Raw genomic sequence first — 49,220 nt, 5'->3', positions numbered from 1 at the left:
TTTTAGCGTATATAAGCCAAACGAAAACCTAAATGAACCGGTAAAAAACACGATTTAATAATACCAAAAAACATTTTAAGAATCTTCATAACACACAATAAATAGACTACTGATTCATCAGTAGCCTAGGCATCACATCAATTATAAAGTTTAATATCATCATATAGTTAACAGCTAATCTGTAAAATATTAACGTCGATTAATTGGCGTCCCAACACTTACAAAACCGGTTCACTTCTTAAATATTAGTTTATTCTCTTAACTTTATACCTCTCTGATTATGCTATAGCTGCTAAAATACTCTCAGCACTTTGCTCAGTATAATCATTAACTTCTTGAAAATGACCTATTGCAGCTTTTGTTGCAAAGTTAAGTAATTCTTTATTGTCATATTTCTTCATAAAACCATAAATTAACCCTGCCATGTAACAATCACCAGTACCCACCCTATTCTTAACTTCTTCAATGTAAGTAACCTTAGTAAAGTACTGTTTATCAGGCGTACAAAGGCTACTGTAATATTTAGCGCCAATGTCATGTTGATCAAAACGAAACGTAAAAGCAATGTGCTTACAATTAGGCAGGTTATCAAAAATAAAATCTGAACTTTGCTTTGCGTGAAGCAGGTAATTCTCGGTTAAGTCTTTGGCTATTAGCTCATTATCTAATGGGCAATTGAGCAATTTATTAGCACTCCAAATATTCCCCATTAATACATCACAATATTGAGCAATCGCCGATATTCGCTCAATAGGATTTATAACTGCGCGCGCCAATGCCTCTCGGTAATTTAAATCCATTGATACCCTGATACCAAGACTTTTAGCGCAACGCACCGCATTAAGGCAAGACTTAAATGCGGGCTCGCTTAATAACGGGGTAATCGCACTAATATGTAACCAAGTCCCTTCCGATAAAAGATTGTCCCAATCTTCTTTTTTATATTCTTGATCATTAATGGCACTATGCTTACGATCATAATTAACTTGACCGCTCTTCATATCTGCACCGGGTAGCTGGTAAAAGAGGCCCATACGCCCTTCTTGCTGATAGTTAATGCTTGTCTCGACCCCTTTACTCTCAACAAAGTTACCAATAGCGTATGATAACTGACTCTCGGGTAAGGCTGTTACCATAGCACTGGGCTGTTGCCATGCAGCTAAAGCTATGGCAACATTCAATTCTGAGCCCCCTAAAAATAACTGACTTTCAGCTTTCATTGGCCAATGTTCATGAACAGCGATTCGCATAAGCAACTCGCCAAAACAAATGGTTTTCCCACTAGTCTGTGTCATTAAGCCACCTCAACCAAACTTTTAACAATACCAAGCTCTAAACCTCGTAATTCAGCCAAGCCTTTTAAACGGCCAATCGCAGAGTAGCCAGGATTTGTTTGTTTTGTTAAATCATCTAACATTTGATGGCCATGATCAGGTCTCATGGCAATATTTCGCTTCATTTTATACGACACATTCACTAGCGCTTTGACAACAGCATACATGTCAACACTGCCCTCTAAGTGCGTTGACTCATAGAAATCACCGTTCTCATGACGCTGAGTATTACGTAAATGAGTAAAGTAAATGCGCTCACCAAATTGTTCTATCATACTAACAAGATCATTATCAGCACGAATACTAAAAGAGCCAGCACAAAAACATAAACCATTTGACTGATTAGGCACTGCGTTAAATAGTTCATCTAAATCTTGGGCTGTACTGACCACCCTTGGCAGGCCAAATAAGGTATAAGGTGGATCATCAGGGTGAATGACGAGTTTTAATGCTAGTTCGTCCGCAATAGGACATACTTCTTTTAAAAAATGAATTAGGTTTTGCTTCAGTCTATGTTCATCAATATTTTTATAGACTTGAATGGCAGACAAAAAGTCAGCCGAGGTAAATGACTCTTCACTACCCGGTAAACCCGCAATAATATTGCGCGTTAAGACTTGTTTTTCACTGTCGGTCATGCCCATAAATTTAGCGTGTGCTTTATCACATAACTCTTTTGAATAATCTTGTGCTGCATTAGGGCGTTTAAGTAAATAAATATCGTAAGCAACAATAGCTTCAAGTTCAAACTTTAAGGCTTTACTGCCATCAGGCAATTCAAAGGCTAAATCAGTACGCGTCCAGTCAAGCAACGGCATAAAATTATAGGTAATTACGTTTAAACCACAAGCAGCTAGGTTTTTTAAACTTTGCTGATAATTCTTAATCAATAACTCATAACCTGAAGCTTGTGTTTTGATATCTTCATGAACAGGTAAGCTTTCAACCACTAGCCACTGCATATCATACGCTGCTATTTCTTGTTTTCGTTGGTTAATATCAGCTACCGTCCAAACCTCTCCGTTTGGGATATGGTGTAATGCACTTACAACACCCGAGCAACCAGCTTGTCGAATATCGCGAAGTGAGACAGGATCGTTAGGTCCATACCAACGCATTGTTTGCGCCATAAAATAAGGGAAATTACTCATAAAAAGTTCCTACAAAATTATTACAAAAGACTATCTAAAATTAAAACGCCAACCAAACCAGTTAAACCGACAATGGTTTCCATTAACGACCATGATTTAAAGGTATCGGCTAAACTGAGGTTAAAATATTCTTTATACATCCAAAAGCCTGAGTCGTTAACATGTGAGCACATTAAGCTACCCGCACCGATGGCAAGTACCATTAAATTAGGGTTTGCCCCTGTAGCTATAACAACTGGCGCCATAATACCTGCAGCGGTTAAACCAGCAACGGTGGCCGAGCCTAAACAAATTCGAATTATGGTGGCAATCAACCAACCTAATAGCAGTGGATTCATGGCACTATCTTTTAAAATATCACCAAGGTCTGCGCTTACGCCACTTGTAACAAATACCTGTTTTAATGCGCCTGCCCCAGCCACAATGAGCAGTATTACGGCAATGTCTTTAATCGCGTCTGAATACATAGTCATGATTTTAGTCATGGAATAACCACGAGATATACCTAGTACATAAGTTGCTATTGATAAGGCGATAAGCATCACGATCATTGGATCCCCCACAAACGCAAATACCGTTTTTAACCTGGCATCATCTCCTGCGATGTAAGGTAATACAGTGGTGCCTGCAATCATTAATACCGGTAATAAGGCGATAACAAAACTGGTGAATTTACCCGGTAGCTCATCATCGCTTAACTGCGTTGGTTTAAACGTTTTAATAGGTGTACTTTTCATATGTTTTAGACGTTTAGCAAAGATTGGCCCAGCTAAACTCATTGAAAATGCGGCCAATACTAAGCCATATAATAAGGTCAAACCCATATCCGCATTAAATTGAGCAACCAATGCTGTTGGTGATGGATGAGGTGGTAAATAGCCGTGCGTTACAGATAATGCAGCAAGCAGCGGTATGCCTAAATAAACAACTGGCAGTTTAGTTTGATAGGCAACAGAGAAAACTAGAGGGATAAGTAGCACAAAACCGACGTTATAAAATAACGGAATACCGACAACAAACCCCGTTAACATCAATGCCCATGTAATATATTTTTCACCAAAAAGATCAATCAGTGAAGACGATATGCGCTTGGCCGCACCGGTTTCAGAAACCAATTTACCAAACATAGCACCAAAACAAATAATCACGGTTAATGAGCCAAGCATATTGCCCAAACCCATTTCTAGCGTTTCAGGGATTTGTTCAAGGGGTATTTCGAGTAAAATCGCGGCAACGATAGAGGAAATGATAAAGGCAATAAACGGTTGAACTTTTGCCCATGTAATTAATAACACCAACACCAATATGGTGATGAGAACAGCAGCAATGGCCATAAAATGAATCCTAGTGTAGCTTAAGGTTTATTAGAATAAGTTGGTAAGCTAGGGTTTAATATGAATTTTTCACATAAATTAATGGCAAGTTCCATGGCAACATAACCAATGAAACTCACCTATTAGATATAAGCGAAAGCGTGTTGTTGATTGCTTTTATTGATAAAGAATTTCCACGCGACCTAATTGAGCTACGCCACCTTTAAAGAATATTTTAATAAACTTAAATTGTTTCTCAGTATCATGGTGCGCATATAGTTTAGGTTTCCAATAGCTATAGTTAGTCTCACTATTTACAAAGCTTTTTGGTGTTATAGGTAAACTGGACCATACTTTTCCGTCTATTGAACCTTGAATTTCAAGGTAATTAAAACGTGTTTTTTCAAAGGCATAAATATCTACGCCCGCAAAATCACCCGGTACTGAATAGGTTATTTCAGAGCCGTAATCTCCCGCTAAACGATAACGTAACTCTTTAAAACTACGATCATTTCCCATAACCGGTTTAATGGCTTTACTGTCTTCAACAATACCTAAGTTTTTCATGGTATCTATTTTTGCCAACTGTTTAACCGTTATTGGGCCAATAACATTAGAAGCTTTTGAGACCCCTGCCGGGTTAATCGCTTTAACGCGGTAATAATATTGCTTACCTATTTTAGCGGTATCATCATTATATAAAGGAAAATAAGGAACTTCTTCTTCACTCACATTAAAGCGAATTTGCTGCCAAGGGCCCTTCGTCGAGGTCGCGCGTTCAACGTTATAACCTGTTGCCCCCATCGAACCACGCCAATTTAAACTATACACATTTTCCGTAGGTAGCATTTTAGGCGGTAGTGGTAATGATACTGGTGGTACTTCTTTTTTCTGGATTTCAAATGCCTTTTGGCGATACATACGCATTAAGTTGGCTTCATCATAAGCAATACCTGCATCTGATCCCGGCCAATGGAAGGCTTTAAATAAACCAGCACCAAGCGGCTCTGAATGCCAATAATAACCGCCGTCCCTATTATGATGACGTAAGCTCCAAATAAGCGCGCCCATTACATCATCAGATTCTTTAATCACTTTATCGAGTGTGCTTTCAATAGAAGAGGTACTAGCAAAACCAAACTCCCCCACTAAATACACTTTACGTTTGTTAATTAAATCAATATTGCGTTGAATATTACCTGGTAAAAGCGTGGTATCTCTTTCATAGTGATGTGAAGAAACCATATCGATTGACCACTCATTTAATGAAGCCTCTCTCACTAATGGCTCATCTAAATCATCACTAAACCAGCCATCCATCACTAAGTGATTAGGATCTAATTTTTTCATATAACGGGTAATTTCAAAGGTCCAATCTTCTGGGCTGGTTAACTCGTTACCCGTTTCCCAGCAAAGGATCGCTTTATCATCTTTATAAGGCACACCGGTAATGGTATTAACACGATTTAAGGTAAAATTAATGGTTTGTTTAAAATCTTCAATAAGTTGACGATCGGTCCAAAACTCTTCTGCCGTTTTACCTCTAAAAGCGGCGTAATTTGGCCTTCCACCCATCCATTGACGATTATTTAGTAAAGGAAAAATAACGCGGATGCCGTATTCATTTGCTAATGCAAGCATCATATCGGTGACTTTAAATGCGTCTTCATTAAACTTACCAGGTGCTTCAACATAGGTTGGAGAGTCTTTTGGAAAACCGGTATTACGTACTGGAATGGTATATATACGGACAACTTGTCCACCCATTTCTTTCACCGTGGCAAATATGTCACGTATTTCATATTCTGATGGTAATCGATAGGGGTTAGTTTCACGAAACTTCAAATTATCTTCTTGATAATTTAATGTCGGTACATTAAAAGAAATAAAACGGTAATCCGCTTTGCCGTCTTTTAATCTATTGCCTTCTGCTGTAATAAAATGTTTAAACTCTGCTCCATAAGACAATGATGTCATTAGCAAACAGACCACACTGAAAATATACTTTTTCATTTGTTTTCCTTTAATAAATGTCTGATAAATTCTTTAATTACTTTTACCAATCAATCTTTATGATGTAAGTCGCCAGCTATCCAGCTTATCGGTTTGTTCAAAACTCACCTCAAGCAAAGCTGTTTTTACATTTTCTAAGTGATTCCACATTGAACAAAAAGCTGCGTCAGCATCTTTACGTGCCAATGCTTCATATATTGTCAAATGATCATCAAGCCACCTTTTTTGTGATTTTTTGATAATCACCCGTTCATGCAACAAACGCCATAATTGATTGTTTTGCCGCCTATCCCATAAATTTTTGACCACAGAAACAAGCTCTGCATTTTGTGTTGCTGCCGCAATTGCCAAATGAAAGTCTTGATCGGAGGCTTCTTTATCTATGTCAGATTTTGCTTTTGCTTGTCGGGTTAAAATGCTTTTTAATAGTACAAGATCTTCTGTAGTTATATTTGTTGCCGCAAGTTTAGTAATATTGCTTTCGACAAACTGTCTAGCTTGTATCATTTCAAAAGGCCCTGATTGAGACATTAACATTTGGTTATCAATTTGCTCTGTCGCCGTAGTTGGTTTGGCTATGATATAAACACCTGAGCCTTGACGAACCTCTACCAATCCTTGCAGCTCTAACATCACAATAGCATCACGAATAACAGATCTTCCTACGGAATAAACGTCAGCTAAATCCCGTTCTGCTGGTAAACGTGATCCAAGGCAATACAAGCCTTCAGAAATATTTTTCTGAATCTTACTGCCAACAATTTGATATTTACGCTGCGTTTGAATGACTCTCCCCCTATTAACTTTGTCTCTATAAAAACGACAACTCTACATTACCTTCACACAGTTGGTCAACCAAAATTGAACCGGTTAATATTGGTTGACCAACTAGTTAAATAGGATATATAGTTAGATAAATCATTACTCAATAAATTATTACCGGGTATAGAATGCGCACTAAAAATCTAATAACTGCACTGTTACTTTGCTTTCTTTGTGAAAGCACCTCAGTAGAAGCTAAACGACAAGAAGATAATAACCTGAACAATAAACTCGATAAGTTCATTACCGGTTCATACACCAATAACGACTTACAAGGTGTAAGTCTTATTACATTAGACACACATAATCTAGCTTTATCGAGCAATAAGGTAGTTGCTAAAACAGCTAACCCCTCTTACCTTGCTTTAAGCAATCACGATCAGACTTTATATGCTGTAAATGAAAAGGCTCAGGGTGAGATTAATCAATTTTCTTGGCACTCTGAAACAAACCAATTCAAATCAATACATAGCTATAAAAACATAGGTGCTGACCCTTGCTATATCGCAGTCAACCCCAACGGCAGACAATTAAGCGTCACAAACTACAGCTCAGGTGATACTAAATTTTTTGCTATTGATACTGCAACTAACAAACTAAACCTGATCACAGAATTTCAATCACAAGGTAATAGCATCCATGAAAGACAGAAAGCACCACACATGCATTGGATGAACTGGGATAAAACTGGCAAATTTTCTTATAGTGTTGATTTGGGTACAGATCAGGTTTTTGTTCATCAATTTAAGAAAAAAGAGTTAACAACTGAAGTTGCGATAAAATTACAAGCTGGTGCTGGCCCAAGACATATGACATTTCATCCTAGCTTGAACACCGCTTATATTGTTAGTGAGCTAGACAATACAATACTTGTAGTTCAGCAAAATTTAAATCATGGTAAATTAAGTAGTCGACAACTTATCAGTATATTACCAAAGGGCTCCCATGGAGATAATTTTGCTGCAGCTATAAAAATGTCATCAACAGGTAAACACCTATATGTCAGCATTCGCGGAAGTAATCTCATTAGTGTTTTTGATGTATTATCTAATGGCAATCTACGTATTAAGCAACACATTGAATCGGGTGGAGAATGGCCACGTGATTTTACACTATCTCAACAAGAAAATTATTTACTCATAGCCAACCAACGTTCTAATAATGTAGTGCTTTTTAAGCGAAATATGGATACTGGTTTACTACTCAAAACAAACGTAGAAATAACAACGCATCAACCTACATATATTACACCATTTAATCCTAATTCCTCCTCAGTAAATACCTCTTTGATAAGGTAACTCATTGCTATGCCCATCTTTGCACAAAACAATTAGAAAGTCGTTATGCGAACAATAACCCAATATTCAAGTTACTTGATAATATTCATGAGTATTACACTTTCAGGCTGCAGTTCACCTGAAAAATCTTCACTAACTAATAAATTAACAAATGAACACCAAAAACCAAATATTATTGTTATTTACACTGACGATATGAATTTCACTGACGCTGGTACTTTTGGTGGCAAAGTATTAACACCTACTATTGATGAATTAGCACCGCAAGTTCAACCCTCTCGATCAAGTGTATTTGCTCGCGTAAAGGAAGCCGGTTTACCCGAAGAAACCGCGGTTATGTTATGGATTGATGACGCCATTAAGTCGGTTATCACTAAGTTAGCCAGTCATAATATTCTAGACAATACCTTGATTATTTTTGCTAGCGACCATAGTGGTGCGCATGGTGGACGAGGAAAAATGACCAATTATGAAGGTAGGGTTAATACGCCGGCACTCGTTTGGTGGCCTGATAGAATAAAGCCTCAACAAGTCAATAGCTTAGTAAGTGCTGTGGACATAGTACCCACTACTTTAGATGCCGCTGGTGTTAGCGATAAGAACAAGTCACTTGATGGTACAAGCATGTGACCGATAAATGGAAGTATATGCCGTGAGATTCCCATCAGATATTCAAGAAGATGCCATTGCCAACCCGGGTAAATATAATCAAGAAGGGTTAACCGTAACCAATGACGCTTTGGTTGGTTTAATGCGCTCTCGTTATAACGCCCACGAATTGCATCCCCACTATTTTGATCAGCTATATAATCTAGAGCAAGATCCAAACGAGCAACATAACTTAGCGAAAGATCCAAAATATGCGTCAATACTTGCTGATTTACAGAAAAGTTTAAGCAAATATATTACGCCGATGCCACATAATTTTGGCGAGTTTAAAAAAGCGAATTAATGTTTCATTACTGTTTATTTAAAGTGTTTGGCCTTATAGCGCTGCAAAAAACATTCACAATCTATAACAAATAACGAGATTATTTATGAAAACTATTATAAGAAATTATATGACAATTTTGATAGGAAATGTGGCTTTATTGGCTTCATTTTCAAACTTAGCAAGCACATTTCCTACTGAAGTTATTGTTAACCAAATTGAAGGGGCTAAAAAGCGTAATATTGTGTTTATTTTAACGGATGACCATCGATATGATGCAATGGGTTTTATGGATCATCCATTTATGAAAACCCCTAATTTAGACTCAATTGCTAACGAAGGTGTTCATTTACAAAATGCCATGGTAACTACTTCACTTTGTTCGCCAAGTCGCGCATCAATTTTAACAGGTTTATATACACATAAGCATCGCGTTATTGACAATAATCGTTTGGAGCAAGATGGTACAGTTTACTTTGCAGAATATTTGCAAAAGCAAGGTTACGACACGGCATATTTTGGTAAGTGGCACATGGGAAGCCACAGTGATCATCAAAGACAAGGCTTTAAACATTGGGTTAGTTTTGCTGGTCAAGGTCATTATTGGGCACCAAGAGATAAAAAATGGACACTTAATGTAAATGGTAAACGTGTACCACAAAAAGGCTATATCACAGATGAATTAACAGATTATGCGATTGACTGGATGAAAGAGAAACAACGTAAAGAACAGCCATTTATGATGTACTTATCTCATAAAGCGGTACACGCTAACTTTACACCAGCAGAACGCCACAAAGGTATGTACGATGGTCAAGTTGAATTGCCGTCCAACCATAAAGTAGAAGATTACGGTGAACATACACCTCGCTGGTTACGTGATCAGCGTAATAGTTGGCATGGTGTAGATTTTCCTTACCATAGTGAAGTTGATATCAAAAAGTACTATCAAAACTACACTGAAGCATTCTCTGCAGTTGATGACAGTATTGGTCGTGTCAAACAACAACTCAAAGATATGGGTTTATACGAGGATACGTTAATTATTTATATGGGTGATAATGGCTTTATGTTTGGTGAACATGGGTTAATTGATAAACGTGTCGCCTATGAAACATCCATTCGTGTACCTATGGTTATGCAATTACCTTCATTAATTGAAGGTGGTCAAGCTATAGATAATGTAGTAGCTAACATTGATATTGCTCCAACGATATTAGAAGCTGCGGGTATCAAAAAGCCAGATCACATGGACGGTCAAAGCTTTTTACCATTAGCACAAAAGAAAGAGATCAAATGGCGTGATTACTTTTTGTATGTTTATTACTGGGAGAAAAACTATCCACAGTCACCCACGGTATTCGCCTTGCGTGGTGATAAGTTTAAATACATCACTTATTATGGTTTATGGGACACTGACGAGTTATACGACTTAGAGAACGATCCCAAAGAGCAAAACAACTTGATAGCAGATGCTAAGTACACGAAAACAATAGACAAAATGAAAAACCATTTATTTAATATGTTAGCCGCTGAGGGCGGGATGGATATTCCAATGAATAAACCCAAAGGGAATGAATCATATATTCGCCTTCGTACTCGTAGTGGCGATAAGTCTGCAGACTTCCCAAGCCACTATGTTGTCGACAAGCCGAAAAATACTAACGCCCAATAACTATTGTGTCAATTTGTGCCACAAGAAAGTTCAATAGACCTTGTTATATAAATATACATCATTCAAATAAATATGTTGCTATGTGTCCAAAAAACGAAAGTTCGATCGTTAAGTTAAGTAGAAACTTTTAATAAAAAATAAAGGAATTAATATTATGTCGAAAAATAGCTATCTATGCGTTATGAGAAACCAACCAAATCAATCTAAAGCAACAGGTTCACCTTCACCAGGTCAAATGGAAGAAATGTATGCTAAGTTTAATGCTTGGAAGGATAAGTACAAAGATAATATCCTCGATATGGGCGGAAAGTTAGGTGATGGTAAAGTTGTTACCAAAGAAGGTGTTATGGATGGTCCTTTTGTTGAAGTTAAAGAGGTGGTTGGTGGGTATATGATTATTACTGCAAACAGTCTGGAAGAAGCTCTTAATGTAGCGAAAAGTAGTCCAGGTATATTTCTAGGTTCTAGCATAGAGGTAAGAGAGATCAATAACTCTTGACTCCTAGAAGGCTAATAGAGAAATTTTTTCGTCTTGAGTACAGTAAACTGGTCACAACTCTTTCTCGTCGAATTGGTGTGCAACATTTAGACGTTATTGAAGATTCCGTTCAATCAGCCTTAATGATTGGACTGGAATCATGGCGTTTAAATGGTGTCCCAAAAAACACTTCCGCTTGGTTATATAGAGTTGCATCAAATAACCTAATAAGTGAATTGCGTAAAAAATCTAACAGTGATCGTATTTTATTTCAAAATAGCCAAAAATTTGAAGACGATTTAGTAACGACCCCTGACTTTTTTTTATCTACGGAGCTTCAGGATGACTTTTTATTAATGCTATTTGCATGCTGTAGTGATGATATTCCTGTTGAATCTCAGCTGGTTTTTGCTCTTAAAGTACTTTGTGGTTTTAATATTCGTGAAATTTCAATTAGATTATTCACAAGTGAAGCTAATGTATACAAACGCTTCTCTCGTTGTAAAAATAAGTTAAAAAGTAATAACCTCAAATCATTGTCTGTGTTAACAAAAGAATGTCCATCTCGGTTGGTTTCAGTCAATAAAGTCTTATATTTAATGTTCACTGAAGGGTACCTTTCCGTTACTCATGAATCAGGGATAAGGAAGGAGCTTTGTGAAGAAGCACTTAGGCTAACCACTATTTTAGTTAGTAGGAAAATAGGGAAAACCCCTGAAACTTATGCATTACTTTCTTTAATAAATCTTCAGATGGCAAGAATGGAAGGAAGGCAAGATAGCACAGGAGGGTTAATTCTATTAGAACATCAAGACCGCTCTTTATGGGATAAGCAGAAAATACAAGATGGACTTCTGTGGCTAGAAAAGTCCGCTTGTGGAGATTATTTCTCTAGGTATCATGCTGAAGCAGGAATTGCTGCAGAACATTGTCTTTCTATGTCCTATAAAGAAACTCGATGGGATCGAATCGCTGATAACTATTTACTTTTAGAGCAAACGTCATCCTCCGCTATTCACAGGCTCAATAGAGCCGTCGCTATTGCTGAAATGAATGGTCCAGAAGCTGGTTTAACTGTTATTCATGGGTCGACTTTCCCAAGTTGGTTAATGGAAACTTATTCATGGAGTGCTGTATTAGCTGATTTGTATTTACGAGCTGGGGATGAAAACTTGGCCAAAAAGCATCAAAAAATTGCATTAGACTTAGCTCCCACTAAAGCATTGAAGAATCTTTTAACAAAACGTATGGAATGGATAGACCAGCGCTAAATTGGTATACATTAACTTCCCAGTCTATCTAAATAACTAACAAATAATCATTAATATGGCTTAAGAGAATCACTAGACTTAAATTTAAAAAATTGAAAAAGGCGATAGCAGTGATGTTATCGCCCTTTTTTCATTTATAGTCAAAGTCATCGGCATCTTATTTTATGCTATACGATATTTATTTATCGATTATCGATAAATAAATATCGCAATTTGTTTTTGATGTGTTATCTTATTGATGGTTTTTAGTGATAGGTGATTTATGGATATACAAGTACACGCAAGAACTCAGCAAATTAAAAAATTGAGTCAAAAATTATTTACTTTTTTAACCTTGTTTAGATATTTGCTCTATGGCTGTTGGCTATTGATTTTTGGGATTGCTTTTTTTATTGATAGTGGTTCTTTAATGCTCGGGGATAATGCGTTCTATATTCAGGAAGTAAGCCTGTGGCTTAAAGGAACAATATTATTTTTGTATGCTCTCGCTTTGTATCTGGCAATACGCATAACAAGTAACTTTCGGCATCTAATGAGTCATTTTATCGCAGGGGAAATATTCAGCCATCAAGCGATAATAAGTGTAAAGGCGGTCCTTAATAGCGGAGTCATGTTTTTTATATTGTTTATTATTCAAAATATTTCAGGGTGGATACTATCTTTGTTAACAGGGGCTACGTCACATTTATCAATAGGAATAGAGTTTCTTATCGCGGTGATCTTTTTCGGTTTAATGTACATATTACTTTGGGCGCTTGAAATTGGTTGTGATCTTAATGAAGAGTCAGAGATGACGATATAGGAGCAACTATGGCTATTATTGTGAATTTAGATGTCATGCTCGCAAAGCGTAAAATGAAGTTAAATACTCTTGCTGAAAAAGTAGGTATTACCGCGCAAAATTTATCTGTTTTAAAGTCAGGAAGAGCTAAGGCTGTTCGCTTTGATACGTTAGATAAAATATGCCGAGCTTTGGAGTGTCAACCAGGCGATATATTGGAGTTTCAATTAGAGTAAGCCAACCAATTAAATATACAATTCAATCGGAATTTATTGTTATTTTATAATAACTAATTAACGGAATATTCACATGAAAAAATTTGTTCTCAGGCTACTTATTAGTATGCCTATAGGGTTGCTGTTGCTTTTTTCGGGCTCAGCGCATTCTGCCCATTTAATAATTGAAGCGGATTCTTCTTCATTATTACATTTAGGTGCAGCTATTTTATTGTATAGCCACATTGGTGGTGGCGCGCTTGGTTTAATTGCCGGTTCTATTGCTAGTTTATCGGCTAAGGGCAGCTCATTACATCGCTTTGCAGGTAACATTTTTTTTATATCGATGTTTATTTGTTATTTCATTGGTGCATTAGTTTCCCCTTTTCTAGCAATGGAAAAAGCCACTAATTTTGTCGCGGCAATACTCGCGTTGTATTTATTGATTACCGGGAAGTTAGCTGCCAATAGCCGAGAAATGGTTGCAGGTAAGGCGGAAAAAATTGGTTGTGTCATTGCCTTTTTAATTACAATGATGGGTATTGTTTTTATTATTTTGGCGAACCAAAGTAGCAGCGGCACAGTTGATGGTGCTCCACCACAGGCATTTATTATATTTGTGGTTGCTGGCGCGGTGGCTTTTTGTGGCGAAATTAACCTTATATTACGTAAAAAATTATCTAATCAATCACGTATTATTCGTCATGTTTGGCGGATGAGTTTCTCTTTCTTTATTGCCTCGGGAGCCTTGTTTTTTGGTCAGCAAAGTTTCTTTCCCGACGGGTTTAATAATAGCTTATTTCCTGTTCTTTTAGGCTTCTTTCCTATTATTGTTTTGTTTGTTGGGGTGATAAAAATTCGCAAACCGTTCATTAATACGATAAAAAAAATCAGATTTAAACGACTAGGGAAGGAGTAAGTATGTCCATTAATCTTTTAGTGAAGCTATGTATAAGTTTTTTATTCGTGTATTCGTCAATGTTGACAGCGAACGAACCCCTTAAGGTTGAAAGTAAAAGTGGGGTGCATTTATTTGAAACTAAACAATACGATCGTGCTCAGCAATACTTTATTAATCAAATAAATAAGGTTAACGATAGAGAAAATAATACAACTGAATATAAACAGGCTTTGATCTATTTGAGTCAGATATCATTAGTTAAAAAAGACAGCGAACAGGCTGTAGAGTATATAGAAAAAGCACTAACTATATCGATACTTTCAGTTGATGATTTACTTTTGGCAGGTGACATTTACTGTGAGCATGCAATGCAGGTTTCAATTTTTAGTGCGTTGAGTTTTGGTAAAAAATGTATGAAGCAATATGAAAAATCCGTTGAAAATTTTCCGAGTGATATAAAAGCACTTCGTATGGTGATTGAATTTCATCTAGATGCGCCGTCATTGGCTGGAGGCTCAATGGAAAAAGCTCAGCATTACCTGCTTCAACTAGAAAAAATCTCACAAGAAGATGCTCACATGCTTTGGTTGAAATATACAGAAATAGTTGATGGCGAAGATACTGCACTGCGCTTAGCAGAAAAGTATTCGAACACTCAATATCTTAATAGTGAAAATATGTATCAACTCGCCCGATTCTTAAAAGATAAAGAACGTTATCAAGTAAGTAAAACATTATTTATGGAAGTAATTTCGGAAGAACAAAAATTTGAAGTCAGTCACATGGCAGATACTTGGCATAAAAATGACAGCTGGTTACAGTTGGGAGAAATTTACCTAGCGGAAGGGGAAGATTTTAATAAGAGTATTGAATATATTAAAGAATACATGAAGCGTAATGACGATCCTTATGATGTTCATTATTACTGGTCTCGATGGAGTCTAGCAAAGGCTTATTATGCAGCGGGAAATGTTGAACAATATAAAAATATTGTTGATACCATAAAGAAAAATAATAAACAGCAAGACCAAAGCTTTACTGAACAGTTTAACCGTGGCTTAAAAGCACGAACTATTAAAGAGTAATTATGAAAGATCATTCCTCTTTAAGTACTTTCCGGCTTAACTTATTAAGGGCTATGTACCTATTTATATTTGTAGGTTTAACTTTAACTGTTTGGCCAGATATTTGGTATTTTAAGCATGCAGTTATTTCCGATGATAGTGTAGTGCTAGCCATGTTAGCAAGCTACTCTTTAATGGCACTTTTAGGGTTGCGTTATCCAATAAAAATGTTGCCATTCCTAATGATAGAGTTATTGTGGAAGTCTATTTGGCTCATTGTATTTGCCCTGCCAAGTTGGATTCAAGATAGCCAAAGCCAGTTTGTTATGGAGGTCACGTTTGCTTGTTTATTCGGTGTGATTCTCATAACTGTCGTTATGCCTTGGAAGTATCTACACCAACAATATATGAAAATTAATTAGCCGGAGTGCTCTTTCACATTGGCAGCCAAATAATTGAAGATAGTAGAGTTAAGATACACTCAAACTGTAATTTCAATTTATCGAATCTTGTCTCTAGAGTACGGAAATATTCAGTCTTACAAATGCATTTTCAACTAAGGGCCTATATTTATATAAACACCATTCAATATCGTCATTTCCGTTATTGAATTCTGCTTCTATGTATAACTGGGCTTGAGTTTAGGTTGCTAATTATAATTCGAATGCCCTCACTGTCATAGCTATTGTCTGTGATAATAAATTCCTAACTTTAATATCTTTTTGTTGTACATAATTATGAAATTCATGCGGGTACTTTTATAAGTAGTCACAACAAACAGCACCGATAAATACCATTTAAGTAGCTACCTACAGATATCAGGAGTTTATAGCTATTCGTTTTGATAAAAATAACATAAATATAAAAACACTAACAACAACGAATAGCTAAAAAGGGCACAACAAAAGATAAGTATACATATAGAGACAATTTGGCTTATAAATGAAAAGATTATTTAAAACATGAGTTCCGTAGCTTAAAAATAAAACCTAGCTAATAATTATTAACTTTACATTCCAAAGTAATTTATTTTATCTAAGATAAATCTACAATAACGACCAGTAGCCTTATGATTATTAAACATACATTTCTAATTTACCAATCAAAAAATATGAATGTACAATACTGGTTCATTTTTTTGATGTCAGTATTGACTAATCTCATTAGCTTGTCGTAATATAAAACGATACGATATGTCTCAATAACACGAAGATTTACTATACATATACTTGGATAAATAAATATGAAGTGAAACTTGTCCTCTCTTCCTCAACGTACTTATCATATAAGAAACAAACAATTGAGTTACATTTAATTTATACAGGGAACTAAAATGAATGAATTTAAACTAAAGATTATTGGAACATTAAGTTTTATAATTTTCGCTATTATCTCAACACTAATAACTTTTAGTTACAATGCTTTCAAAGCTGAGAGTATTGATTTGAATAGGGCACTTTTACACGAAAAAAATATAACAATTAAAACAGGCTTGCTAGAAAAACTTACTGGTTATAGACAAATGTTATCCTCCATTAATATTTCTCCTACTGAAATATCCTCTAAAGGCTTATCTCTTAATGCTATAACGCAACTAAACTCTTTATCTCGGGCACAAAGTACCATTAGTGATGGCGTGTTTCTTTTTACCAAGACAGGAGCTATTTATAATGTGGCGGGTAAAAAGCTAGGTTTTAATGTGAAAAAATTAAATCGCGCTTATTATAATGCCATTTTTAATAACAACAGTGATTTTTTTGTCTCACCACCTTTTAATTCGGCCGTAACAGGCAAAGAAGTATTAGGTATGGCTTTAAAGGTGAATGATTCTATTGCAGTACTTTCTACTATTTATATGGAAAGTGTACTAGAAACCAGTCTTAACCGAGAGGATATGTTCTTATATACAACCGATGGTACAATATTAATTGCCCCCTACCCTGACTTTATCGGAAAGAACATTTTCACAAAACGCCCTATATATAAGAAGTTTAATGCTAAAAACCTTGAATTGTCGTATACCGCTGAAGTGAATAATAAAGATGTTGACTTCACTTCTTTTTGGGGCACATTAAACATTACTGGTTGGTCTTATGTTACATTCATTCGAGACAGTGAGATTGAAAAAGGGGTTAATAATGAATTAGCTACAGATGTGTTATTAGGAGCGATTAGTTTAATAATTGCTGTGTTAATATTACTTGCTGTTGTGAATAAATTGGTTCTAAAACCTGTAGGTGGACCACCAAATGAAATTGCTAGCTTGATGGAGAAAATAGCTAACGGTCAATTAACGGATAACTTACATAATAAAGACATAAAAACAGGTATTTACTTCTCTTTAATCAACTTATCTCAACAGCTAAAAGGGTTAATAAAAAATTCCCACAGTATTTCAGAAAATGTATCGTCAGCTTCTCAGGAATTAAATACCGTGATGAACCAAACACAATATAATGCACAGCATGAACTCGCTCAGGTGGAACAAATATCCACAGCTATTCAACAGCTATCAATCACTTCTCAAGAAGTAAGCGGTAAAGCCATAGAGGCCGAGGAACAAACTAGAACAGCACAGGATAACATAAATAATGGCAAAGAAGCTTTAGCAAAAACGATTGCGCTAACTGATACTATTAACGCTTCAGTATCAGATACTGCAAGCATAGTAGAAGACTTGAAACAGTTTGCTTTTGAAATCGGCTCGGTAACTGAGGTTATTAACACCATTTCAGATCAAACTAATTTACTCGCATTAAACGCAGCTATTGAAGCCGCACGTGCCGGTGAACACGGACGTGGCTTCGCCGTTGTTGCTGATGAAGTTAGAACACTAGCGTCAAAAACACAGGAATCAACTGTTAGCATTAAAGAAATAATAGAAAAACTACAATACCAATCCGAAATAGCTCATAAAAACATGAGCCAAAATGTAGGATTAATTCAAGAATCGGTGTTACTTGCTGATAATGTTAAGAATTCGTTTGAGGACGTTTCATCAGCAGTACAATCTATTTCTGATATTAATATGCTAGTTGCAACAGCTTCTGAACAACAGTTTAGCGTAACAGAAGACATATCCAAAAATACTACGCTGGCGTTTGACTTGGTACAACAAAACGTCGCGGCTGTTAACCAAACTTTGCAAGCCTCATCTGAATTAGCGCAATTGGCAGAGTCTCAAAAAAACGAACTTGCCTTCTTTAAAGTCTGACAAGTGGCACAGCTATAGAATAACTAACATTTAATAATACCTATTCCTTAAGTAAATCCCCTAATTCAATCGCGGCTTGACGTAAAATAGGCTCAAAGCTTAACAATTCGGTTAAGCTTTTTCGGATCACGGGGGCATGTGTAAAAAGGCAGGCAAATAATTTTCCATCCTGATCAACAATCGGTACAGAGCAAGCAACCATCCCGTCGATAAACTCCTCGTTATCAATACCTAATTCATTTATCCTAATATCGTTTAACTCTTCTTCTAATAGAGATGGTTCAGTAAAAGTATTTCTAGCAAGTTTTTCTAATGATAACTTATTTAGAATACGCTGACGACGTACAGTTGGCAGTGAGCTTAAATAAAGTTTTCCACTTGCAGTACACCATGCTGGTGTATGACTTCCTATAGGTAAATGAATCCGCAGCGGCCAATTGGTTTGAATTCGATCATAATAAATCATGTCTGTACCGTCAGGAATTGCAATTCCACAAGTTTCACCGATCGTTTCTGCTAGCTTTTTTAAAATAGCCTGCCTCAGGGCTTTAAATCGACTACTATGAAGTACACCTAAGGCAATACTATGCATTCTATCACCTGGCACCAACAGCCCCCTCATATTGAATTTCACATAGTTATCAGCTTCAAGTTGTTGCAATAAGCGATGAACAGTAGGCTTAGGAATATTAAGTGAGAAGACTAGATCTGCTGGTGACATAGGTCTTTCAGTACGTGAAATAGCTTCAATAATTTCAAGTACCCGAGTAATTGACGAGCCTTTTTCTCTTCTTTGATTTGGCATGTTTTTTCCTGCATTAGAGGTCGATGATATTATAATCAAGCAGCAAGAGTATTAGCAAGCGTCTCGATGAAGAGCCAAACACCTTAATTATTCTTTGATTATAAATCAGACAATAAAAAAGACTAGTCCACTACAACAAATAGACTAGTCTAAAGTGCCTTTGAAGGGAGTTTAAAAAAGCACTTAAAACACGAAGTATTAGCTTAAGGTTGGCATTGAAAACTCAACACCTTCACGCACCCCTGCAGACGGCCAACGTTGAGTAACTGTTTTACGTTTACTATAAAAACGTACAGCATCTGGCCCATACGCATGTAAATCGCCAAACAAAGAACGCTTCCAACCGCCAAAACTGTGATAGGCAACAGGAACAGGTAATGGCACATTAATACCCACCATACCCACTTGAATATTATCCGAAAAATATCGAGCGGCTTCACCATCACGTGTAAAAATACATGTACCATTACCGTATTCATGCGCATCAATTAAATCCATTGCTTGTTGCATGGTATTTACGCGAACAACTTGTAATACAGGCCCAAAAATCTCTTCTTTATAACTAACCATATCGGGAGTTACATTATCAATCAGTGTACCACCCACAAAAAAACCATCTTCGAAACCTTTTACAATTGGGTTTCGACCATCAACAACAATTTTAGCGCCCTGCTCTTGCGCGTGGTTAATATAACCAATAACTTTGTCTCTATGTTGCTTGGTTATCACCGGACCAAAATCATTACTGCTGTCACTAAAGTCCCCCACTTTTAAAGCAGACATTGCTTTCGTCATTTTTTCAATTAAAACATCTCCAGCTTCATCGCCAACGGCAACAGCAACAGATAATGCCATACAACGCTCACCAGAAGAGCCAAATGCTGCACCAAGTAACTGGTTCACTGCATTATCCATATCTGCATCAGGCATAATGATAGCGTGATTTTTTGCGCCACCTAAAGCCTGACACCTTTTTCCATTTGCATTCGCTGTTGCATAAATATATTCCGCAATAGGTGTTGAACCAACAAAACTAACCGCCTTAATACGTTCATCTGTCAATAAAACATCAACCGCTTCTTTATCGCCATTAACTACATTCATGACACCATCAGGCAAGCCGGCTTCTTTTAATAGTTGAGCAATAAATAATGTTGAGCTTGGGTCTCGTTCTGATGGCTTTAAAATAAAACAGTTACCACAGGCGATAGCCATTGGGAACATCCAAAGGGGTACCATCGCAGGAAAGTTAAATGGTGTGATACCAGCAACAACACCTAACGGTTGAAATTCGCTCCATGAATCTATATTAGGCCCAACATTTTTACTGTGTTCGCCCTTTAATAACTCTGGAACACCGCACGCGTATTCAACATTTTCAATACCGCGCTGTATTTCACCTGCCGCATCATGTGATATTTTACCGTGTTCCTGACCGATCAATTGGCTAATTTTATCAACATTCGCCTCTAACAATTCTTTAAATCGAAACATCACCCGCGCTCGTTTAATCGCTGGAGTATTACGCCATGTAGGAAAGGCCGCCTGAGCACTTGTAATAGCTTGCTCAACAGTGTTGACCGAAGCAAGTGCTACCTTACAAATAGCTTTCCCCGTTGCTGGGTTAAACACATCTTGCTTGCGTGTGGTGTCATCTATAATTTCACCATTAATTAAATGTCCAATAGTCTTCATAGTTTTTCCTAAAGTTTGAGAAAATAAATGGCTTAGGTTAATCCCACAGCCTCTGATAAATAGAAACCATATCGCCAATTGACGGCTCTATGGGATTGTTACTAGGTGAGCCTGACGCTAACGCTTGCTCTGCCATTGTTTGACAAACATCAAAGAAATCTTCTCTTTTAATGCCAAAACCTTCAAGAGTTGGTACTTCAAGCTCATCATTTAACGCCTTAAGTTCAGTTAACAATTTTTCATTGGCTGCTTCATCATTGTCTCCTTCGATTGCGACTCCTATAGCACGGGCACAATCAGCATAACGTTTAGGTGCTGCAGGGATGGAATATGCTGTAACACTAGGTAACAACATCGCGTTAGATAAACCGTGCGGCACATGAAAAAAAGCACCGAGAGGGCGGCTCATACCATGCACTAATGCAACAGAAGCGTTTGAGAAAGCAACCCCAGCTAGAGTTGAACCAAGCATCATAGCCTCTCTAGCTTTTTTATCATCGACATTTTGATAAACTTTTCTTAAATTCGGCCCTATTAACTTCATTGCAGCTATAGCTTGACTATCACTATACGGATTAGCCTTTTTACTGACATAGGCTTCAATCGCATGAGTGAGTGCATCAATACCAGTATCTGCTGTTATTCTCGGTGGAAGGCTTAGGGTTAACTGAAAATCAATTAAGGCTGCGATAGGCATAAACCCCATACCAACACAAAGCATTTTTTCATCGGTGGCTTCATCAGTTATAATTGTAAACCGTGTTACTTCCGAGCCTGTACCTGCCGTAGTCGGCACTGCAATGACAGGTAAACCTTGCTCGCTAACTATCCGCGGAAAACGATAATCTTGCATAACGCCGCCATGTTTAGCTAATATTGCAATAGCTTTCGCACTATCAATAGGGCTTCCTCCGCCTAAAGCAATAATACAATCATAATTTCCATTGCGAGCTTTTTCTACGCCTGCTTGAATTGACTTAACTGTCGGCTCAGGCACAGTATCATCAAATATAGGTGCTGAAATCCCTTTAGCACCTAAACAGATTTGTATTCTTCTAGCATAACCCAGTTGCACCATCATTTTGTCAGTAATAACTAAAGGACGACTGCAACCAAGGCTTTTTAAAATACTTGGTATTTCAAGACTGGCATCTTCACCAATTTGCATAACCTTGGGTAAAATAATTTGTGTAGACATGTTAACTTCTCTTAAAAATAAACAGGTGAAATAAAAATCAATCTAATTCAAAAATGAAACACTAAAAATATACGCTTAACGATGGCGAAATACCGGTGCTCGCTTAGCGATAAATGCGTGCATTCCCTCTTTTTGCCCTTCAGTTGCAAAAGCTGCTTGAAATAAACGTCGTTCATGTCTTATACCTTCAGTAAGGCTAGTTTCAAAAGCAACAGTCACAGCTTCTTTAGCCATACGTACAACAGGGCTGTTATAACCGGCGATTGTATGTGCTGCTTCTAAAGCTGTTTGTAGTAACTCACTACCAGGAACCACTCGTGATACTAAGCCAGCAGCTTTCGCTTCTTGCACATCAATGGTTCTTCCCGTTAGGATCAAATCCATAGCAAGCGATTTACCAACAGCATTTGCCAAACGTTGCGAGCCACCAATCCCGGGTAAAATTCCCAATTTAATTTCTGGCTGGCCAAATTGAGCATCTTCCGAAGCGATAATAAAATCACACATCAATGCTAACTCACAGCCTCCACCTAGCGCATATCCACTCACTGCGGCAATAATAGGTTTACTGATTAAACGTAACTCATCCCAAGACGCAAAAATATCATCACAATAAAATTCGGCATAGCTCAAATTAGCCATCTCTTCTATATCTGCTCCCGCAGCAAAGGCTCTAGCACTACCGGTAATTATGATTGAACCAATATTGTCATCTGCATCAAAGGCCTTTAACGTATCAACTACCTCTTTTGCAAGCTGTCTACTGAGCGCATTTAAACTTTTAGGGCGATGAAGCGTGATCATCCCAACACGTTCACGACGTTCCACCAAAATAGTTTCCAATACTTCTGGCACTTTATGTGTCTGTTCAGATGTATCTTCATTTTCATTTAATTTTTTCGTAGCATTTTCTTTTTTTACTGTTGCGTTATTATTTTTCATTATTAATCTCTCTTTTAAGTACTTAGGGGCAAATAAGCCGTTCAAGATAATTTATTCTTCACTTTCATCCGGTATCTTTTGAGGTGAAACCGTAGGGGCGTACGCTCCATGCTTAGCCATTAATTCATCCAAAATTTTCTCTCTATGTTCATTCAGTGCAGGCGACTGAATGGGTACTTCAGGATCTACCTCTGTTAATGAACTCATCTTAATTGGGTTACCTGCTGTTCTGACTGGCCTATCATTTTCACCTTTGACTTTTACTATCATATTCCTTGCTAACAATTGAGGGTGGGTGAATAATTTATCGATAGTATTGATAGGGGAGCAAGGCACTCCTGCTTCATTCAAGGCATCTATCCAGTGTTGCATTGGTTTAGTCAGTGTTAGTTTTTCAACATCTTCAACCAGTTTTTTTCGATTTTTAACACGTAAATCATTGGTTAAAAACTGTGGTTCAAGTGCTAACTGTGGTGAACCTAAGGCATCAGCCATGAGTAAAAACAAAGTGTCATTACCTGCACACATCACGAACTTACCATCACTGGCGGCAAAGGTTTCAAAAGGAGCAAGTGACGGGTGATTATCACCTGTTCGAGTAGGCACAATCCCTTCAACATCATACCGAGCCAACGCGGTTTCCATTAATGCCGCTTGGCAATCAAGCATACCAATATCAACACGTGTTCCTTGAGCATCCTTAGTACGACTATATAGTGCCGACAATATACCAATGACACCAAATAACGCCGCGCCTAAATCACCAAAGCTAGTACCAACACGAGCAGGCTCTTCGTCTGGCCATCCTGTTAGACTCATAACTCCTCCCATCGCTTGCACCACCATATCGTAGCCCGGAAAATCACTATAAGGACCGCTATGACCAAAACCCGAAATAGAGGAATAAATGATGTGCGGATGTGTTTTAGCAAGGCGTTCAGGGCCATAACCAAGGCGCTCCATGACACCTGGACGAAAATTTTCAACAACAACATCACAGCTATCTAATAAGCGCTCTAATAACTCTCTGTCTCGTGGCGACTTAATATCAAGAGAAATACTCTCTTTGCCACGGTTAAAACACATAAAGTAAGCGGAATCAACGCCAACAAAGGGTCCAAACGCTCGGGTATCATCACCTGTACCAAATCGTTCAACTTTAATCACTCGTGCGCCAAGATCTGCCATCACCATGGTGCAATAAGGCCCAGCTAAAACACGAGAAAAATCTAACACGGTAATCCCATCTAAAGGACCAGGCTTTACATCTTCTTCTTTTAATTCATTCATAAGTGTGAATCCATCAATCAATAACTATAATGAGACTAACAGTCTCGAATTAACATAGTTGCACATCACAAATAACGAGTCAATATGTATCAATATTAGACCTTAGTATTAATAAAAAGAACTATGCAAAGCAAAACACTTAAAGTATACAAAGCACAAAACAGCAGTAATAGTTTGTATTTAAAAGATTTAACAGGAGGGCTATTATCACTAATTGTTGACAGCTAGCTAATGAAAGGAGAATAAGTTTAACTTCAATATAAACGGCTCTAAGGGAGTTTCGTGTTAAATTTAATTTATTTAGCTTGTCAGGTGGGTGTAATTTATTATGTCTTTAATTTTAGGTGGATGATGAGTAAAAGTATTTAAGATACCGGCTTGTGCTTATTACAACCTCGTACTCTCTATGATAGTAAGCAAAATGTAAATAACCGTTAAGATTTGATTTTAGCAACCAATGACTATACTTTTAATACGTTGGCGTAGGTTCTCGAATCGAAGCGGTAATTGCCTGAAACGTTTTTGTACTGCTATCAGTGGCTCTGTGACTTTTTTAGGGGACGCCATTACTTGTAGTTGTTCAATGTTTGCAAAGCTATCTAATGCACTTTTCGGCAGTACAGTGAAGCCCAAGCCTTTACTGACAGGTAATAATATTTGAACCAATTGATTTACATAGCCTGAAACCGGGATTTTATTAATATTCTTTGAAGCTAATTCAGCGATACCGCACTGTGAAAAATAGGATGATAAATAATGAAACGCATCCGGATGATTTATCAAACCAATTGACGATAACGTTTGGTAGACATTACCTTTATCAACAGAATTTTTCGGTAGAATTAACAATAGCTCATCATCACCTAATCGCTCTAAATCAAAAAATTCGGGATCGGGTTGGTGAGTTATGATGGCAAAGTCAAGCTCACCTGCACTGATACCCGTTAATATATTTTGATTGGGTGCAACTTCAAGTTGAATAACTATCTTGGGGTGTGTCAATTGAAAATTCAACAATTCAGGATACAGGCGCAATGCCAATGCGCCAGGGCAAGCTACCCTGCAAACACCTGAGTAAGGATCATCAAACCCTAGTTTATCTAGTAATTCTTTCTCGTCAGCTTGTACCTTTAAGGCATACCCATAAACGACTCTCCCCTGCTCTGTTAGCTCAAGTTTTTTATTTTGACGTACTAATAAAGCATGACCACAACTCGCTTCAAGCTTTTTAACATGCTGACTAACACCGGGTTGGGTCATGAACAACTTATTTGCTGTTTGGGTAAAGTGTCCCGTTTCAACCAGTGTTTTAAACGTTTGCAGCCAAGTAGGATTTAGCATAGCCAACCTATAAAATAAAATTATAATTTCCATAATAATTAATAATTTTATGTTTTCAAGTTTTATCGATAAAGTTAACACATCAGTAACAAAATAATTTTATTAATCGATAGGAAAAGACTATGACAACACCATACCCTAGAACATTTTCTCATATTGGTATTTCGGTACCTGATCTAGAAGCAGCCGTTAAATTTTACACTGAAGTACTTGGTTGGTACCTCATAATGGAGCCAACCAAAATAACGGAAGACAATAGCCCAATAAGCGAAATGTGCACCGATGTTTTTGGTCCTGGCTGGGAGCATTTTCGTATAGCTCATCTCTCCACAGGCGATCGCGTCGGTGTTGAATTATTTCAGTTTAAAAACCAAGAAAACCCTGAAGATAATTTTGAATACTGGAAAACCGGTGTTTTTCACTTTTGTGTTCAAGATCCTAATGTCGAAGAGTTGGCTGAAAAAATTGTTGCCGCAGGTGGAAAAAAACGCATGAAAGCGCCTCGCTATTACTACCCTGGTGAGAAGCCATATCGCATGATTTATATGGAAGACCCGTTTGGCAATATTCTTGAAATTTATAGTCATAGTTATGAACTGCACTACGCAAGCGGTGCCTACAACCAATAATACAAGGATTTATTTATGAGCAAAATGATGACGATTTTACTCTTAACCTGCTCGGTAACAGGCTGTAATTTACTAGAATCCAAAGCAGCTAATCTCAACACAACAGCGGCCACAACTCAGCTTGAAACAGTACTTGAACTTCCTTTTCGTCCTGGAAATGTTGCCGCAACTCAAGATGGACAAGTATTTGCTACCGTTCACCCGCTTGGCGGGGAGCATGGTATCCAATTATTAGAAGTCACCGGACAAAACAGCTATCAAGCTTGGCCATCACCGAAATTTCAGTCAGAAATTGGCCAGTTTAGTGAGAATACTATTGATACCCCTTTAGGTATCACCAAAGACAAAATGGGTGGCTTATGGATTGTTGATATGGGTCAAAACATCGGAAAAACTCGTATTTGGGGTTTTGACATTAACACCGGTGAGCTTATATCAAAAATTGATTTACCCACAAATATTGTCCCTAAAAATAGTTTCGTGCAAGATTTGGTTGTTGATCGCAAGAAAGGTTGGATTTATCTGGCTGACTTAGATAATCCCAGCATACTGACAGTAAATATAGCAACACATGCCATCAGTCGTTTTAGTAATCACCCATCATTAGCTCCTGAAAAAAAGGCAAAAATGATTATTAATGGTAAGGAGGTATATGTCGATGGAAAACCGTCTAAGGCAGGGATTAACCCTATCACTTTATCAGATGATGGTACAACCTTATTCTATGGTGCTATGAACGGTAAAAGTTGGTATAGCGTACCGACTGAGCTTTTACAAAACGGCGCTGAACATGATGTTATTACCAGTAATATTACTTTGGTTGGCGAGAAACCTGTTTCAGACGGCGCAACTACCGATAGACTAGGTAATCATTATTTTACTAATTTAAACCATAAGGGGATAGACAAATTAAATGCACAAGGGAAACTTATTCCGTTAATTAGAGATGCCCGTTTAGACTGGCCGGATAATGTTTCTTTAGGAGATAACAGCTGGTTATACATAGTAGCAAATCAGCTTTATAAATCCCCCTCATTTACAGGTGGTAAAGATGTAGGCCAAGCCCCTTATTATATTTATCGCATGAAAATTAATAGCCAATAAAAATTATCAGTTCGTACATTTAGCGAAATATGTCATTTAACAACACATCAAAATTAATACTTTGATTAAATATTTAAAAGAGAGCACTAATGAATAAAATATTACACACTATGATACGCGTAGCCAACTTAGAAAAGTCTATTGATTTTTATACAAAAGTTTTGGATATGAAGTTACTTAGTACCGATAAAAATACCCAGTACCGTTATACGCTTGCTTTTTTGGGCTATGGTGAAACTACGGATGTAACCATTGAACTAACCTATAATTGGGATAAAAGTGAGTATGACTTAGGTACTGCATTTGGTCATATTGCAATCGGTGTTGATGACATATTCAAAGCGGTAGAGTATGTAAAAGAACAAGGCGGTGAAGTTACCAGGCAACCAGGTCCGGTGCTTGGTGGGGAAGCAGTTATTGCCTTTATTAAAGACCCTGATGGTTACATGATTGAGCTGATTCAAATGGATGATTAATAGAGAAAACACTTACAACTTAGCTTAAAACTAATTCAATACACCATTAACCAATTGAAAATAAAAGAGGCTATCAAAAACTTCTATTTTGATAGTTTCTTTAATTTAAAGAAAATTTTGTGTCAATACCGAGCCTTAGCAAGAAATTTTGACGGCCAACGAGTAAAAACAAGGGCTATAGATAAATTTATTAAGCCGATAATAAGTGACTTTCCCTCACTGAACCTGCCTAAATATCATCATAAAAAAGCCGCTATTAAGCGGCTTTTGCATTCACGTTATAAAGAAAGAATCATTCAAATAATGCTCGGTAATCAACCGAGTATTGCTTGATAAGCTCACAAACAGGTTTATGTAACTGTAAGTGAATAGTATCACCCTCAACATTTAAACCTGGCGCGCCCAAGCCGGTAATACGGTATTCACTGTCATCAACAACACAGTAAAATTGAAAACCGTCATTGTTAGCAGACCAGCCACCTGAGAACACACCATAAGGGCCAGAACCCCATTGGCCACCAGTAGTGCCATTGCCCCATTCAAGGCCCGTTAACTGCCAACCTAACATACCACCTATCGCATCTTTATTATTCCAAGCGGCTTCATACCAATCAGTAAAGACTTGGGTACGTTTTGCTATACCTTCAGCAATTGTGGCACTAACATAAGCTGCACCATCAGGGTTACTATCAGGACGCTTAACATTAGCAGGCCAGCTAAACTCACCAATATAGGTAGGTTTACCTAATTCACGACCTAATGCGGCTAATTGCTCAAAACTATTCAGCGTTTGTGCATCGGTCATATTCCACCATGTTGGGTAAAGATGTGCACTCACCGCATCAATATTAGCATGAGAGTTAAGCTCTTTAAGTTTCTCGTAGCTATCTCCCGAGCCATTAAAGTCAAAAGAGGACTCCATACCAATAGACACTAAATGGTTTGGTGATAAAGATTTTAAATGGGTTGAAATATCATCAATCCAATCTTCAAAACCATTGGCAATACGAGGTTCATTGGCTAATTCCCACATCATAATGGTTGGATCATCTTTGTACTTAACACCGGTAATTTGGTTAGTATGGTTAAGTAAGTTAGTAATGAAGGCTTTGAAGTTAACACGCCCTTCTGCACTTTCGTAACCACCGTAATCACCAATAGTGCCAAAGTACGGCCATTCATCCGCTAAACTAAGAATTAAACGCATATCTTTTTCAGCGGCTAACGCCACGTAGTTATCAAATAATTCAAAACTACGATCGATAATCGCTTGCTCGCCTTCTGTACGCTCATTCGGCTCTTTACTTAAAATAAAGCTATTACCAGACTTCATGTTGATACAAACACCGTCATGGGTTTTGGTATCATTACAAAACATCCAAGTACGAATAGCATTCATACCGGTCGCTTGTGCACGCTTGAAAACATCTTCTGCCATGGCTTCAGGTTTATACATTAAATAATACTGGTTAGTGCCATTAAAATACCATGGCTTACCATCAAGCATAAATTGTGAACCCTTAGTTTCAATATATGAGGCAAGCGCAAGTTCACCAACTCGTACACCGATACTTTCAGTTGAGCTTGTACCCTCTAGCCCTACTGTTATACGGTAAAAACCGTCATCAGTTACAGGAATTAATAAAGGACTAGCACCAGTATAAGTTGTTATTGTGCCGCTATTTACACTGTAAGTAAGGTTGCCGTTACCTTGTTTATCAAAATATACCGCGATGTCTTGGCCACTCGGTAATTGTTCACCTGATGTAGGCGCAGTAATAGTTAAACTTCCTAGGTGCTCAACAGTTGCTGACAATAGTCTTACATACCCCCAGTGGGTATTAGTGTTTGCTACACGAATACCTGTGGTGTGGTTACCAGCACTTAATTGCGCATCAAAAGTTACCGTTGTCGGACCTGAAGCAGTAAAATCTTTTGATGTACCGTTTAAAAAGGCTTGATTGACACGGCTATCGCCATTGACGTTATCCACATTGAGTGAAATACGGTATTGACCAGCGGTTTCAACAGTAAAATCCCAACCTGCAGACGAGCCAGCTTGGCTATTCTCTATTTGAATATAGTCAGCTTCAATAGTAACGGGTTGCGCTGTAACTGAAGACGTTGCCGCATCCGTAATGTCTAATTCAACGGTAGATAGTGGTGGAATTACAGTACCTGCTCCGCCACCAGTATCACCGCCACCAGTATCACCGCCGCCAGTATCACCGCCACCAGTATCACCGCCGCCAGTATCGCCATCGCCAGTATCGCCATCGCCAACTTCTTGCCAGTAAGATGCAGCAATATCAATCACGGTTGCTTTAATACCGTCAGTACCGTCAACAATGTCAACACCATGTTCAGTTAGGTCATAAGCACCGTATTGGTTAGACATATCTAACATTTCTTGGCCTGTGCCATTGCCTTTCCATGACCAGGCAATCCAACCTAAACCATTTTCTTCAGCTTTTTTCATGATGTTGATATGGTCAGTCGTTTTACCACCAGCGTAATGATTGCTACGGCCAAACTCACCAATAATCATTGGTAAATCAAGACTGTTCATATAAGTAATATGTGCATCAATTTCAGTAGCAGTTGACCATTCAAAATAACCATGTACAGAGAAGATAGTATTGCTTAACTCATCGGCATCAAAAACGTCTTGAGCACCAGCGAAAAACGCGGTTGAGTGCCCCCAGTCACCAGCATCAATGACTAATGGTGCAGTTATACCGTAGTCACGTAGTTCAGCTACTGCGGTAGCATAGGTATTTTTCCAAACGGTATGATCTTGTCCCCATTCGTTGGCGATGTTGATCATTAAGTATTTTTGATATTTAGGATCGGTTACTACTTCACCCCAAGCTTCAGTCCATTTGCTTACTGCATCTTGAGAGCTGATGTCGCCATCAAAAATGGCATTAGCGTCACCGCCACCGGTAATTTGGTAAATACCTCTAGCAAAGTCACCATGACCTTCCCAATACATTGGCATAGCAATCATTTCATATTTAATGATTTCATCTAATGCCGCGCGTAATTGATCAGCTGTTGTATCTTGACGTAGTTGTAAACGAACTACGTTAGCACCGGTTTGAGCAATATATTGAATTGATGGGAACTTAGCTTCAGGATCATCACCATACTGTAGGTTAACACCACGCATGACGAATTCACTACCGTCGGCTAAGTAAATTGCATCGCCGTCAACATAAATGTTGTCACTAGCAACAATGCTTGGGTAGTCGTTGGCGTCATTTGGATCAGTACCAGCAGTGGTCTCCGCATTATCACCAAAACCATCACCGTCAGAGTCTAACCAATCCGCTGGGTCATTCGGGAAAGCATCTTCACTATCAATAACTCCGTCACCATCGCTATCAATATCAAAATCTTCACCCGTTGAGACGTTTTTCGCTTTTACTTTATCTGTGTAGTCTTTCAAGATATCACACGTAGCGTCCCAACGTAGATCGTTACAGTAAACAGTGAAGCGATCCCAGTCGTTGTATAGTCCGTCACAGGTAACACTTTGCTGGTTTGATGAAGCACCATCCGGATTGAAACAGTATGCTTGATCATTACCAAAGTCAGTCTTACTAGGGTCTGTATATAGCGGCGCTTTGCCACGAGCAGCTTCCCAGTAATCCATGCCTGACATAACCCAAACCATAGCACCATCAAGATCTAAATCATCCGCAATGGTTAGCCATTCGTCATAGATTCTATCACGGTCGCTCATGCTAACACCGTCACGACCATCCCAATGTTGATAATCAAACATAGTGCTATTATCAAACTCGATCATGCGGCCGTATTCACCTAAGTAAACAGGTTTACCACCAGCACGTGCTTTTTCAATACGTGAGGTTAAGTAATTTTTAGCATCCTCTTCATTTAATCCCCACCAATCAGGGTACATGTGTAAAGAATAAGCATCGATTGCTGGATAATCGTGATCCATACTAAAGTCGGTACCTTCTTTGTACTCTAACGGAATAGCAGTTTCAGCTTCTTCTTGCGTAGCACCATCAGCAATCATCTCCTGACGCTGTGCTTCTTCCCAAGGGTTTACTTTATCAAAACCTTCCATACCGGTTGAAACTAACTGTTTAGGCGCGATAGATTTTATCAGTTGTGATGTGGTATCAATCCAATGGTGGAAATCTTCACGTTGTTCATCATTACAACTTACACAACGAGGCTCATTTGCCAATTCCCACATCATAATTGCTGGATCATCTTTGTACTGAACACCTGTTAAATGGTTCGTACGGTTTAGCAACATAGTTATGTATTCTTGAAAACGTTGTTGTGACCATTCATCACCGTAGAACTGTGCAGCGGCATTAACTAAATATTCATAGTCTTGTTTGTCGTCTTCAGCGATTGGCGCATTCACAATATAGTTCTGATAATCTTGCTGGTATAACGCATCATTACTGTTTGTTGGTGCTTTACCAATTTCATCAAAGCGCTGCTTGATTTCAGCACGATAACATTGCATATAATCATCGTCATCATTAGCAACACCATCACCATCAACATCAATGTTTGGTGACCATGCCGCATATTGACACATGCCACCAAAGCCTCCCCAATAATTGGTTAATGGTAAAATAATTTTAATACCACGCTCTGCGGCTTGTGCAATAACAAAATCAAGTTGCTTTAAACCCACTTCGTTATAACGATCAGCTTCAGAGACCTTATCTGGATTCTTTGGTTGGAAACAATGGCTTTGCGCTGAAGTACCGGTGCCAAATTCCGGATCCCAATAGCCAGTGTAATCAGGTCGACTGTAATATTCACCATCACAAAATCCCCACGTTCTAAACGAGGTCATACCTAGGTTTTCCATATCGTTAAATACGTCTACCTGCATGCTAGGATGTTTGTAAAAAGAGAAATAATGGTTTGAACCATTGTTATAGAAATAATTACCGTTTAAGCCAAAGTGGCCATCATCGGTAACATAAACAAAGTTGTTGTGGCGAGGTTTATCACCACCAGTAACATTAACGGTTGCCGTTAACTGACTATCATTGCTTAACGTTAAAACCAGTAAATAGTTTCCTTTTGCTAAGCCAATCAGATCTGACGCTGTAATAGTCATTTCACCATTATCAAGCACTGGAGAAATCATTTTACTATTCAATGTACTATGGCTAACCGTTTCACCTTCCAATGATAGCGTAAAAGTTATGTCACTTGGTTGCTCAGTATTAAACGTTTTAATACTGGGTGTAAGTGTTGGCTCAGGATCGTCAAGTGTTGTGACCGCCAAATTAGCTGAAATGCTTTCAGCATTATCAAAAGCAATGCTAACAGAATAGTTAGCATCAACTAATGACTGTAAATAACTGTTATTTAAACTTAATGATGTTTCACCTGCACTGTAATCATTGACCGATAGCGTTTGTCCGTTAACAATTACGCTGATTAAATTCGCACCATCTAAGCTAAGGTCATAACTTACATCGGTAGGTTCATTGGTGATATATGTTTGACTGCTGGGGCTGATGCTTGGCTCTGGCGTTACTTCAAGTTCAGTAATGTTTACACCACGCGCCCAAATATAGCCCCACTGACCTCGACCATCGATACCTATTTTATTATTGCCTTTGGCTAAGTCTATTACAAAACGATAAGAAGCATCAGTAGGAGTTTGGCCCGTTGTAACTGTTTCAACCGTATCATTCACAAAAAAATTATTAACTTTATTACCATGAGGTGATTGATAGATAATATCAACTTGATATTGTCCATTTGCAGGCGCTTCATACGACCATTCAACTAAGCCATGAGCTAAATTAGCATAATCAGATACTAAGGTTGCACCACTAGATAAACTTGCTTGGCTTGCTGTTAAGTCAAAATTACCTATTTCACCTTCTTCCTCTTCTTCCTCTTCTTCTTCGCCTTCTCCCGACACACTAACGCTCAAGTTAGCTGTACTTGCATCACTAAAATGCACAATAAAATTATGCTCTCCGGATTGCAGAGAATCTAAGTAACTCGATCTTATCGTGAGTATACCGTTGCTATTGAAATAATCTTGAGTACCCTCTAAATACCAAAAGCCTGTTCCTGCATCTGGTTGTAATTCAATCTGTAAATCTTTATTTGAATTAATTTCATAATTGATGTTATTTGGGGATATATCACCAGCATAACTGCCAATACTGGCAAGCAGCATAGCTATGCTAGAGAGCTTCCCCGCTCTGCTTATACTCTTTTTATTATTATTCATTCTTACCTCGTTAGTTTTATTATATAAGGTTAGGCATACAAACCATTTCACATCAATCCAAAAGAAACAGACATGAACCGGTTCATAGGCACCGATAGCACTCTAATTTATTAAATGAAAACTTACAACCTATTTGAGTAAAAAACATACTAAACTTGATATACCACTAAACCTTCATTAAATAACCAACAAATATGTTGAAAGGAAAACATGAGAGAAGTATAAATATTTCACAAATATATTAGTTGTACCATTACAGATTAACACACCATAAAAACGAACCGGTTAAAGTTGATAAAAGAATATCGTTCAATCATATTTGTTAGTAAACTAAGCAGTAAATATGTATTTAATTTCAGGACTGTAAAATAATGGGAAAACACACAAAGAAAGAAATTGTTATTGTTGGCGGTGGCACTGCGGGCTGGATGACAGCAAACATACTTGCTTATTCTCTTCCTAAGTTGAAATTTTCGATAACAGTTATTGAATCACCCGATGTTGGTATTATTGGGGTAGGTGAAGGTTCAACACCTGCACTACGAAACTTTTTTGACTTGTTAGATATTAAAGAATGCGATTGGATGTCAGCTTGTAATGCTACTTATAAAGCGGGAATTACTTTTAAAAACTGGTCCACAGTTAAAGGCTATGAAAGTTATTTCCACCCTTTTCCTTCAACGTTAGATCATCACAGTCAACAAAGTTTCTTTTATAATGCCCAACTTAGAGCAATGGGATTTGACTTAGCTGCGAACCCTAATGACTTCTATATTACTGCCAAAATTGCCGAGCAAAACAAAGTGCCAATTGCTAATAAGAACTTTCCTTTTGAAATTGACTATGCATATCATTTCGATTCAAATCTATTAGGAAAATACCTTAGAAAAATTGCTGTAAGTAAAGGTGTTAAACATATTATTGATCATGTTGAAGATGTGAATTTAACTGGTCAAAATCATATTCAATCACTTATTTTAAAAAATAGACAAAACGTTGAAGGGGACTTGTTTGTTGATTGTACTGGTTTCAAAGGCTTACTAATCAATAAATTGCCTAATATTCAGTATATCTCTTATGAGGATGAACTTTACAATGATTCAGCAATTGCTATTTCCACATCAACAATTGAAGAAACAGTAAGTGCACAAACAACTTCTACTGCATTAAAGTATGGCTGGGCGTGGAAAATACCTCTTACAAACCGAATTGGAAATGGTTACGTTTATAGCTCTAAATATACCAATAAAGAAGACGCTGAACGGGAGTTTAAAGAGCATTTAAATATTACTGATAACAGAGTAAAAGTCAGGCATTTATCTTTTAAACTGGGCCGAAATAATAAACATTGGCAAAATAATTGTCTTGCTGTTGGTTTGTCGCAAGGGTTCATTGAACCGTTAGAAGCTACTGCTTTATTATTAATTCAGCAAACTGTTGGGAAATTTGTCAATGCCTATCAGCAAGGTGGTTTTACCAACAATCATCAAGCGACATTTAATCAACAAATTAATAATGATTTTGATGGTATTAAAGACTATATTGTTATGCACTATGCCTTAAACTCACGTCAAGATACGCAGTACTGGAATGATAACCGTGCCCATTTACCTAATGTAGCACCACGATTACAAGAGTTATTAAAAGGTTGGCAAAGTGGCGTTGACATCAGCCATTTAGTGACAAAATTAAACCTTCAACAGCATTACCCTATTCCATCATGGTATGCCATTTTGGCCGGATATGGCTACTTCCCGACGAGTTTAACTCCTCCTAGTCCAAAACATAAAGTTAATGGACACAGCCAGTCAAAAGAGTTTCTACATCATTGCTCATCTCACTTTCCTAAGTACCAGCGAGGTTAGTCACAATTAATTTATCTAGTTTAATTAGAGGATTAAACTAGATAAATATACTTTACAACATAAACATAAACATAAACATAAACATAAACATAAACATAAACATAAACATAAACAAAAAAACCACTTATTGATATATCAACAAGTGGCTTTTACATAACGTTAAATTAATCGTTTAATTTTATAAACGTCCTCGAATACCCACAGTATAACGAGCTTCATTAATAAATTGCTTCTGACGATTATCTTCCCATTGTAAGTAACGAGACTGAGATTCTTCTGTCAGGTTAGTTCCTTGTGCATAGATTGATAAGTTTTCAGTAATATCATAACTAATCGATGCATCAACATAACTTGTAGGTTCATTATAGTGAGCGAAAGTTCTGCTAACTTCTGCACCATCGTCCCAAATATTCTGCACTCCAACTAGAGACTCACTACGGTAGTTATGAGCTAAACGAACAGCTAAACCATTCTTTTCCCAATAAAGTACAGTATTAGCCTGATCTTTAGAGTTATCTGGTACACCTAAATCATCACCATACCAGTCAGTGTTTGCACTTTCACTGTTTGAATATGTATAATTAAACATAACACCAAAGCCGTTAATTACTTCAGGTAAAAAGTCAAAGGCTTGTTGATAGCTAAACTCAAAACCTTCTATTTTACCACCTTCACCATTTAAAATAGTGCTTGTTGGTACACTAGGGTTAGTCACTTGACCATCAGAATCAGGAATATCACTTCGAATTACAGTGCCATTTTCAATAAATGACTCAATATCCATTTGAAATATACCTAAGCTTAGCAAACCAGTATCACTAAAGTACCATTCATAAGAGGCATCAAAATTGGTTGATCTCCATGGTTTTAAATCAGGGTTACCATCAGCAGAAGCTGTTTGTGCTTGGAATGTTCCATCAGGCTGTATCAAACGGGTTACACTTAAACCTCTACCCAAGTCATCAGTATCATGTGAGCTCAATGTTTCATTATATGAGAAACGTAAAATCTGGTCTTCAGCTAGTTCAAAAGCGATATTTACGCTTGGTAGAAAGTCACTGTAATCATTTTTCGCAACTGTTTCGCCGCCATCAATATTTTCAGCACCTGGGCCTAATAGGTAAGTTTTCCCATCAACTTCTGCTGTTGTACCAGACACAGTTTCATGCTGCGTAATGGTTAAATCCGTTTCCACATAACGAAAGCCTACATTCGCTGTATAAGGTAAACCTAATTCACCACTTAAATTAACCTGTGCATAAAGAGAAATATTTTCCTCGTTCACTTTATAAGTGTTATTAGGATTCATAAACTCAATGTTCGGGCCATACAATTTAGCGTTAAACGCTGCGGCATCATCTAATGACTTTGGATCAATAAAGTATAACGAGCCTAAACCTGATGCGCCACCGAAATCACTCAGCTGTATAATATCATCAGCTAAACGGGGATCATTAAAAGAAATAGGGGGGATATACGTTTCTCCCGTACCTGGAGCAGCCGATGCAGTATCTTTCCAACGGGCGATAAAGTCTTCGCCGTCTGCATTTGTGAAGGCAGCAACGCCATTCCAGTTATAACGTTCGACTTCTCGCTCAGAGTATCTAACACCAAAATCAACTGATTCAACATCTCCTAATTCAAGCTGATACTTACCATCCGCTCTGAAAACATCTAGGGTCGCTTCTGCTTCATCACCATTATTGTTAATAGAGGTTGCCGCGTATCGATCTCGATTAGATCCTAAAACTTCTCCGTCAATTGTTGGTAAAGACCAATCTTGGCCACCGCCTGCATAATCAATACCTACAGGTATTTGTGTATAAACAGGCTCACCCATATCATTAAGTACAGGTTGGTTATTAGCATCTAGCGCTGGGCTGCCAGCATAGCCCCACGGGTTAACTGGGCTAATGACAACACCACCAGGCCCTTTATATGTTGCACCAACTTGCGAGCCATCATTGATATAATTATCAGCAAAACCACCATACTCATCACTCGTTGCAGTACCATGAATATATCGAACGCTACCTGAAAAATCGCCACCATTATCAAAGTCTAATTGAAGGTTGGTGTTAAGGGCTTCTCGGTCAGAATATGTATTTTCTGAGTGAGACATGACTCTTCGTGCTTGTAAGTCTGCCGCTTGAACTGTATGAAAATCGCCTGAGCCATCTTGAATATCAGGTCGAGCTATCGTTTGAGTTGGGTTAAACCAGCCCCATTTTCCTTGCCAAGCATTACTTGCTATAAATGCAGCTGTACGTTCATACTGCTCCATTTGTGTATAAAAAACATCTGCTGTTAACGTTAATCCTTCTGATAATTCAGCTTGAAAAGAGGCATTAACACCTAAACGTTCTCGTTCAGTAAATTTATTACCAGCTTGATGACCTTGAAAAGATTGAAATGCATCATTAAAATCGCCATCGCCATTAATATCATCTGGAGATTGAGCAAATCGGCCACCACCTGGGCCATCTTCCGAGGCACCACGATACCAATCATTACCAGCAGAGCCCAGTGTATAGTCGGCTAAATTGGCCGTTTGATAAGCAACATTAATTGTCGCCCCAATCGAACCTTCGTTAATACCCGCGAACATTGAAACTTTACCGTCGGTATCATCGCCCATAGAGCCTTGACTAAGTTCAGCAAGACCAGCAAACGTTGTTCCCTCATCTAAATCAAAAGCACGTATTGTTTTCAAGTCTACAGTTCCTGAAATACCACCGCTTAGTACACTGGCAGTATTAGACTTGATAACATCCATACCAGAAACCATAGTAGCTGGAATATCTGCGAAATCAGGTTGAACTGTAGTTATAGAGCCCGCAGCTAAAAACTGTTCGCCATTTAATGTAGTATTTACTTGCGGCATTCCTCGAACATTCAATCGAGAGCCCTCACCTGCTGAGCGTGTTATTTGAACACCAGCTACACGTTGAAGTGAATCAGCAATAGTTGCATCTGGCAACTTACCAATATCTTCCGCTGATATTGAATCAACAACACTATCAGCAAAACGTTTAGTGTTTAATGCTCTTAGTTGAGAGCCTTTTATACCACGTACTTGAATGATTTCAATATCATTATCTTGCTCTATTGCATTTCCTTCTGCAGCCAAAGTGGCTGTTGTATAGCAAGAGGATGCTACGCTTAACGCAAGTAGTGATTTCTTAAAAATATTAGCCTTATTGTTCTTTTGATTTTGCATTCCCATAATATGTTTCCTTAGTTTTATTATCTATATTTAATACTTTCCATTTTCTTTTACAAAAACCAGTAGTACACCGGTTCATTTTTAGCAAGTGATTAACGAGCTTTTTAAATCTATACCAGCGTAACTTATATTTCAAGAGATAATTTTTATTGCTATTACAAGTGGTGCATTATATAGGGAATTACTACCTCCTCTAAAGAAAACCAATTAAGCAGATTAAAATCAACAACATATAAGGATATTTAATTTGTTTTCGATTAATAAATTAAATTTATTCAATATTGAGATAAAATTAAACACGAAAACATAAGCTGGCCAAACAAATATGAACCGGAACCAATAACCATATAAGATAAAGAAAACACCTACAAGATGATTAACGTTGGTGTTTAAATGGCTTCTTTTTGTATTCACTGGGTGTAATACCCATAACCCGGTGGAATTCTTTAGTCATGTAACTTTGATCACAAAAACCACACATCGCAGAGATTTGAGCAATAGATAGTTCTGTTGAAAGCAACTTTTGACAAGCTAAATTTATTCTTAATTTTTTAATAAACTTAAGAGGTGAATCATTAAAGTATTTTTTAAATTTTCGTTCAAACGTACTGTTAGACATGTTTACTAACGTTGCTAAGGTATCTACCAATATAGGCTTATCAAAATTACAACGAATATATTCAATAACAGGCATGAGAATATTAAATGGAAGATCTGATTGCGAAGTATCTTGAAATTTTCTTGTTGTACCACATGTACCAACAATTTCATTGTTAGCTGATATTATGGGTCTTTTATTTGTTATATGCCACGCAATAGATAAATCAGGTTGACACACAAGCTCAATACAATTTGTTATCCCTTCGCCAGTCAATACTATTTCATCATCATTATTCCATTGCGCGGCAATAAATTCTGGCGCAATATCAAAATCCGTTTTTCCAATAATATCGAATTCTGTTGACAGCCTGTAGTTACGTAAAAAAATATGATTTACTTTCACATATTTTCCTTCAGTATCTTTAATCCAAAACTGTAGATCAGGGATACTGTCATACAATGAAAGTAATTCGTTGACTAAATTATTATTGATTAATTTATTTAAGCTCAAAGCAAATCTCTTGTAACTGATGTATTTGAAAATTAGTCCGTAGGCTAGAGCGGATAATATATTTCCCTGATTAAGAGAAGAATAGAACACCTATCTACGCCAAGTTAGCACCAAGATAATTATCCTCAATCTCAATATTTTGACTGAAATGTTATAAAACCAAACGATAACGTTACATAGTTCATTAACTATTTTCCATATGATTTAGTAACAAATCAATAATAAACATAAAATTAATATGAAAATTGGCATAGACAGTTATTGTTTCCATCGACTATTTGGTGAAGTTTATCCTCACCAGGACTCCCCTAGTACAATCATCAATATGGATCAATTCTTAGAAGAAGTTTTTCAATGGGACATTGATGGTGTTTCATTAGAATCTTGTTTTTTTCCAGACTTTACACCCGAATACTTAGCTGAAGTTAAACGTAAACTGGATGAGCGAGGATTAGATAGAGTTTATGCTTGGGGTCACCCTGATGGCCTTGAAGCAGGTGGAAATAGAGCTGCATTTAATGAAATGATTGAACATATAGATCATGCCGTTGCAATAGGCGCAAGTGTAATGCGCGTAGTGGCTAGTAGCTTAATGTTTCGATTTGAACCACATGAGCCTCAATTACGAATTTTAACCGATTGGTTTAAAGAAGCCGTTATCATTGCTGAAAAGAAAGGCGTTATTTTAGCTATTGAAAACCACATTGACTATAACTCTGATGAACTATTAAAGCTGTTACAAGATGTTGACTCCCCTTACTTAGGCATCAACTTTGATAGCGGAAACTTCCTTAGAGTATTGGACGACCCAGTTAAAGCAATGGCTAAACTAGCCCCATTTGTACATGCCACTCATATTAAAGATTTATTACCATCAGCGGGAGTAGCTGCTGATGAATGGTATTTCTTTAGTTGTGTACCTACAGGGAAAGGCTTAATTGATAATTTTCGCTTAGGTCAAATGCTGGAAGAAGTGGGTTTTGATGGTTTTATGGCAGTTGAGATTGATACCCTGCACCCAGACTATTTTGGTCAAGAAATTAGTGTCATTAAAGAAAGTATTCAAGAACTACGACGATTATCGAATGAAATTAATCATGATGCTGCACAGAAAATAGCAAAAACAGTAGTAAAGGGGATCGCTAATGTCTAGCAAACAGAAAGATCTTAATGTAGCCTTAATTGGCACTCGCTTTATGGGTAAAGCCCACACTAGTGCTTGGTCAAGAGTAAGTAGCGTTTTTGATATAGATGTTAAGCCTGTCTTAAAAGTGGTTTGTGGCCGAGATGTTAAAGCATTACAAACCTTCGCTGATCGTTGGGGCTGGGAAGAAATCTCTGATGATTGGCGAAAAACTATTGCTCGTGATGATATAGATATTGTTGATATATCTTTACCTACACATATGCATGCTGAGGTTGCTATAGCAGCAGCTAAAGCAGGAAAGCATATTTTCTGTGAAAAGCCGATGAGCATTTCAATTGAAGAGGCAGAGAAAATGGCTGATGCAGTTAAGTCTGCTGGTGTAATTAATTACATCAATCACAATTATCGAAGAATGCCTGCTGTCATGTTAGCTAAACAAATGATTGAAGAAGGAAGAATCGGTCGAATTTTTCATTGGCGTGGAACCTATCAGCAAGATTGGATTATAGATCCCAACTTCCCTCTTACTTGGCATTTACAAAAAGAATACGCAGGCTCAGGTCCGCATGGGGATTTGAATTCTCACAGTGTTGATCTCGCTCATTTTTTAGTAGGTGATATAGATAACGTTAGTTGTCAAACGGCGCAATTTATTAATGAACGACCAATTCCTGATAGCGGTGAAGCTTCTACATTTCAAGCGGGCACTGCCAGTAGTAAAAAAGGTAAGGTGACAGTTGAAGATGCATCTTTAATGATGGTTCAATTTAAAAATGGCGCTTTAGGCTCGTTTGAAGCAACACGTTTTGCCGCAGGTAGAAAAAACCATAATAGCTTTGAAATTTACGGTAGTGAAGGCAGTTTAATCTTTGATCTTCAACGACCAAACGAACTTGAGTACTTCTCGCGTAATGATGAGTCTCACATTCAAGGTTTTCGTACCATATTAGCCACTGATGCATCGCACCCTTATATAGATAAATGGTGGCCACCGGGCCATAACATTGGTTATGAGCATACTTTTGTCCATGCCGCCGCTGATTTCATAGAAGCGATTATAAATAACAAACAAATTCACCCCAACTTTTCTGATGGTTTAAAAACGATGAAGGTTTTGCAGACTGCAATGCAATCCTCTGAAAAGAAAAGCAACCTTAAGGTAGTATTATGAATATAGACAGTACCTCTCCTAAAATTGATGTAGAAGCTTACCATCGTGATGGCTACGTAATTATAGATATATTCACACCAAATGAAGTCAATAATTTACGTGAGCAAATCAATGCTATTTTGCAAAAAAACAATAATAGCTTAGATGAGCCAGCAAAATTTTACTCATCTGATAACCAGCATTTTGGCGATAATGTAGAAGATTACGGCAAAAAAACTAAACATTATTATTTTCATTTATTAACAAACCCACAAACACTATCATTTCAGCATGTGTTTCATAATCCTAAAGTTTTAGGGGTGATTGAGCAAATTCTAGGTGAACATTTAATTATTAATAATGCCTCTTTATTTGCTGCAGAGCCTGGTACTACTTATAAGCTTGGTTGGCATCGAGATGTTATTCAAATACCAGAAAATGAAATTGATGAAGCACGCATTTTTTCTAAAGACCAATTCCATAATAGCGTTCAAATAAATTTACCTTTATATGAAGATAAAGCACTCTGGGTTGTGCCTGGCAGCCATAATCGTCCAAGTACTCAAGAAGAAGTTAATGCCTTTAAAGGCTCTAAACATTATGCACCTGTTGAAGCGAATATGCCTGGGGGTATGCAAGTAACAATTAAACCAGGACAGGCTGCTCTGTACAATAATAACCTTATTCATCGTGGCGCATGCGAGAAGTTTGTTGAACCAAGGCGATCGTTACATATGGGTTATCACAGCAGTACACGCCCACCTACATGGCACTTTTATTTATTGAATAAAGACATGTTTACATCTGAATATTTAGAACAGATGTCACCTACCGTTAGAGAAATGATTAATCAATATTTTGAATGTCGACAAGAGTATCCAAATATGGAAGACAGATGGAAATTTGATAGATAACCCGTAATAACATTATAAATTACTATAAAAAATGTGGACTATTTTTAGTTCGCATTAATTTGAGAGAGCATTATGACAGTTGAGAAAGAATCAAATGAATATAATCGGTCAAGATTATTTTTAATTGCCTCATTAGCATTATTTACGGCTGCACTCAGCGTTGCATTACGTGCAGCTGTTGCTGGCGACATTAAAGCCGAATATTTAGATCCTTATAGCCTAATTGATGCAGGGGAACATATCGCGAAAGCCTTAGCAATGAGCTTTCTTGGCTTTTCAATTGTGCTATTTGGTGCAAGTCCATTTTTAGATGCTATTGGCATGAAGCGTATGCTAATTAGCGCTGCTATTATATTTGTATTAGGGAATATCTTAATTGTACTGGCTGGTACTATTGCCGTTGGCGATGATATTTATTGGGTTATTTGGTTAGGAATGCTGTTAAATGGATTAGCTTGGGGAGCCGTAGAAGCGACTATTAACCCTATGACAACGACATTATATAGAGAAGAAAAAACTCACCGATTAAATGTATTACATGCATGGTGGCCCGCGGGTTTAATTATTGGGGGACTGTTAGGTGTTGGTTTTGATGCTATAGAACTCAATTGGAAAATAACATTAATCCCAATACTTGTTTCATCAGTTATATTCGCACTTCTATGTGTTGGTATTGAATTTCCTACAACTGAGCGTGTAGATATGGGTATCAGCACTTCTGACATGTTTAAAGAAACCTTTCGAAAGCCAAGCTTTTTTATCTGGTTTGGCGCAATGTTTCTTACCGCAGCCTCAGAGTTAGCTCCTGGCCAATGGGTTGATATAGCCTTAACCCATACCGTTGGCATGCGCGGCATATTATTATTAGTTTATGTTAGTGGTTTGATGTTTGTAATGCGACACTTTGCAGGGCATTTATCACGTTGGTTATCTGATATTGGTTTACTATTTCTTTCTAGTTTATTAGCTGCTGTAGGTTTATATTTACTAAGTGTTGCTAACTCACCTGCAACAGGGTTAATCGCCGCTACTTTTTGGGGAGCAGGCGTAGCCTTTATGTGGCCAACAATGTTAGGGGCTGTAGCACACCGCTACCCTAATGGCGGCGCATGGTTAATTGGGCTTATGGGCTCAGGCGGGGCACTTTCAGTATATTTTGTCCTACCTCAGTTAGGTAAGTTTTATGATCAAGCTAGAACAAAAGCAATTGCTAATTTCGGGAGCCCAGAAAGCTTAACGCCACTTGAAATATTACAAGTAGATTCATTAGCAGCAGAAGAATCTTTCCAAAAAATAGCTTTAATACCTTCAATATTATTAGTTGTTTTTGCTTTATTATGGATTTTACAGAATAAACAAAAATCGGTACTACAAACCGACTGTACAAGTAATAGATAATATAAAATAAAGTGATGTGTTACTGATGACACTCATTGACGCTCACTTTTCAATAAAAGGATATAGAACATGTCAACTCGTCGAGATTTTATAAAATCAGTTGCCGCAGCTCCACTTATAATAGGCGGCTTATCAACTTTAGCAAACGCAACACCTTTTGCTGATAGCAAACAGAGCATTAATTCAAGAATATCATTATCACAGTGGTCTTTTCATCGTGCTATTTTTGGTGATAGTAAGGCAGATTATGAAAAGTTTAAAATCATGTTACACCAATCTGCAGATAGTGTTTTGCAAGGAGAACTTGACCCTAGAGATATCACTAAAGTATCTCGTAACTTAGGTGTTAACTCTATTGATTTGGTTAACGTACTATTCTACGGGCATGCCAATGATACACCTTGGTTAAGTGATTTTAATTTGAGGGCAAATGATAATGGTGTTGAGTTTCAGCTATTAATGTGCGATGAAACAGGCGCATTAGGAGCAAGCAGTGAATCAAAAAGACAAGCATCAATTGAGGCCCATAAGCCTTGGTTAGATACCGCAGCCTATTTAGGCTGTAAACAATTACGAGTTAACGCTTATGGTGATGGTACCTACTTACAACAACTAAACCAGTGTGCTGAGTCACTTGATAAACTAGCCACTATGGCAGCTACAATGGGGATAGAATTATTAGTTGAAAACCACGGTTACGCCTCAAACATTGGAGCTTGGTTAGCAATGTTGATGGAGCAAACAAACCACAAAAACTTAGGCGTTTTTACCGATTTGGATAATTTCTTTATGGGAGGCTGGGATATAGTACCAGAGCGTCGATATGACCGTATACAAGGAATTATAGATTTAGCGCCTTATACACGCGGAGTGAGTGTAAAAGCACATGATTTTGATAAAAATGGACGTGAAAGAACATTAGATTTTGAAACCTACTTCAAGATAATTGAAGATGCCGGCTTTACCGGTCTGTATAGCGCAGAGTTTGAGGGAAATAATATGACCGAATTAGCCGGTACCGAAGCGACGATTGAATATAGTAAAAAGTCTTTAGCTAATTTACTATAGACTTTTATTTTTCTTCCCCTCTAATAACAAGCCTATGACTAAGCCATTAAATAATTACTTTAATGGCTTAGTCAAATAGAAAAAAACATTTAATCAATAGCAAGTATTTTACTCACTTAATATTGTTAATGACTTAATGAGAAACTCATGATGTGCGGTTTCACTATCAACGTTTATTAACAGTTCAAATTCTCCCACTTCTAGCTCTACGTTCGCCAACACAACCTTCTTCCACGTTAACTCAGTTGCCTCGCCAGTATGATAACGACGCTGGCCTTTATCTACGCTAGGAATGTATTCAATAAAGGGCTTATTGTACCTAACCGTTTTATTACCTATCGTAATCAGGAGTTTATTGTCAACATTCCCCTCTGGTGCAGCATAAGCTAACTCGAGTTGATATTTTCCCTCCTTGACAACTTTTATCGGCCATTTAATTTCAGTATCATTTACTTGTGTTTTCAAATTTATCCAATCGTGTGACCAGCCGTCTTCATACGCATAGTCAACCCCCTCACCTTTGATAGTCGCCTCGTGAGCAGCCATTAATACAGATTCTCGCTCTTTATGCCCGACTTCAATTGAAATGGTGCTGAAACCATCCTTGATTAGGTCGTTATACCAAGCAAGGTATTCCTGTTTAAGGTTAGCTAATACTTCATTTTCTTTATCCGCTAAATTAACCGTTTGTTTTGGATCGACCTCTAAATCATAAAGGTACCAGCGATTATCCGTTTGGAAAGTTGCAAGCCATTTTTGCGTTCGTACCGCACCAGGATTTGAGGCAATAATTGTATCGCCTTCACGTTTAGAGTTTCTGAAATGATGCGTAAATAGTTTTCTATCTGGCCAGCTTTTTTCGTCAACTTTATTGGTTAATAAAGTAGATATATCCATACCATCAATAACTCTGTCATCAGGCAGCGCTATATTTAATAGCGATAAAAGCGTTGGAAAAATATCGACATGTTGTGCAATAGACTCAACCACTCTTCCACCTTCAATTTGTTGTGGCCAGTGTATGAAAAACGGTACTCGTACACCACCTTCATCAACTTTCCCTTTATGCCCCTTCATATCACCATTAAAACGTCTGTTACCGCCCGGAAAAGCAGGACCATTATCTGACATAAAAATGACAATGGTATTGTCATCTAATGCATGCGATTTTAGTGTTTGTAAGACTTTACCTACATTATCATCAATATTATCCATCATACCGTAAATAGATGAGTCTAGATTAGAAAGCCCTTTTGCTTTATATTTATCATAATAAGTTGAAGGTACTTCAAAAGGCCCATGTGGTGTATTAAATGGGATATAAGCTAAAAAGGGCTGTTGGCTTTTTTCTTTAATAAAGTCAATAGCTGCATCAGTGGTTACATCAGCAATATAACCTTTGCTTTTAAACGTTTGTCCATTTTCAATGAGGTCAGCATCAAAATATAAAGTTTGATGCCCATCAACAATACCTACAGCTTGGTCAAAGCCTTGACCATTGGGATCGTGTGGAAACTGAGCGCCATTATGCCACTTTCCAAAAAGTCCTGTGGCATATCCCTTAATTTTTAAAGCCTCAGCTAAAGTGATTTCCTCCTCGTGCATTTTTTCCCCGCCACGAGTAACACTAAAAACTCCAGTACGTAATGAATGACGCCCTGTTAACAATGCAGCTCTTGTTGGAGAGCATACAGGATTAACATAAAAACGATTTAGACTAACTCCATGCTCGGCAATACTATCAATATTGGGCGTATCAAGCTGCGGATTACCATTAAAACTAACATCCCCCCAGCCCTGATCATCAGTGAGGAATATAACAATATTAGGCAACGATTGAGTTTTTTTATCAACCTCATTTTTACTACAACCTAATATAAAAAAACAATAAACACATATAACGAAAACTCTAAACATAATAATTTCCCTGAAACTAAAAAATCAAAAACAAAAAGAAGCACAAATATAACGTTTATAAGCCTTACAACTCATGCAACTATTTAGCAATAAAGCGCAACATTTCTACAGTATGGTATACAGACTTTCCAATACTCCCTTTTGGCGTTTTTTTATCAGGAGTATTGTCTTCATTCAAATAAAAGTATTCACCGCCAAATTGCTTATCGGTGAAATGTTCAAAATAAAATTTTGTTAATTGCAGTGTGATTTCATCGTAATTATAAGTCGACAGTGATAAAGCTATAATTGCTTCACTGTGTTGCCACCATGTTTTTCTGTAATCCGCTATCTGATCAGTCTCAGGATTAACCTCACTGACAAAACCATTCCCGACAGAATTACCTATATATATTTTTTTATCTAACGTTACTTGGATGGTATGGTTTCCTCGGTTTGTGTAACTGATTCTTTGCTCTTTAGGTAAGAACGGCCAATTTCCTGCTCTTAGCATTACGGCCGCATATTGAAAGTTGTGTCCAGGGGTTACCATAGTACACGGTGTATTTTCATTATTAGGCAGACAACTCTGCCAGCTATCATTAAATTTCAACTTCACCCAGTGTCGACTCTCATCCCATGCATGACGATTTAATAAGCTTACATTTTGACTTAGTATCTGTTGATATTTATCTCTATGTTCTACATCTGCTAACCATAAGTTCGCTAAAAAAGCTGTAATTGGGTACATTAAAGATTGTAATGACTTTGAGCCACTTACAGCATTTTCATTAATGATATATTCACCATAAAACCCATGGTGAACGGGGTCATAAAATCGCGCAACAAATGCGTCAAACAATCTGTGTATATGGGCTAATAAAGTTTTATTTCCAGTTATACGATATAGTTCAACCAACCCAGTGAAGCCATAAGATTGCTGCCAAATATCTAATGTCTGTCCACTACTTTGTTGCTTACCATTAACCCAAGATTTGAAGTATGGCCCAAATTTATCTTCACCTAACATATTAGCTATTTGAAATTCTGCAGACTCATGTGCAATTTTAAGATAATTATTTGAAAGTGTAGAGCTGTAAGATAAACCATAAATAAGGCGGCTTAGTGCTACGGTATAAGTTTTTGTGGATAATGTATTTCCTCGGTTATCTAACTCAGAGTAAAAAGCCCCTGAATCAGCTTGGTAAGCATGTTCAATAAAAAAGTTGAGTAAATTATGTGTTT

At 37.5% G+C, this 49,220-nt stretch carries 37 protein-coding genes; 21 read left to right on the top strand and 16 right to left on the bottom strand.

Features of this window, described 5'->3' with window-relative positions; all coding sequences use genetic code 11:
• Positions 1-278: 278 nt before the first annotated feature.
• The 5 genes from AC27IF_RS18635 to AC27IF_RS18615 form a co-directional block, all read right to left on the bottom strand.
• Positions 279-1,295 carry a sugar kinase gene (locus AC27IF_RS18635; RefSeq protein ID WP_487055856.1) on the bottom strand — a complete coding sequence of 339 codons (1,017 nt, stop codon included), beginning with the start codon at positions 1,293-1,295 and terminating at the stop codon, positions 279-281.
• A complete protein-coding gene (uxuA, locus tag AC27IF_RS18630) occupies positions 1,295-2,485 on the bottom strand; it encodes a mannonate dehydratase (protein ID WP_487055855.1) in 1,191 nt (396 codons plus the stop codon). The genes AC27IF_RS18635 and uxuA overlap by 1 nt, the downstream gene beginning before the upstream one ends.
• A 20-nt stretch (positions 2,486-2,505) precedes the next feature.
• On the bottom strand, positions 2,506-3,819 hold the full coding sequence (locus AC27IF_RS18625; RefSeq protein ID WP_487055854.1) for a gluconate:H+ symporter: 1,314 nt from the start codon (positions 3,817-3,819) through the stop codon (positions 2,506-2,508).
• 156 nt (positions 3,820-3,975) lie between these two features.
• Positions 3,976-5,811 (bottom strand): glycoside hydrolase 5 family protein, encoded by a 1,836-nt coding sequence (locus AC27IF_RS18620; RefSeq protein ID WP_487055853.1) that lies wholly within the window; start codon positions 5,809-5,811, stop codon positions 3,976-3,978.
• 57 nt (positions 5,812-5,868) lie between these two features.
• The gene (locus AC27IF_RS18615) at positions 5,869-6,573 is read right to left on the bottom strand and encodes an FCD domain-containing protein (RefSeq protein WP_487055857.1); all 705 of its coding nucleotides are present in this window, start codon (positions 6,571-6,573) and stop codon (positions 5,869-5,871) included.
• A 188-nt stretch (positions 6,574-6,761) separates the two neighbouring features.
• Here AC27IF_RS18615 and AC27IF_RS18610 point away from each other — a divergent pair, with 188 nt between their 5' ends.
• The 12 genes from AC27IF_RS18610 (at position 6,762) to AC27IF_RS18555 (ending at position 18,461) form a co-directional block, all read left to right on the top strand.
• Positions 6,762-7,931, top strand: coding sequence for a lactonase family protein (locus AC27IF_RS18610; RefSeq protein ID WP_487055852.1), 1,170 nt, complete (start codon positions 6,762-6,764; stop codon positions 7,929-7,931).
• 87 nt (positions 7,932-8,018) lie between these two features.
• On the top strand, positions 8,019-8,561 hold the full coding sequence (locus AC27IF_RS18605; protein WP_487055851.1) for a sulfatase-like hydrolase/transferase: 543 nt from the start codon (positions 8,019-8,021) through the stop codon (positions 8,559-8,561).
• Positions 8,562-8,568: 7 nt separating this feature from the next.
• On the top strand, positions 8,569-8,883 hold the full coding sequence (locus tag AC27IF_RS18600) for a hypothetical protein (protein ID WP_487055850.1): 315 nt from the start codon (positions 8,569-8,571) through the stop codon (positions 8,881-8,883).
• A 109-nt stretch (positions 8,884-8,992) separates the two neighbouring features.
• Positions 8,993-10,537: a sulfatase family protein gene (locus tag AC27IF_RS18595; protein WP_487055849.1), complete on the top strand. Its 1,545-nt coding sequence runs from the start codon at positions 8,993-8,995 to the stop codon at positions 10,535-10,537.
• A gap of 181 nt (positions 10,538-10,718) precedes the next feature.
• Complete coding sequence (locus tag AC27IF_RS18590; RefSeq protein ID WP_487055848.1) at positions 10,719-11,036, top strand: YciI family protein; 318 nt, start codon at positions 10,719-10,721, stop codon at positions 11,034-11,036.
• Positions 11,033-12,286: an RNA polymerase sigma factor gene (locus tag AC27IF_RS18585; RefSeq protein ID WP_487055847.1), complete on the top strand. Its 1,254-nt coding sequence runs from the start codon at positions 11,033-11,035 to the stop codon at positions 12,284-12,286. The genes AC27IF_RS18590 and AC27IF_RS18585 overlap by 4 nt, the downstream gene beginning before the upstream one ends.
• A gap of 262 nt (positions 12,287-12,548) precedes the next feature.
• On the top strand, positions 12,549-13,088 hold the full coding sequence (locus AC27IF_RS18580; protein WP_487055846.1) for a hypothetical protein: 540 nt from the start codon (positions 12,549-12,551) through the stop codon (positions 13,086-13,088).
• 8 nt (positions 13,089-13,096) lie between these two features.
• The gene (locus AC27IF_RS18575; protein WP_487055845.1) at positions 13,097-13,303 is read left to right on the top strand and encodes a helix-turn-helix domain-containing protein; all 207 of its coding nucleotides are present in this window, start codon (positions 13,097-13,099) and stop codon (positions 13,301-13,303) included.
• Between the two features lie 73 nt (positions 13,304-13,376).
• Positions 13,377-14,201 (top strand): hypothetical protein, encoded by an 825-nt coding sequence (locus tag AC27IF_RS18570; protein WP_487055844.1) that lies wholly within the window; start codon positions 13,377-13,379, stop codon positions 14,199-14,201.
• 2 nt (positions 14,202-14,203) lie between these two features.
• Positions 14,204-15,268 (top strand): tetratricopeptide repeat protein, encoded by a 1,065-nt coding sequence (locus tag AC27IF_RS18565; protein ID WP_487055843.1) that lies wholly within the window; start codon positions 14,204-14,206, stop codon positions 15,266-15,268.
• A 2-nt stretch (positions 15,269-15,270) separates the two neighbouring features.
• Positions 15,271-15,669, top strand: coding sequence for a hypothetical protein (locus AC27IF_RS18560; RefSeq protein ID WP_487055842.1), 399 nt, complete (start codon positions 15,271-15,273; stop codon positions 15,667-15,669).
• Positions 15,670-16,580: 911 nt separating this feature from the next.
• Positions 16,581-18,461 carry a methyl-accepting chemotaxis protein gene (locus AC27IF_RS18555; RefSeq protein ID WP_487055841.1) on the top strand — a complete coding sequence of 627 codons (1,881 nt, stop codon included), beginning with the start codon at positions 16,581-16,583 and terminating at the stop codon, positions 18,459-18,461.
• 40 nt (positions 18,462-18,501) lie between these two features.
• Here AC27IF_RS18555 and AC27IF_RS18550 read toward each other — a convergent pair whose 3' ends face one another.
• The 6 genes from AC27IF_RS18550 to AC27IF_RS18525 all read right to left on the bottom strand — a co-directional run bounded on the left by AC27IF_RS18550 (position 18,502) and on the right by AC27IF_RS18525 (position 25,732).
• The gene (locus AC27IF_RS18550; RefSeq protein ID WP_487055840.1) at positions 18,502-19,266 is read right to left on the bottom strand and encodes an IclR family transcriptional regulator; all 765 of its coding nucleotides are present in this window, start codon (positions 19,264-19,266) and stop codon (positions 18,502-18,504) included.
• A 198-nt stretch (positions 19,267-19,464) separates the two neighbouring features.
• A complete protein-coding gene (locus AC27IF_RS18545) occupies positions 19,465-20,961 on the bottom strand; it encodes a CoA-acylating methylmalonate-semialdehyde dehydrogenase (RefSeq protein WP_487055839.1) in 1,497 nt (498 codons plus the stop codon).
• 37 nt (positions 20,962-20,998) lie between these two features.
• Entirely contained in the window at positions 20,999-22,159 is a 1,161-nt protein-coding gene (locus tag AC27IF_RS18540) for an iron-containing alcohol dehydrogenase (RefSeq protein ID WP_487055838.1), read from the bottom strand.
• Positions 22,160-22,234: 75 nt separating this feature from the next.
• A complete protein-coding gene (locus AC27IF_RS18535; RefSeq protein ID WP_487055837.1) occupies positions 22,235-23,101 on the bottom strand; it encodes an enoyl-CoA hydratase in 867 nt (288 codons plus the stop codon).
• 51 nt (positions 23,102-23,152) lie between these two features.
• Positions 23,153-24,391, bottom strand: coding sequence for a CaiB/BaiF CoA transferase family protein (locus AC27IF_RS18530; RefSeq protein ID WP_487055836.1), 1,239 nt, complete (start codon positions 24,389-24,391; stop codon positions 23,153-23,155).
• A gap of 447 nt (positions 24,392-24,838) precedes the next feature.
• Positions 24,839-25,732 (bottom strand): LysR family transcriptional regulator, encoded by an 894-nt coding sequence (locus tag AC27IF_RS18525; protein WP_487055835.1) that lies wholly within the window; start codon positions 25,730-25,732, stop codon positions 24,839-24,841.
• A 122-nt stretch (positions 25,733-25,854) separates the two neighbouring features.
• Between AC27IF_RS18525 and AC27IF_RS18520 the strand changes: the two genes are divergently transcribed.
• The 3 genes from AC27IF_RS18520 to gloA all read left to right on the top strand — a co-directional run bounded on the left by AC27IF_RS18520 (position 25,855) and on the right by gloA (position 27,941).
• Positions 25,855-26,361, top strand: a complete 507-nt coding sequence (locus AC27IF_RS18520; protein ID WP_487055834.1) for a lactoylglutathione lyase family protein — start codon at positions 25,855-25,857, stop codon at positions 26,359-26,361.
• A 15-nt stretch (positions 26,362-26,376) separates the two neighbouring features.
• A complete protein-coding gene (locus tag AC27IF_RS18515) occupies positions 26,377-27,465 on the top strand; it encodes an L-dopachrome tautomerase-related protein (RefSeq protein WP_487055833.1) in 1,089 nt (362 codons plus the stop codon).
• Between the two features lie 89 nt (positions 27,466-27,554).
• Positions 27,555-27,941 carry a lactoylglutathione lyase gene (gene gloA, locus AC27IF_RS18510; protein WP_487055832.1) on the top strand — a complete coding sequence of 129 codons (387 nt, stop codon included), beginning with the start codon at positions 27,555-27,557 and terminating at the stop codon, positions 27,939-27,941.
• A gap of 292 nt (positions 27,942-28,233) precedes the next feature.
• Here the strand turns inward: gloA and AC27IF_RS18505 are convergent, their stop codons facing one another.
• Positions 28,234-34,200, bottom strand: coding sequence for a cellulase family glycosylhydrolase (locus AC27IF_RS18505; protein WP_487055831.1), 5,967 nt, complete (start codon positions 34,198-34,200; stop codon positions 28,234-28,236).
• Positions 34,201-34,571: 371 nt separating this feature from the next.
• Between AC27IF_RS18505 and AC27IF_RS18500 the strand changes: the two genes are divergently transcribed.
• On the top strand, positions 34,572-36,065 hold the full coding sequence (locus AC27IF_RS18500; protein ID WP_487055830.1) for a tryptophan halogenase family protein: 1,494 nt from the start codon (positions 34,572-34,574) through the stop codon (positions 36,063-36,065).
• Positions 36,066-36,243: 178 nt separating this feature from the next.
• Here AC27IF_RS18500 and AC27IF_RS18495 read toward each other — a convergent pair whose 3' ends face one another.
• Both AC27IF_RS18495 and AC27IF_RS18490 read right to left on the bottom strand, forming a co-directional pair.
• A complete protein-coding gene (locus AC27IF_RS18495; RefSeq protein WP_487055829.1) occupies positions 36,244-39,291 on the bottom strand; it encodes a TonB-dependent receptor in 3,048 nt (1,015 codons plus the stop codon).
• A 376-nt stretch (positions 39,292-39,667) separates the two neighbouring features.
• Positions 39,668-40,402 (bottom strand): helix-turn-helix domain-containing protein, encoded by a 735-nt coding sequence (locus tag AC27IF_RS18490; RefSeq protein WP_487055828.1) that lies wholly within the window; start codon positions 40,400-40,402, stop codon positions 39,668-39,670.
• Positions 40,403-40,640: 238 nt separating this feature from the next.
• Between AC27IF_RS18490 and AC27IF_RS18485 the strand changes: the two genes are divergently transcribed.
• From AC27IF_RS18485 to AC27IF_RS18465, 5 genes are all read left to right on the top strand, one after another.
• Complete coding sequence (locus tag AC27IF_RS18485) at positions 40,641-41,555, top strand: sugar phosphate isomerase/epimerase family protein (protein ID WP_487055827.1); 915 nt, start codon at positions 40,641-40,643, stop codon at positions 41,553-41,555.
• Positions 41,548-42,720: a Gfo/Idh/MocA family protein gene (locus tag AC27IF_RS18480; RefSeq protein WP_487055826.1), complete on the top strand. Its 1,173-nt coding sequence runs from the start codon at positions 41,548-41,550 to the stop codon at positions 42,718-42,720. The genes AC27IF_RS18485 and AC27IF_RS18480 overlap by 8 nt, the downstream gene beginning before the upstream one ends.
• Positions 42,717-43,613, top strand: coding sequence for a phytanoyl-CoA dioxygenase family protein (locus tag AC27IF_RS18475; protein WP_487055825.1), 897 nt, complete (start codon positions 42,717-42,719; stop codon positions 43,611-43,613). Before AC27IF_RS18480 ends, AC27IF_RS18475 begins: the two co-directional genes overlap by 4 nt.
• A 72-nt stretch (positions 43,614-43,685) precedes the next feature.
• On the top strand, positions 43,686-45,011 hold the full coding sequence (locus AC27IF_RS18470) for an MFS transporter (protein ID WP_487055824.1): 1,326 nt from the start codon (positions 43,686-43,688) through the stop codon (positions 45,009-45,011).
• A gap of 69 nt (positions 45,012-45,080) precedes the next feature.
• Entirely contained in the window at positions 45,081-46,079 is a 999-nt protein-coding gene (locus AC27IF_RS18465; RefSeq protein WP_487055823.1) for a sugar phosphate isomerase/epimerase family protein, read from the top strand.
• 108 nt (positions 46,080-46,187) lie between these two features.
• Here AC27IF_RS18465 and AC27IF_RS18460 read toward each other — a convergent pair whose 3' ends face one another.
• Both AC27IF_RS18460 and AC27IF_RS18455 read right to left on the bottom strand, forming a co-directional pair.
• The gene (locus tag AC27IF_RS18460) at positions 46,188-47,996 is read right to left on the bottom strand and encodes an arylsulfatase (RefSeq protein ID WP_487055822.1); all 1,809 of its coding nucleotides are present in this window, start codon (positions 47,994-47,996) and stop codon (positions 46,188-46,190) included.
• Positions 47,997-48,075: 79 nt separating this feature from the next.
• On the bottom strand, positions 48,076-49,220 hold a 1,145-nt coding region (locus tag AC27IF_RS18455), incomplete at its 5' end, for an AGE family epimerase/isomerase (RefSeq protein WP_487055821.1).

This window comes from Colwellia sp. KS18-150 (assembly GCF_057551365.1).
Note: the sequence above shows the minus strand (reverse complement) of the source record. Positions and strands in the feature narration are given on the sequence as shown.

Excerpts from the sequence above, each read along its gene's own strand:
- AC27IF_RS18635 (WP_487055856.1), bottom strand. The coding sequence starts at position 1,295 with ATGACACAGACTAGTGGGAAAACCATTTGTTTTGGCGAGTTGCTTATG.
- uxuA (WP_487055855.1), bottom strand. The coding sequence starts at position 2,485 with ATGAGTAATTTCCCTTATTTTATGGCGCAAACAATGCGTTGGTATGGA.
- AC27IF_RS18625 (WP_487055854.1), bottom strand. The coding sequence starts at position 3,819 with ATGGCCATTGCTGCTGTTCTCATCACCATATTGGTGTTGGTGTTATTA.
- AC27IF_RS18620 (WP_487055853.1), bottom strand. The coding sequence starts at position 5,811 with ATGAAAAAGTATATTTTCAGTGTGGTCTGTTTGCTAATGACATCATTG.
- AC27IF_RS18610 (WP_487055852.1), top strand. The coding sequence starts at position 6,762 with ATGCGCACTAAAAATCTAATAACTGCACTGTTACTTTGCTTTCTTTGT.
- AC27IF_RS18605 (WP_487055851.1), top strand. The coding sequence starts at position 8,019 with ATGAGTATTACACTTTCAGGCTGCAGTTCACCTGAAAAATCTTCACTA.
- AC27IF_RS18600 (WP_487055850.1), top strand. The coding sequence starts at position 8,569 with ATGGAAGTATATGCCGTGAGATTCCCATCAGATATTCAAGAAGATGCC.
- AC27IF_RS18595 (WP_487055849.1), top strand. The coding sequence starts at position 8,993 with ATGACAATTTTGATAGGAAATGTGGCTTTATTGGCTTCATTTTCAAAC.
- AC27IF_RS18590 (WP_487055848.1), top strand. The coding sequence starts at position 10,719 with ATGAGAAACCAACCAAATCAATCTAAAGCAACAGGTTCACCTTCACCA.
- AC27IF_RS18580 (WP_487055846.1), top strand. The coding sequence starts at position 12,549 with ATGGATATACAAGTACACGCAAGAACTCAGCAAATTAAAAAATTGAGT.
- AC27IF_RS18575 (WP_487055845.1), top strand. The coding sequence starts at position 13,097 with ATGGCTATTATTGTGAATTTAGATGTCATGCTCGCAAAGCGTAAAATG.
- AC27IF_RS18570 (WP_487055844.1), top strand. The coding sequence starts at position 13,377 with ATGAAAAAATTTGTTCTCAGGCTACTTATTAGTATGCCTATAGGGTTG.
- AC27IF_RS18565 (WP_487055843.1), top strand. The coding sequence starts at position 14,204 with ATGTCCATTAATCTTTTAGTGAAGCTATGTATAAGTTTTTTATTCGTG.
- AC27IF_RS18560 (WP_487055842.1), top strand. The coding sequence starts at position 15,271 with ATGAAAGATCATTCCTCTTTAAGTACTTTCCGGCTTAACTTATTAAGG.
- AC27IF_RS18555 (WP_487055841.1), top strand. The coding sequence starts at position 16,581 with ATGAATGAATTTAAACTAAAGATTATTGGAACATTAAGTTTTATAATT.
- AC27IF_RS18550 (WP_487055840.1), bottom strand. The coding sequence starts at position 19,266 with ATGCCAAATCAAAGAAGAGAAAAAGGCTCGTCAATTACTCGGGTACTT.
- AC27IF_RS18545 (WP_487055839.1), bottom strand. The coding sequence starts at position 20,961 with ATGAAGACTATTGGACATTTAATTAATGGTGAAATTATAGATGACACC.
- AC27IF_RS18540 (WP_487055838.1), bottom strand. The coding sequence starts at position 22,159 with ATGTCTACACAAATTATTTTACCCAAGGTTATGCAAATTGGTGAAGAT.
- AC27IF_RS18535 (WP_487055837.1), bottom strand. The coding sequence starts at position 23,101 with ATGAAAAATAATAACGCAACAGTAAAAAAAGAAAATGCTACGAAAAAA.
- AC27IF_RS18530 (WP_487055836.1), bottom strand. The coding sequence starts at position 24,391 with ATGAATGAATTAAAAGAAGAAGATGTAAAGCCTGGTCCTTTAGATGGG.
- AC27IF_RS18525 (WP_487055835.1), bottom strand. The coding sequence starts at position 25,732 with ATGCTAAATCCTACTTGGCTGCAAACGTTTAAAACACTGGTTGAAACG.
- AC27IF_RS18520 (WP_487055834.1), top strand. The coding sequence starts at position 25,855 with ATGACAACACCATACCCTAGAACATTTTCTCATATTGGTATTTCGGTA.
- AC27IF_RS18515 (WP_487055833.1), top strand. The coding sequence starts at position 26,377 with ATGAGCAAAATGATGACGATTTTACTCTTAACCTGCTCGGTAACAGGC.
- gloA (WP_487055832.1), top strand. The coding sequence starts at position 27,555 with ATGAATAAAATATTACACACTATGATACGCGTAGCCAACTTAGAAAAG.
- AC27IF_RS18505 (WP_487055831.1), bottom strand. The coding sequence starts at position 34,200 with ATGAATAATAATAAAAAGAGTATAAGCAGAGCGGGGAAGCTCTCTAGC.
- AC27IF_RS18500 (WP_487055830.1), top strand. The coding sequence starts at position 34,572 with ATGGGAAAACACACAAAGAAAGAAATTGTTATTGTTGGCGGTGGCACT.
- AC27IF_RS18495 (WP_487055829.1), bottom strand. The coding sequence starts at position 39,291 with ATGGGAATGCAAAATCAAAAGAACAATAAGGCTAATATTTTTAAGAAA.
- AC27IF_RS18485 (WP_487055827.1), top strand. The coding sequence starts at position 40,641 with ATGAAAATTGGCATAGACAGTTATTGTTTCCATCGACTATTTGGTGAA.
- AC27IF_RS18480 (WP_487055826.1), top strand. The coding sequence starts at position 41,548 with ATGTCTAGCAAACAGAAAGATCTTAATGTAGCCTTAATTGGCACTCGC.
- AC27IF_RS18475 (WP_487055825.1), top strand. The coding sequence starts at position 42,717 with ATGAATATAGACAGTACCTCTCCTAAAATTGATGTAGAAGCTTACCAT.
- AC27IF_RS18470 (WP_487055824.1), top strand. The coding sequence starts at position 43,686 with ATGACAGTTGAGAAAGAATCAAATGAATATAATCGGTCAAGATTATTT.
- AC27IF_RS18465 (WP_487055823.1), top strand. The coding sequence starts at position 45,081 with ATGTCAACTCGTCGAGATTTTATAAAATCAGTTGCCGCAGCTCCACTT.
- AC27IF_RS18460 (WP_487055822.1), bottom strand. The coding sequence starts at position 47,996 with ATGTTTAGAGTTTTCGTTATATGTGTTTATTGTTTTTTTATATTAGGT.